This is a genomic window from Mycobacterium sp. P4_H6 (assembly GCF_056400845.1).
This window is the reverse complement of the sequence record NZ_JBFUKN010000011.1, coordinates 1-57,671: the sequence shown is the minus strand read 5'-3', so window position 1 is coordinate 57,671 and position 57,671 is coordinate 1. Positions and strand designations below refer to the sequence as shown.

The 57,671-nt window shown below is 67.1% G+C and carries 50 protein-coding genes, 4 tRNA genes and 1 pseudogene (1 of these 55 running past the window's edge); 30 read left to right on the top strand and 25 right to left on the bottom strand.

Annotated features, from left to right (window positions below):
• Nucleotides 1-99: the start of a YajQ family cyclic di-GMP-binding protein gene (locus AC1DTF_RS06860; protein ID WP_057166479.1), read on the bottom strand. It extends 393 nt beyond the left edge of the window; the window shows 99 of its 492 coding nt (coding positions 1-99); the start codon lies at nt 97-99; its stop codon lies beyond the left edge, outside the window.
• Nucleotides 100-175: 76 nt separating this feature from the next.
• Here AC1DTF_RS06860 and AC1DTF_RS06855 point away from each other — a divergent pair.
• Nucleotides 176-258 (top strand) — tRNA-Tyr (locus AC1DTF_RS06855).
• A 67-nt stretch (nt 259-325) separates the two neighbouring features.
• Here the strand turns inward: AC1DTF_RS06855 and AC1DTF_RS06850 are convergent.
• Complete coding sequence (locus AC1DTF_RS06850) at nt 326-3,064, bottom strand: Ig-like domain-containing protein (protein ID WP_477473531.1); 2,739 nt, start codon at nt 3,062-3,064, stop codon at nt 326-328.
• Nucleotides 3,065-4,087: 1,023 nt separating this feature from the next.
• On the opposite strand from AC1DTF_RS06850, the gene AC1DTF_RS06845 reads away from it, so the two are divergent.
• Entirely contained in the window at nt 4,088-5,506 is a 1,419-nt protein-coding gene (locus AC1DTF_RS06845) for a PE-PPE domain-containing protein (RefSeq protein WP_477473530.1), read from the top strand.
• Nucleotides 5,507-5,562: 56 nt separating this feature from the next.
• Here the strand turns inward: AC1DTF_RS06845 and AC1DTF_RS06840 are convergent, their stop codons facing one another.
• Nucleotides 5,563-6,330 (bottom strand): cutinase family protein, encoded by a 768-nt coding sequence (locus tag AC1DTF_RS06840; RefSeq protein WP_477473529.1) that lies wholly within the window; start codon nt 6,328-6,330, stop codon nt 5,563-5,565.
• Between the two features lie 171 nt (nt 6,331-6,501).
• A complete protein-coding gene (locus AC1DTF_RS06835) occupies nt 6,502-6,885 on the bottom strand; it encodes a DUF6319 family protein (protein WP_477473560.1) in 384 nt (127 codons plus the stop codon).
• Between the two features lie 200 nt (nt 6,886-7,085).
• Between AC1DTF_RS06835 and AC1DTF_RS06830 the strand changes: the two genes are divergently transcribed.
• Together AC1DTF_RS06830 and AC1DTF_RS06825 are read left to right on the top strand one after the other, a co-directional pair.
• The gene (locus AC1DTF_RS06830; RefSeq protein ID WP_477473528.1) at nt 7,086-8,540 is read left to right on the top strand and encodes a serine/threonine-protein kinase; all 1,455 of its coding nucleotides are present in this window, start codon (nt 7,086-7,088) and stop codon (nt 8,538-8,540) included.
• Nucleotides 8,541-8,779: 239 nt separating this feature from the next.
• A complete protein-coding gene (locus AC1DTF_RS06825) occupies nt 8,780-9,145 on the top strand; it encodes a hypothetical protein (protein WP_477473527.1) in 366 nt (121 codons plus the stop codon).
• 85 nt (nt 9,146-9,230) lie between these two features.
• On the opposite strand, the gene AC1DTF_RS06820 is transcribed toward AC1DTF_RS06825, so the two are convergent.
• From AC1DTF_RS06820 to AC1DTF_RS06800, 5 genes are all read right to left on the bottom strand, one after another.
• Nucleotides 9,231-11,195, bottom strand: coding sequence for an SGNH hydrolase domain-containing protein (locus AC1DTF_RS06820; protein WP_477473526.1), 1,965 nt, complete (start codon nt 11,193-11,195; stop codon nt 9,231-9,233).
• Between the two features lie 104 nt (nt 11,196-11,299).
• Complete coding sequence (locus tag AC1DTF_RS06815) at nt 11,300-11,575, bottom strand: hypothetical protein (RefSeq protein ID WP_082614061.1); 276 nt, start codon at nt 11,573-11,575, stop codon at nt 11,300-11,302.
• Between the two features lie 114 nt (nt 11,576-11,689).
• A complete protein-coding gene (locus tag AC1DTF_RS06810) occupies nt 11,690-12,775 on the bottom strand; it encodes a diguanylate cyclase domain-containing protein (RefSeq protein ID WP_477473525.1) in 1,086 nt (361 codons plus the stop codon).
• A 44-nt stretch (nt 12,776-12,819) separates the two neighbouring features.
• Nucleotides 12,820-13,293 (bottom strand): TspO/MBR family protein, encoded by a 474-nt coding sequence (locus AC1DTF_RS06805; RefSeq protein ID WP_477473559.1) that lies wholly within the window; start codon nt 13,291-13,293, stop codon nt 12,820-12,822.
• 66 nt (nt 13,294-13,359) lie between these two features.
• Nucleotides 13,360-15,723, bottom strand: a complete 2,364-nt coding sequence (locus AC1DTF_RS06800) for a lysylphosphatidylglycerol synthase transmembrane domain-containing protein (protein WP_057166566.1) — start codon at nt 15,721-15,723, stop codon at nt 13,360-13,362.
• A 138-nt stretch (nt 15,724-15,861) separates the two neighbouring features.
• Between AC1DTF_RS06800 and AC1DTF_RS06795 the strand changes: the two genes are divergently transcribed.
• Both AC1DTF_RS06795 and stpK7 read left to right on the top strand, forming a co-directional pair.
• Nucleotides 15,862-17,232: a DUF4407 domain-containing protein gene (locus tag AC1DTF_RS06795; protein WP_477473524.1), complete on the top strand. Its 1,371-nt coding sequence runs from the start codon at nt 15,862-15,864 to the stop codon at nt 17,230-17,232.
• Nucleotides 17,233-17,318: 86 nt separating this feature from the next.
• Complete coding sequence (gene stpK7 / locus AC1DTF_RS06790; RefSeq protein WP_477473523.1) at nt 17,319-19,082, top strand: serine/threonine protein kinase StpK7; 1,764 nt, start codon at nt 17,319-17,321, stop codon at nt 19,080-19,082.
• A 175-nt stretch (nt 19,083-19,257) separates the two neighbouring features.
• Here the strand turns inward: stpK7 and AC1DTF_RS06785 are convergent, their stop codons facing one another.
• Nucleotides 19,258-19,389, bottom strand: coding sequence for a hypothetical protein (locus AC1DTF_RS06785; RefSeq protein ID WP_477473522.1), 132 nt, complete (start codon nt 19,387-19,389; stop codon nt 19,258-19,260).
• Between the two features lie 111 nt (nt 19,390-19,500).
• Nucleotides 19,501-20,358, bottom strand: a complete 858-nt coding sequence (locus AC1DTF_RS06780) for an NYN domain-containing protein (protein WP_057166491.1) — start codon at nt 20,356-20,358, stop codon at nt 19,501-19,503.
• Between the two features lie 119 nt (nt 20,359-20,477).
• Here AC1DTF_RS06780 and AC1DTF_RS06775 point away from each other — a divergent pair, with 119 nt between their 5' ends.
• The 6 genes from AC1DTF_RS06775 to AC1DTF_RS06750 all read left to right on the top strand — a co-directional run bounded on the left by AC1DTF_RS06775 (nt 20,478) and on the right by AC1DTF_RS06750 (nt 26,610).
• Complete coding sequence (locus tag AC1DTF_RS06775; RefSeq protein WP_057166493.1) at nt 20,478-21,563, top strand: fatty acid desaturase family protein; 1,086 nt, start codon at nt 20,478-20,480, stop codon at nt 21,561-21,563.
• Entirely contained in the window at nt 21,564-22,334 is a 771-nt protein-coding gene (locus tag AC1DTF_RS06770) for a GAF and ANTAR domain-containing protein (protein ID WP_477473521.1), read from the top strand.
• 304 nt (nt 22,335-22,638) lie between these two features.
• Complete coding sequence (locus AC1DTF_RS06765) at nt 22,639-23,781, top strand: glycosyltransferase (protein ID WP_082614062.1); 1,143 nt, start codon at nt 22,639-22,641, stop codon at nt 23,779-23,781.
• Nucleotides 23,769-24,785, top strand: a complete 1,017-nt coding sequence (locus AC1DTF_RS06760; protein WP_477473520.1) for a glycosyltransferase — start codon at nt 23,769-23,771, stop codon at nt 24,783-24,785. The genes AC1DTF_RS06765 and AC1DTF_RS06760 overlap by 13 nt, the downstream gene beginning before the upstream one ends.
• The gene (locus AC1DTF_RS06755; protein ID WP_477473519.1) at nt 24,782-26,266 is read left to right on the top strand and encodes a glycoside hydrolase family 130 protein; all 1,485 of its coding nucleotides are present in this window, start codon (nt 24,782-24,784) and stop codon (nt 26,264-26,266) included. The genes AC1DTF_RS06760 and AC1DTF_RS06755 overlap by 4 nt, the downstream gene beginning before the upstream one ends.
• Nucleotides 26,267-26,460: 194 nt before the next feature.
• Nucleotides 26,461-26,610, top strand: coding sequence for a hypothetical protein (locus AC1DTF_RS06750; RefSeq protein WP_200962105.1), 150 nt, complete (start codon nt 26,461-26,463; stop codon nt 26,608-26,610).
• A 33-nt stretch (nt 26,611-26,643) separates the two neighbouring features.
• Here AC1DTF_RS06750 and AC1DTF_RS06745 read toward each other — a convergent pair whose 3' ends face one another.
• From AC1DTF_RS06745 to recC, 5 genes are all read right to left on the bottom strand, one after another.
• Nucleotides 26,644-27,813, bottom strand: a complete 1,170-nt coding sequence (locus AC1DTF_RS06745; protein ID WP_477473518.1) for an enolase C-terminal domain-like protein — start codon at nt 27,811-27,813, stop codon at nt 26,644-26,646.
• Nucleotides 27,810-29,096, bottom strand: coding sequence for an MFS transporter (locus AC1DTF_RS06740; protein WP_477473517.1), 1,287 nt, complete (start codon nt 29,094-29,096; stop codon nt 27,810-27,812). Before AC1DTF_RS06740 ends, AC1DTF_RS06745 begins: the two co-directional genes overlap by 4 nt.
• A 157-nt stretch (nt 29,097-29,253) precedes the next feature.
• Complete coding sequence (recD, locus tag AC1DTF_RS06735; RefSeq protein WP_477473516.1) at nt 29,254-30,867, bottom strand: exodeoxyribonuclease V subunit alpha; 1,614 nt, start codon at nt 30,865-30,867, stop codon at nt 29,254-29,256.
• The gene (gene recB / locus AC1DTF_RS06730) at nt 30,864-34,103 is read right to left on the bottom strand and encodes an exodeoxyribonuclease V subunit beta (RefSeq protein ID WP_477473558.1); all 3,240 of its coding nucleotides are present in this window, start codon (nt 34,101-34,103) and stop codon (nt 30,864-30,866) included. The genes recD and recB overlap by 4 nt, the downstream gene beginning before the upstream one ends.
• Nucleotides 34,104-34,132: 29 nt before the next feature.
• The gene (gene recC, locus AC1DTF_RS06725; RefSeq protein WP_477473515.1) at nt 34,133-37,303 is read right to left on the bottom strand and encodes an exodeoxyribonuclease V subunit gamma; all 3,171 of its coding nucleotides are present in this window, start codon (nt 37,301-37,303) and stop codon (nt 34,133-34,135) included.
• A 180-nt stretch (nt 37,304-37,483) separates the two neighbouring features.
• Here recC and AC1DTF_RS06720 point away from each other — a divergent pair, with 180 nt between their 5' ends.
• Nucleotides 37,484-37,819: a hypothetical protein gene (locus tag AC1DTF_RS06720; RefSeq protein WP_057166516.1), complete on the top strand. Its 336-nt coding sequence runs from the start codon at nt 37,484-37,486 to the stop codon at nt 37,817-37,819.
• 124 nt (nt 37,820-37,943) lie between these two features.
• Here AC1DTF_RS06720 and AC1DTF_RS06715 read toward each other — a convergent pair whose 3' ends face one another.
• From AC1DTF_RS06715 to AC1DTF_RS06690, 6 genes and pseudogenes are all read right to left on the bottom strand, one after another.
• A complete protein-coding gene (locus AC1DTF_RS06715; RefSeq protein ID WP_057166517.1) occupies nt 37,944-38,657 on the bottom strand; it encodes a crotonase/enoyl-CoA hydratase family protein in 714 nt (237 codons plus the stop codon).
• An 11-nt stretch (nt 38,658-38,668) separates the two neighbouring features.
• Nucleotides 38,669-39,505 (bottom strand): hypothetical protein, encoded by an 837-nt coding sequence (locus AC1DTF_RS06710; RefSeq protein WP_477473514.1) that lies wholly within the window; start codon nt 39,503-39,505, stop codon nt 38,669-38,671.
• 92 nt (nt 39,506-39,597) lie between these two features.
• On the bottom strand, nt 39,598-40,464 hold the full coding sequence (locus AC1DTF_RS06705; RefSeq protein WP_477473513.1) for a phospholipase effector Tle1 domain-containing protein: 867 nt from the start codon (nt 40,462-40,464) through the stop codon (nt 39,598-39,600).
• Between the two features lie 198 nt (nt 40,465-40,662).
• Entirely contained in the window at nt 40,663-41,583 is a 921-nt protein-coding gene (locus AC1DTF_RS06700) for a DUF4352 domain-containing protein (RefSeq protein ID WP_477473557.1), read from the bottom strand.
• A gap of 87 nt (nt 41,584-41,670) precedes the next feature.
• Nucleotides 41,671-41,763: pseudogene (locus AC1DTF_RS06695) on the bottom strand (DUF2510 domain-containing protein); the annotation flags it as partial.
• A gap of 100 nt (nt 41,764-41,863) precedes the next feature.
• Nucleotides 41,864-42,583, bottom strand: coding sequence for an MBL fold metallo-hydrolase (locus tag AC1DTF_RS06690; protein ID WP_477473512.1), 720 nt, complete (start codon nt 42,581-42,583; stop codon nt 41,864-41,866).
• Nucleotides 42,584-42,841: 258 nt separating this feature from the next.
• Between AC1DTF_RS06690 and AC1DTF_RS06685 the strand changes: the two genes are divergently transcribed.
• The 14 genes from AC1DTF_RS06685 to rplA all read left to right on the top strand — a co-directional run bounded on the left by AC1DTF_RS06685 (nt 42,842) and on the right by rplA (nt 50,323).
• Nucleotides 42,842-43,291 (top strand): RrF2 family transcriptional regulator, encoded by a 450-nt coding sequence (locus AC1DTF_RS06685; RefSeq protein ID WP_477473511.1) that lies wholly within the window; start codon nt 42,842-42,844, stop codon nt 43,289-43,291.
• On the top strand, nt 43,288-44,427 hold the full coding sequence (locus tag AC1DTF_RS06680) for a globin domain-containing protein (protein ID WP_477473510.1): 1,140 nt from the start codon (nt 43,288-43,290) through the stop codon (nt 44,425-44,427). Before AC1DTF_RS06685 ends, AC1DTF_RS06680 begins: the two co-directional genes overlap by 4 nt.
• Before the next feature lie 199 nt (nt 44,428-44,626).
• Nucleotides 44,627-45,469 carry a hypothetical protein gene (locus tag AC1DTF_RS06675; RefSeq protein ID WP_477473509.1) on the top strand — a complete coding sequence of 281 codons (843 nt, stop codon included), beginning with the start codon at nt 44,627-44,629 and terminating at the stop codon, nt 45,467-45,469.
• A gap of 264 nt (nt 45,470-45,733) precedes the next feature.
• Nucleotides 45,734-45,806: transfer RNA gene (locus AC1DTF_RS06670), tRNA-Thr, on the top strand.
• A gap of 37 nt (nt 45,807-45,843) precedes the next feature.
• Nucleotides 45,844-45,917 (top strand) — tRNA-Met (locus AC1DTF_RS06665).
• A gap of 27 nt (nt 45,918-45,944) precedes the next feature.
• Nucleotides 45,945-46,112 carry a 50S ribosomal protein L33 gene (gene rpmG / locus AC1DTF_RS06660; protein ID WP_023985310.1) on the top strand — a complete coding sequence of 56 codons (168 nt, stop codon included), beginning with the start codon at nt 45,945-45,947 and terminating at the stop codon, nt 46,110-46,112.
• Between the two features lie 9 nt (nt 46,113-46,121).
• Nucleotides 46,122-46,598 carry a (3R)-hydroxyacyl-ACP dehydratase subunit HadA gene (gene hadA / locus AC1DTF_RS06655; protein WP_477473508.1) on the top strand — a complete coding sequence of 159 codons (477 nt, stop codon included), beginning with the start codon at nt 46,122-46,124 and terminating at the stop codon, nt 46,596-46,598.
• A complete protein-coding gene (hadB, locus tag AC1DTF_RS06650) occupies nt 46,585-47,013 on the top strand; it encodes a (3R)-hydroxyacyl-ACP dehydratase subunit HadB (protein ID WP_057166526.1) in 429 nt (142 codons plus the stop codon). Before hadA ends, hadB begins: the two co-directional genes overlap by 14 nt.
• Before the next feature lies 1 nt (nt 47,014).
• Nucleotides 47,015-47,524 (top strand): (3R)-hydroxyacyl-ACP dehydratase subunit HadC, encoded by a 510-nt coding sequence (gene hadC / locus AC1DTF_RS06645; RefSeq protein ID WP_477473507.1) that lies wholly within the window; start codon nt 47,015-47,017, stop codon nt 47,522-47,524.
• A 135-nt stretch (nt 47,525-47,659) separates the two neighbouring features.
• Nucleotides 47,660-47,732, top strand: a tRNA-Trp gene (locus tag AC1DTF_RS06640).
• Nucleotides 47,733-47,800: 68 nt separating this feature from the next.
• On the top strand, nt 47,801-48,244 hold the full coding sequence (gene secE / locus AC1DTF_RS06635) for a preprotein translocase subunit SecE (protein ID WP_057166569.1): 444 nt from the start codon (nt 47,801-47,803) through the stop codon (nt 48,242-48,244).
• A 30-nt stretch (nt 48,245-48,274) separates the two neighbouring features.
• Nucleotides 48,275-49,045, top strand: a complete 771-nt coding sequence (gene nusG / locus AC1DTF_RS06630) for a transcription termination/antitermination protein NusG (RefSeq protein WP_057166528.1) — start codon at nt 48,275-48,277, stop codon at nt 49,043-49,045.
• Between the two features lie 53 nt (nt 49,046-49,098).
• On the top strand, nt 49,099-49,527 hold the full coding sequence (rplK, locus tag AC1DTF_RS06625) for a 50S ribosomal protein L11 (RefSeq protein WP_057166529.1): 429 nt from the start codon (nt 49,099-49,101) through the stop codon (nt 49,525-49,527).
• 79 nt (nt 49,528-49,606) lie between these two features.
• On the top strand, nt 49,607-50,323 hold the full coding sequence (gene rplA / locus AC1DTF_RS06620) for a 50S ribosomal protein L1 (protein WP_149443965.1): 717 nt from the start codon (nt 49,607-49,609) through the stop codon (nt 50,321-50,323).
• Between the two features lie 54 nt (nt 50,324-50,377).
• Here the strand turns inward: rplA and AC1DTF_RS06615 are convergent, their stop codons facing one another.
• Both AC1DTF_RS06615 and AC1DTF_RS06610 read right to left on the bottom strand, forming a co-directional pair.
• Entirely contained in the window at nt 50,378-51,271 is an 894-nt protein-coding gene (locus AC1DTF_RS06615) for an endonuclease/exonuclease/phosphatase family protein (protein WP_477473506.1), read from the bottom strand.
• 122 nt (nt 51,272-51,393) lie between these two features.
• On the bottom strand, nt 51,394-51,993 hold the full coding sequence (locus AC1DTF_RS06610; protein WP_477473505.1) for an arsenate reductase/protein-tyrosine-phosphatase family protein: 600 nt from the start codon (nt 51,991-51,993) through the stop codon (nt 51,394-51,396).
• 1,055 nt (nt 51,994-53,048) lie between these two features.
• On the opposite strand from AC1DTF_RS06610, the gene AC1DTF_RS06605 reads away from it, so the two are divergent.
• From AC1DTF_RS06605 to AC1DTF_RS06595, 3 genes are all read left to right on the top strand, one after another.
• A complete protein-coding gene (locus AC1DTF_RS06605) occupies nt 53,049-54,356 on the top strand; it encodes a sugar transferase (RefSeq protein ID WP_477473504.1) in 1,308 nt (435 codons plus the stop codon).
• A gap of 34 nt (nt 54,357-54,390) precedes the next feature.
• A complete protein-coding gene (locus AC1DTF_RS06600; RefSeq protein ID WP_477473503.1) occupies nt 54,391-55,710 on the top strand; it encodes a glycosyltransferase family 4 protein in 1,320 nt (439 codons plus the stop codon).
• A 99-nt stretch (nt 55,711-55,809) separates the two neighbouring features.
• Complete coding sequence (locus tag AC1DTF_RS06595) at nt 55,810-56,628, top strand: class I SAM-dependent methyltransferase (RefSeq protein WP_477473502.1); 819 nt, start codon at nt 55,810-55,812, stop codon at nt 56,626-56,628.
• Here the strand turns inward: AC1DTF_RS06595 and AC1DTF_RS06590 are convergent.
• Nucleotides 56,623-57,671 (bottom strand): glycosyltransferase family 4 protein (locus AC1DTF_RS06590; RefSeq protein ID WP_477473501.1); only part of this gene is annotated, 1,049 nt, incomplete at its 5' end. The two genes, AC1DTF_RS06595 and AC1DTF_RS06590, sit on opposite strands and share 6 nt — an antisense overlap.

The window sequence follows — 57,671 nt, the reverse complement described above, 5'->3', positions numbered from 1 at the left end:
GTCGAACCGGGTGGACAGCTCCTTGGCTGCCTGGTTGAGCGCGTTGTCGACCTCTTGTCGATCTGCCTTGCTGACGACGTCAAAGCTTGAATCCGCCACTGGAGCCTCCTCATGGTGCTGGCCGTTTTCGTCTTCAGTACATCCTCGTTGTACCCTGCTACTCGCACCAAATTCCGGCAGGTTGCCCGAGCGGCCAATGGGAGCGGACTGTAAATCCGTCGGCTTACGCCTACACAGGTTCGAATCCTGTACCTGCCACACCAGTCAGGCCCCCTCATCGAGGGGGCCTGACGTGTGTGAGCGGTAGGGATCTATCCGATGCCGATCACGTGGGATTGGCCGTGGCCACGAACACGCGATTGATGACGTACCTCACCGATCCCGTGGCGTCGAGGGACACCGTGACGAAATCCGTTCCGCCACCGTTCGCATTGATCGAGAAGCCCGATGCCCGTCCCGGAAGATTCACCGTCACGGAGCGATTGGCGGTGTTCACGATGGTGAGGTTGACGCTGGTGCCGTCCACATCTGTCGGCAGGTAGATCACTCCATCCGGTCCGACCTGCGCGGGGTTACTCACTAGACCGGGCGCCGGAACGATCAGGTAAGCACCATCGGCCCGCAGCACCGTGATGTAGCTGAGGAATCTGTCGACGCGCGTGGTGGCGACCACCGTGCCGTCACCGGTGACCGTGAGTCCTCCCCACCCGCTGCCGATCGTCCCTGCGGTCAAGGTGCTCTTTCCCGGGCGCATCACGACGATCTGGGTGGATACCTCTCCTGTGGGTTCGTAGATGCTGCCGACGATGAACGCGACCGTGCCATCGCTACCGATCGTGGGTGCGATGCTGATTCCGCCGGGATAGGTGACGACGATCGGCGGTTGGCCCGGCCGGAATACGGCGATGGTCATTCCGTTGTTGCCCCACATCGAGGCCACGGTGCCGTCGGGCCCGACGGCGGGCGAGACGCGGTAGGACGCGTTGGTCGTCTTGGTCATCGTGTCGACGGTGCCGCCCCGCCGCATGATCGTCACCGTCATGTCGGCGACGAACTCGTACGCCGGCCCCGTGTAGGTGTGGAAGGCCACCGTGCCGTCGGGGCCGGCCACCACGTAGCCGACCAGCGTGCCGACCACGGTCGACGCCTGATCCGGCAATCCTGGACGCAGCACGGTCACGGTCGTCGTCGTGGGGGCGTCGACCGTGCCGGAGCCCGTGGTCRTCACGTAGGCCACGGTGCCGCCTGCGCCCGTGACCACCTGAAGCAGCGAGCCGGCGGGGGTGTTGGCCACGGCCTCTTCGCCGGCGCGCCAGACCCACAATGTCGTCGTCGATGCCGCTCGGGCAGCGAAGCCCGCCGCACCGACCGTAGTGAAGACGAGGGTGCCGTCATCGGCGACCGTGACGGGCCCCTGCGGGGTTCCGGACAGTTCGAGGTACTCGGCGTCGGCGCCCGGTCGCAGCACGCCGATGGTCGTACCCCCGGACGCGTTGGTCGCCGTCAGAGCGATGGTCCCGTTGGCCCCCACGTTCGCCTGGTCCTGGGTGGCACCCGCGATGCGCAGCACCTCGCGCCGCTCGCCGTCACTGATGATCGTGACGGTGGTCTGTGTGTCTTCGGGGGCGCCTCCACCGTTCGCCGCGGTCAACATGAAATCACCGGCGGCGGTCAGCATCGGTCCGCCGATGGGAGTGCCACCCGGCACCGTCCRCTGCACCGGGGTCTTACCCGGCTGCAGTGTGGTGACGGTGAACTCAGTGATGGTGAAATCGGCTGGGTTGTACACCACCGTGGTCAGGTGCACGGTGCCATCGTCGTTGATGAGCGGTGCGCCGCCGTAAACGAGACCTGCCGCCGTCGCGGTCCCCGGAGCCCGACCGGGGCCTTGCACCAGGATCTTGGTCGTGAAGGGATCTTCTGCCGTCCCCATCCCGAAGCGTTGGGTGATCGCCACCGTCCCGCCGGGCCCGACGATGGTGCGCGGGCTCGTCCATCCTTGCGGTACGGCGACGGGAATGGTCTCGGTGACCCCGGCGACACCACCGATGAGTTGGACCGTGACAACTCGCGTGGCCCTGTGTCCCGATCCGAACAAGAGCCCGGCCAGCCCGTGGGTGTGGAATCCCTTGTCGGCTGCCGACACCGTGAAGCTGTCGGTCAGTGGATCGGTGCCGTTCCAGCCGGCCGGTGCGAAGTAGGTGAACGTGCCGGCGGCGTCGATGGTGACGGTGCCGCCCTCCACGGTGGACGGTGTCACCGAGAACTTGATCGGGTCGCCGTCGGGATCGGTGCCGACCACGGTGCCGGTGACGGTGTCGTCGATCTGCTCGACGTCGACTGGTGCAGCCGCGAGACGTGGCGCACGGTTGAAGAAGGTCCGGTGCAGCTCCTGGCGTGCCCACGCGAGCATCGCAAACAGTGTGGTGGGCGCGGGCGTGCGCGGACCGGCAGGGCCCAGTAGTGCGCTGACGATGGAATCGAAGATGCGCACCGGAGCGGCCAGCAGCACCTGCAGCGGTCGGGGGGCTGCACCGGACTGAACGGTGGTGACGCTCTGGGTGCTCCGCAGGGTGGGTGCGACCGGCGCGGCCTCCGGGGTGGTGACCGCCGGGACGTCCTGCAGGTCCGGCGCGGTCAGCGCAGATACGACGCCCTGGCGAGTGGACGCGACGCCCGAAGCGTCGGCGGCCTTCTTCTTCGGCGCCCGAAACGTTCCCGGCGTCCACGCGGTCGTGTGCGAACGCGCCGCGCCCGCAACGGATCTTGCCGTCAGGACCGACGGCGGCTTTTTGTCGTCCGACACGTCGTCACCGGTCGCATCGTCGCCGGCAACATCGTCGCCGGCCGCCGATGAGTCCGGTGGTTCGGAGTTCGGTGTGCCGGACCGGTCGTGACCGGAATCTTCGGTGCTACCGCTGTCCGTGCCTGCGCTCGTGCTGGTCGAGCCGCCGCTGTCGGAGGGATCGGCAAGGGCGATGCCGGGTGCCCACAGGACGCCCGCCCCCACGCCGAGGGCGACTGCCAGGGCCCCGACTCGTCCGACGTACCGTGCATGATCCATGCGAATCCCATCCGTTGAGGCGGTGGGATTGCTGGTGTCACCGCCCGCTGATTGTGTGGCATGGCGACGGCATTCGTGGCGCTAATGGCTCAACTAATTATCGCGGGGGTAAATCTTGTCGCTGTTCGGTGCATCCCGGGCGGCGTGCGGCCCGATCTCCGCAGGGGCTGGGTGCGAGCAGGGCAATCATGGTGATGATCTTTATCAGCTGACTTGACGTTGACAGCAATTGTCATTAACCCGCCGATCCCGGTCGGTCACCGGCCGCGACGGGCCGTTCGATGATGTCGATCGTTCGTTGCGCGTCGTCGAGGAGCGCGTTGCGGCGCCGGCGCCCAGGCGCACACCGAAGGCGCGCGCAGCGACTCTGCAGTCCGTTGCTGCGGCAGCGATCGGACACACGATTGCTTCTCCGCTCACGGCCGACTCGCCTCGGTCGCTGACGCGACTGATGGTGGAGCAGTCGAGAACCGTCCGTCGTTCGGGTGAATTTTCCGGGCCCGGCATCACTCGCATCCCGGCACAGCAACGGCAGCCCGGCGGTTCGGGGCATCGTGAGATCCTGACGTCGGCAGGACGGTCGGTGGCACCCCGCTAACTCGGACGTCAATTTCGTCGGCGGCTGTGGAGGTCGCGCAGCGGTGCCTGGCAACGGCGCTGTCCACGCCGGGCTTGCCAGGCGCACCGCGGTGAGCTCAGCATCTACCCCGTCCTGCCCGGAACTGATCAACATTGCGAGCGAACACTTCTCGAACTCAACTGCTCGGCGAGCCCGCTACCGGAACTGCCGTGGCTCGCGCGCCGTGGCGTTGCCGCGAACGGCGGATCACCATGCCGCGGCAGCGAACTCATTGCCGCGATCCGGGCAAATTTTCTCGCCGAGAACAACAGCAATACCTGACGTAGGGTCACACCGAAAATGCCAGGCTGAACGGGTCGTGGTGCCGTGGGCATCTGAATAACGCTCCCGGCGGGCCCATTTCAGCTACGGCAGATCGTGGAAGAACCCATAGAGGAGGCGCCGTGAGCGCACGTCACCGAGTCAAGAAGCGCAGCCGTGCCGCCAGCGTCGTGGTGGTGCCCGCCGTAGCGGCACTGCTCGCCGCGGGAATCGTCGATCAGCCGGTGAGCCCACCGGCACCGATCGCGGTGCACCAGCAGCACCGCGTCGTCACCGCCCAGGAAGTCGCATTGGCCGCGCTGGCGCTCTTCGCCGTACCGGGCGCCGGGGTCCAGTTCCCGCCGGGCGCGCTCGACACCCAGGACGGCGGCATCTGGCGCCGCATCCAGGACGTCACCGTCCTCAACGATCCGACGCGCTACCCCGGTACCGTCACGGCGGCCTCCGTCAATGCCGGTGCCACCTGGCTGACCGAGCTGATCTTGGCGCGTGATCCGTCCACCACGGTCAGCGGCATCAACACCGGGTCCTTCGGCGGCCGGGTCGCCGCCGAGGCGCTGAACCGGGTGGCGGCGACCGGCTACGACATGTCCAGTGTGTTCGGCGTCTTCTACGGTGACTCCAACACTCCCGGCACCGGCATCTTCGCCCGGTACGGGCCGGACGAGACGACCTTCGGATCCGACGTTCCTGGCGGTGCCATCCAGCTACCCGATGGGACCTACCTGCGGATCAACCGCGAGTACGACCCCATCGCGTACTTCCCGAAGTACCTGTTCAACCCGATGAGCTGGATCCAGCTGGCGGCGGGGTTCGTCTTCGAGCACTCCCGGCTGCAGGATTTCGACTTCGACGATCCCGAGAACGTCGTCACCGTCGACGGCAATGTCGTGACGGTGCGGGTGAACAGCCCGGTGATGCCGCTCCTCATGCCGCTCAAGATCCTCGGCGTGCCGAAGCGGATCATCGACGCGTTTCAGGCGATCCTGCAGCCGATGGTGGAGAGCACCGGCATGTACGAGACGGGCAAGGTCGGATTCCTCCCGACCCCCCAGAAGCTGTTCCAACAGCTGCAGGCCGTCGCCGCCGGCTTCGAGAAGGCCAGCCAGATCCTTGCCGGGAACTACCCCGAGCCCGAGGAGCCCGGCGAGCCGCCGGTCATCACCGTGCCTGATACGACCACCGAGATCATCGACGCCATGGAGGATCGCGACGAGGAACTCAACGGACCGACCCTGAAGACCGCACGCGTCGCCGCGGCGCGGCCGCAGCGATCGATCGTCCCGGTGAAGGTGCAGGAAGAGGCTGTCGAAGACGAGATCGTCGACGAGCAGGACGACGACAAGGACGACAAGCCGTTGTCGGATATCGGTGACGACCTGAGTGAGTCGGAGTCGGAGGACGACACGACCACCGAGTCCGAAGAAGAGACCGAACCGGCGAAGGACGAAGAGTCGACCGCGCCGGAGCCCAAGGACGAGACGCCCAAGGATGCCCCCGACGCGAAGCCGGCCGCTGACAACGGCGGCGACACCCAATAGTCCACGCAGAAATCAGGCCCCCTCGAAATGAGGGGGCCTGATTCATGTCGTCCGTGTCAGCCGACCTGCGCGGCCGCCTGCACGACGGGCGCCGCCGGGCCTGCGACTCCCAGTCGGCCGGCCACGAAGTCCGCGGCCTGGACGGCCATTCCGTTGCTCTTGTAGGAGCTGTGTGCGGACCGGTCCAGTCCACCCGGGTAGCAGATCGGGTCGCCGACGGCGCACAGCTGCAGGGTCTTTGCGGCGTACAGGTCGCCGATGGCGATCGGAGGAGCGCCGCGGTCGGCGACATTGAGGACCCAGTTGTTGGGGGTGCCGAACAGGACGACGGCCGACACGTGGGATGCCACGGAGGCGGGCATCGGACCGGACAGGCCGGCGGGCAACACGAAACCGGCCGGGACGCTGCTGCTGGTGCTGTAGCCGGCGACTGCGGCGCCCTGCGAGTAGCCACCCAGCACGATTTTGGTGTCGGGGCAGTCGGCCGCGATCTGCTGAATCTTGTTGGTGGCGTCGGTAATACCGTCGACGGCGCGTCCGAAGTCCAGCGACGCCGGGTAGTTCACCCCGTACACGCTGACCGACTGGCCCGGCAGGCGCGCATTGAGCGCATCCACAAACGACTGGCCGGTGGYGCCGACGCCGGGTCCTTCGAAGGTGCCGCGGGCGAAGACCACGGCGACGTCCGCACAGGAGTCGTCCGCGGCGTTGGCGGTCGCGGCCGGACCGGCAAACATTCCGGCGACGACGGCGAATACCGCCAGTGCGGCGAACATCGCCGATCGCGCGGCATTGACGCCCCAGGTCTGTGGCGATGTGCTCATGAGGTTCCCCGTTCTGGAATCCGCTGTGCCATCGCTTCGGTGTAGAGGTGGCAGCTACCTGCTACAAGCCGAGATCGCCAGGCTGGATTCCGGTTACGCGGAGTGATCCATCTCACCGCCGGTCGTGGAATGGCCGGACGGGATCCGGAGTTTCAGTCGGACCGCCCGGGCTCAGTCCAGGTCGGCGAGTACTCTGCGGGCGGCCTCAAGCTCGGCCTCGAGCGCAGAAACCTTGGCGGCCTGCTGAACTCGGGCTTCCTCGATGATCGAGTCGATCGGGGTGGCGAGATCCTGGTGCAGTTCCTTGGCGGCGCGCGACACGGCAGCGGCGGCGACGGCGAGGTCGCGGGCCAGGTAGCTGCTGCCCTGCTTGAGTTCGGCGCGCCACTCTCCGTCGGCGGTGCCGGTCACGGTGAGCACCAGTTCGATGGTCTTCGCCTTCTTGCCGGCCGTCTTCCTGGCCGCAGGCTTCGTGGGTGCCTCGTCGACACGGGTCTCCGGAGCCTCGGGGGAGGCGGCCGGCAACGTCTCGGCGACCGGAGTGTCTACAGTCATGGTCATGGCGAACTCCTTCTGAACATGGTCCGCATCAAGGCGGATCGCGGTCGCAGCCATTAGAACACACGTTCGATGAGTGTGATGTCACCCGGGATGTCGGTGCGCGTCGGCGTGTAGCCTTCACGGCAAGCAATTGGCTTGTACCGGTGTGACTTCGGTCATGCCGGTGCGGGCCGCGAAGGGGTGAGACGGCAAACATGGGCTACCCGAGTGTGGGCACCCGGTTCGGGCCGTATGAGCTGCAGTCGGTGATCGGCATCGGCGGGATGGGCGAGGTCTACCGCGCCTACGACACCCGCCGCGAGCGGATGGTGGCGCTCAAGGTGCTGCGGACCGACGTCGCAGCGGACCCGAGCTTTCAGGCCCGCTTCCGGCGGGAGTCGCGCATCGCTGCCCGCTTGCAGGACCCGCATGTCATCCCGGTGCACGACTACGGAGACATCGGCGGCGTGCTCTACATCGACATGCGCCTGGTCGAGGGCCCCAGCCTCAGAGAGCAGGTGCGGGTCAACGGGGTGCTCCCGCCGGCGCGTGCGGTCGCGATCATCGCGCAGGTTGCCGCGGCACTGGACGCCGCGCACGGCGCAGGTCTGGTGCATCGCGATATCAAACCGGAGAACGTGCTGCTCGCAGGCGACGACTTCGCCTACCTGGTCGACTTCGGCATCGCCTACGGCGGCGGGGAGGCGACCGTGACGAAAACCGGGCTGGTCATCGGTTCGTGCGCCTACATGTCTCCCGAACGCCTCAACGGGACGCCCGGTGGCCCGCCCTCGGACGTGTACTCGCTGACCTGTCTGCTCTTCGAATGTCTGACCGGCCGCGCCCCGTTCGAGGCTGACGACATCAGGCAGGTGATGAGCGCGCACATGTTCGCGGCGCCGCCGCGGCCCAGCGCGGAGCGACACGGGATCAGTCCCGCCTTCGACGACGTCGTCGCCAAGGGGATGGCGAAGAACCCCGCCGATCGGTACGGCTCGGCGGGCGCTCTCGCCCGGGCTGCGGCCGCTGCGTTACACGGCGCACCCGCGCCCACCCCGCGCCCGGTGCCGCCGCCGACCAGGCCGCTTCAGTCGGCGCCGCCGAACCCGTACGTTCCGCGCCCGGCGGTGGCGCCCGCCACCAAGGCCCGACTCGGCCGCTCACAGACGGGACTGCTGCTGGGCGCGATCGGCACGCTCGTGGTGGCCGCCGGGCTGGCCGCGGCGATCGTGTTCACCGGCGGCAGCAACGACTCGCCAGCGCAGAGCCGGCTCACGGTGCCGCCGTCGTCCACCGACTCCGCGCCGCCCTCGACCACGACGACCACCGGCGCGACCGCCCTGGCCGGATTGTCGGGCGCCGACGCGCTGGGCTTCGTCGGGCAGGCGGCGCGCTGCGATGCGGGGGATTCGCTGGTGGCCGCGATCAGGACCGCATCGTCGTTGGCGGTGATCTGCGATGAGTCGTCGGGCGGCTACTACTACCACGGCGAGCGACTGCGCGACGGAGCCAACGTGCGGTTGGCGAACGCCGTGCCGTCCGGGGACGGATTCGACGCGGTGAACCCGGCCGACGGCGCCCGCTATGAGGTGCGTCCGGACAAGCTGACCATCCTGAGCAACGGGCACGTCGACTCGGCGGAAAGAGCGCTGGAGTACGGATCGAAGTAGATCCTGTGAGCCCGCTGCGAGGTCGCTGTACCCGTGTGACAGCGGTTAGCCAGAATCCTCACAGTGCGTAGCACTGGTATGCACAGGTCCGGGGTGTGACTCTGTGCGAATCGTCGGCCCTACAGCGCGGTAGCCGCGACAGACCAAGCCTATAACGGTGAACGTCGCTCAGCTCCAGATTATTTCGACACCACCGCCATGACCCGGTTACCGCGGGCAATGACATCTAGGGACATGCCATGTTGAAGAAGCGCTTCCTCGCCATCGGTGCCGCAACTTTGCTGTTGCCGGCCGCCATCGGTTTTGCCGGGCCGGCTCAGGCCGCCAACGGATTCGTCATGCCCAGCATCGACGGGATGAACCTGCAGGAAGCCGAGGACGCGGTGAACGCCGCCTCCAACGGCGTTCCGCTGGAGATGCATTCACACAACCTCAAGGGCATCAAGCAGAAGCAGCTGAGCCTGGCCGACTGGCTGGTGTGCGATCAGGTGCCCGCGGCCGGCGAGAAGATCACCAGCGCGACCGACGTGAACTTCGGCGTGGTGCGCGAGTTCGACGCCGCCCGCAACACCTGGGACGACATGGTCTCCAAGGCCTGCAGCTGACCCGAAGACGCCGCCGAGTGTGGGGGCTGTGCCCGGCTTCCCCCGAAAAACTGTGCACGGCACCCATGCTCGGCGCGCGCGGAGTTCACCACCACCCGGTGGCGCCGGCCAGTTGCCGACCCAGCTCGCCGGCCATCGAGCGCACATACGTGCCCGACAAATGGTGGGCGTCGTGGTAGATCAGCACGTTGCCCTCGACGGCCCGGCAGATGTTGGGCCGACACACCGCGTCACTGAGATCGAGCAGCTGCATCATCGGGTAGTCGGCCGCGTAGTCCAGCGTCGGATTGCGCTCCTGCAGCGCCTCCTCGCGGGCCAGTCCGCAGGTGTCGGCGTCATCGCCGGCGGCCAGACAGTCGACGGGGGAGAAGAAGCGCCCCTCGCGCAGCATCCACGGGGTGTCCCGGATCCCGAGCATCGCAATGCCGTTGTCCGACAACTCTTCCCAGATGCCCAGGTAGTAATCCGGCACGTAGTCACCGGGCCCGTCGAGCACCGGCCGCGTCGTGGTGAAGAACACGAAGTCCGGGCGGTCGGCGATGATCTGCGCCAGCGCGTTGTCCGACCAGGTGCGGCATGACGGATATGGCGTGAACGGTCCCGCGATGATCGGCACCTCCGCGGTGGTCAGCGGGCAGCCCATCTTCAGGTAGGTGGTCACCCGGAAACCGTGTTCGCGGCCCAGCGCGTGTAGCGCGGACAGCCAGTGCTCGGAATGCGAGCCGCCGGCCAGCGCGATCGTCCTGTCGGCGTGTGGGTCGCCGTACACGCAGGTGACCACCTCCTCGCCGCCGAAGTCGGCCAGGCATCTGTCGATGGTGGTCGGCGGGACGTCGTCGGGGGCTTCCAGCCCGGTCGGGCGGACCGGCAGCCGGGCGGTCTTGCGGTTCTCGATGACCGCGCGGGCACCCGGGTAGTCGCGCAGCGACAGTGCGGTCAGCTCGGAGCCGCTGTCCCGGACCCGCTCGACGTGGTCACGCCACCCCACCGAGCCCACCGCCAGCGCGGCCACCAGACACGCGGTGACGCTGCCGGTCAGCAGCGGGTGCCAGGACGGCCACCACCGGGTGTCCACGCAGCGCCATGTCGCAAGCGCCGCGACGACGGCCACGGCCAGGATCGCAGTGGACTCGCCGGCGCCGACGGTGTCGTCGTTGGTGTGCGCCATCCAGAAGATGAGCAGCGGCCAGTGCCACAGGTAGAACGCGAACGCCCACCCGGCGAAGGGCACGGTCCCGGTCCCCGAACCGCCGACGATGACGAGCACCGTGGCCAGCACCGGCACCAGGGCCCACGGCCCCGGGTAGTCGGCCAACCCGTCGGCCAGGAATCCTGAGGCCACGATGGCGATCATTCCGGCGGCCACGGCCATCCGGCTCAGCCACCCCGGCCACTGCACACGCTCGACCGCGAAGGCCGCGAGCACACCCGCCAGCAGTTCCCAGGCCCGGGTGAAGCTGCTGTAGTAGGCGACGGTCTGCTCGCCGGCGTTCTGCACGATCGCCCAGACCAGTGAGGCGATGGCGGCCGCGGCGAAGATCGCGATCAGCGCAGCCCGCCGACGGATCAGCCAGGCCACCAGCAGGACGGCCAGCAGTACCTGGGCGGCCACCGAGAGCGCCCACAGGTGTTGCAGCGGGGTGACGGTCTCGCCGGCCTGCACGTAGTCGCCAGCGGTCGTCGCCAGCAGCCAGTTCTGATAGAAGCCCAGGTTGGCCAGGGTCTGCTCGGCGAACGATTCCCAGCGGGTCTGCGGCTGCACCACCAGCGTCAGCCCGGCACCCACCGTCAGCGTCAGGACCAGCGCTGGGATCACCCGCCGGGCCCACCACCAGATCTCTGCCGGAACAGAGGTACCGCGCAGCGCGCGGATACCGACGAAGTAGCCGGCCAGCACCAGCAGCACGTCGACGCCGCCCGTGACCCGTCCGAGCCAGAAGTGACCAATGACGACGAGGGTGACCGCGACCGTCGCGACCACGTCCAGGTCGCGCCGCGTCTGCCGTGCGACCGGCGCGACGGTGACTGGGGTGTGGTGTGTTGTCTGCAAGTTCGAGGGTCCTGGACTGTCGCCGGCCCGAACCCAGGCACGCGCGTATCGCCGCACCGAGCATAACCGGGCCCGGTGCGGCAGGAACTACGAGCGGGGCTGTCCTAGCACTTACCCGGGCGGTTGACCGCGACCGCCGTGTACGACTTGGCGGCGATCTTGGCGCCGGCCTTGGGTGCCTGCTCGCAGACCTCCCACATGACCGGGGCATTGATCCCACCGGCCGCCGCGGGCGCCTTGTTGATGAGGTCCAGCCACGGCCCTTCCGGGCCCACCGTCTCGGTGTAGAGGCTCTGGGCGTCCTCCAGATTCATGCCCACCAGGTCCGGCATCTGCCACGTCGTCGCGGCCATCGCCGTCGGAGCGGCGACCACGGACATCAGAAGTGTTGCGGCACCGGCCACTACAAGCGTTTTCACCATTGGAACCCCCTGGGTTGTGTCGTGCCACGATAGACGACCTATCTCAGTGGATCGGCGGGTATGGCCGATTTGTTACGGCTGCGCGATGGCCAGCCGATCCCCGCCGTCGCGTTTTGCCGCGTACATCGCGGTGTCCGCCAGATGCAGCAACCGGTCGAAGTCGTCGGCGCCGTGCAGTTGCCCGCAGACCACGCCGACGCTGGCGGTCACCGCCGGCGGTCCCGCCGCGGCGATGGCGGCACGCAGGCGTTCGCCGACGCTGGATGCCTCCTCGGCGGGCAGGTAGTCGATCACCACGAATTCCTCGCCGCCGGTCCGCGCGATGAACGCCTGCCTGCGCAGCGCGTCGCGAAGGCGATGGGCGGTCCGCACCAGGACCTGATCGCCGACGACGTGACCGTGCCGGTCGTTGATCCCCTTGAACTTGTCGAGATCGATGACGAACACGCACATGGGATTCGGCTGGTCGGCCGACGTGGTCAGGCGCGAGACGTAGTCCAGCAGCCCGCGCCGGTTGGCCAGCGAGGTCAGTTCGTCCACGAGCGACTCGACCGAACTGTTGCGGATGAGCCAGAAGCCGAACTGGGCGAAGGGCAGGATGCCGACCGTCACCAGCAGCGACACCAGGGCCTTGCAGATGGCGAGGAAAACGGCGTCCGGTTCGGCGGACAGGCCCAGCCACACCGCGACACCCAGGACGGTCACGGTGGCGATCAGCAGGTGCACCGCGGTGGCGCGCGGTCCGTGGAAGTACACCAGGTAGATGCCGGTGACCGCGAACAACGGCGTGGTCGCCATCGCGGCCATCGGGGAGCCGTGCGCCGCGCAGGCCATCGCGATGCCGATGTCGGTGAGGATGAACAGGGTGATCGACGTGCGCGGCGAAGGCCACGGGAAGAACCACCAGTAGACGGGCCACGCGAAGGCGGCGACCGTGAGAAGGCCCATCACGGCGCGCGACACCGCCGCCGGTTCGGTGAGCTGGGTGAACTGGACGAGCACCAGCGCGATGCCCATCACGACGCCGCCCGAGCCGATGAGCACCCGTAGCGGGACCAGATGTCCGCGGGGGCGCAGGAAGTTCAGCAACCAGTAGTGGTCGACGGGGTCGTTCCACCAATGCGCGAGCGTGCTCGGACGATGGCTCGAGTTGGTCATGTCTGTCTCTCGGGCCGATCGAAGTGGGACGGCCGGCGGGCAGTTCAGCGCCGGTTGAGCACCCAGATATGGGTGGACAGCGCGGTGGCGAATGCGCACCACAGCGGGTACAGCGCCAGCGGTGCCGCCTTCACCCCGCGCACCGCGGCGGCCCGCCGCGTGAGGTCGGCGCTGCTGGCGGTGAGCAGGCCGGAGGTGATGGCCGCAGCACCGAGCTTCCGCCGGTTGAAGAACAGCCAGGACCAGCCGCCGTTGAGGATCAGGTTGATGACCAGTGAGCCGATGTAGGTGCGGCGCACCTCCGGGGGTGAGTCATCCAGGGTCTGCGCCGAGACCACGGCGATATCGGTGTACAGAGATGTCCAGGCGATCGGGAACGCCTGACGCGGGGGCTGATACGGCGGCTTGCGCAAGGTGGCGTACCAGGCCGATTCCACGGCGGGTCGGGTGGCCAGCGTGCCGGCCACCGCCGTGGCGGCGACGGCCAGTGCGGTCGGGGCAAGCGTGCGGATCTGCAAGGAGACGCTCCAGGATCGGTGTGGTTCGGTGCTGGTCAGATATCCACAAACCGCTGTCGGCAAACCTCAGATCATGTCGTTGCGGGTCAGCCAGCGCATCACCGGCCAGCCCACGAACACCGGCAACCAGCAGGTCAGCACCCGGTACAGCAGCACCGACGGCACCGCGACCGCGGCGGGCACACCGAACGCGGCGAGGCCACCGATCAGCGCCGCCTCCACCGCGCCGACACCGCCGGGGGTCGGCGCCGCCGAGGCCAGGGTGCCGCCGATCATGGTGACCACCGTGACCGTGACGAACGACGTATCGCCGCCGAATGCTTCGATGCTCGCCCACAGTGCCAGTGCGGATCCCAGAGTCGTTCCGGCGGCGCCCAATACGATCAGCCCCAGCCGCTTGGGCTCCCGGGACAGCTCCCACAGGTCGGTCTTGACCTCCTGCAGTCTGGGCCGCACGGCCGACGCCAGCCAGCGACGCAGGTTCGGTACCGCCAGGAAAACGCCGACCAGGCCGAGCGCGACGCCGGCCACCAGGTACAGCACGGTGGCGCTCGGCACGAAATGCTGAAGGTTCGCCGAGGTGCCCGCGACGGCGGTGAACAGGATGAGCAGCGCCACGTGCACCATCACCTGCACGCTCTGCTGCAGGGCGACGGCGGCGGTGGCGCGCATGGTGCTCAGCCCGCCCTTCTGCAGCACCCGGGTGCTCAGCGCGAGCCCGCCCACCCCGGCCGGGGTGGTGGTCGCGGCAAAGGTGTTGGCCACCTGCATGATCGCCAGGTGGCGGAAGCGCACCAAGCCGTCCGCGCACGCCCACAGCGCGCCCGCGGCGCCGAGGTAGCGCAGCGCCGAGACCGCCAGGCCGAGCAGCGCCCACCACCAGTTGGCATTGCCCAACTCATCGAAGAACGCCGGCACCGTGCTGATGAACGGATAGGCCACATAGACCAGCGCCACCAACAGCACCAGCTGGACGAGCTGCACCCGGGTGAACCGGGTGATCGTCTCGGTGCTGATCTTGTCGGCGCCGGTCTGGTGCTGCACCTGTTCGCGGGCCGCAGCGATGACGGCCTTGGCATCGGTCACCGAGTCGCGGATGCGGGCGGGCACAGCCGTTTTGGTGAGTCGTCGCGACGCCGTCAACACGGTGTCGCGGCCGAAGGCGTCGATCGCCGCGGACACCGCCGAGGCCGGGTCGTACATCGAAGAGGTGGTCACCAACAGCTGAGCGATATCGGATTGCAGCTGCGCGTCGGTGGCGCCGTATTCGGCGTTGTCGAATCCGCCGAACTGCACCCGCCCGTCGTGCACGGTGATTTCCCCGCAGCACAGGTCGCCGTGCGAGATCTGGCTCTGGTGCAGGGTGTGCAGGGCTTGCCAGACGTCGGCCACCGCGGCGGCATCCGCGCTCAGCGGGGTCCCGCGGGCGGGCTTGCGCGCGTAGAGCGTCCAGCCGCGGTCCAGCGCACTCACCGTCACCGACGAGATGTTGGACAGCCCCAGATCGTCGATGGCGATGGCCATCAGGGCGCGGTGCTCGACGGCGCGGCGCATCGAGGCCTGCAGCGGAGCCGTCTCATCGGTGCGCAACCGGAACTTGCGCCACAGCTGGCTCAGCGCGCCGCCGCTGCGCTGGTTCGGTCCGTACAGCTCGACGACTGCGGTGCTGTCCGGGCCGGTTGCGGCCAGCACCAGCGGGCCGGGTCCGGGTGGGCGGATGACCGCGAGCGCCGAGACCACGAAACCGCGCCGGGTCAGCGCCCGCACCGCCCCGTCGAGCGGGACCTCCAGGGCTGGTGTGCCCACCACCCACACCACCAGCGCGCCGACGAACCAGCCGACGGCCAGGCCCAGCAGTGAGCGGGCCGGGACGACGGCGCTGACGAACAGATGGATCGGCACGAACGCCAGCAGCAGCGCCCACCAGTACCGGCGCAGCCGCCGCGACAGCCAGGGCCCGGACACGGTGAGCACCGCGGCCAGCAGCGCGATCCAGCGGGGGTCGTCCAGGAACTGGGACAGCTGGGTGTCCAGGCGATCGCCCAGGTCGAAATGCCACTGCGGCGCCGCGATACCCCGGCCGCTGATCGACAGCGCCAGCACGGCCAGCACGCCGGCCGCGGCGTAGGCGGCCAGCAGCGTCCAGTGCCTGCCGATGACCAGCTGGACAAGGATGACGAACGGCAGCGCGAGGATGGCCACGCCGTAGGCCAGATAGACCAGGTTGGACTGGGTCGGGGTGAGCACGCCGATGATCTCGGACACCGACCGTTCCAGGGCCACCCAGTCGTTGCGGGTGATCAGTGAACTGGTGATGACGACGCCGAGGAACGCCGCCGACAGCACCACCCGCAGAATCTCGTTGGTGCGACGGGTCAGCGGTTGCAGCAGGCTGCCGGTGACGCTGATGTCACGACCGTCTACACGCACGGAGAACAACGTAACCATGCCGGGACGCTGTACGCGCGAAGCGCGGCGTTCGGTGCTGTGAGATGATCCCGGTATTCGCAGCCGGCGTGAGGGATTCCGCATGGYGCACAGCACCGAACCCAACAATGTGGAGCCTCAATGCGTGCCGATCGAATCGTAGAAGTCCTGCTGGCGGCCATAGCCGCGGTGGTTTCCGCGCTGGCGCTGGCCGCCGCGACGACGTGGCCGACGGCGGCGGTGATCGCCGGCGGACTGGTCGTCGGGGCGTTGGCCGGCGCGGTCGGCAGGGCCATCGCGTCGGGACGCTCGGCGTTGCCGGGCCGGCTGGTCGTCGGTGTCGCGGTCGGGGCGCTCCTCGGGGAACTGGCCGCCATGGTGGTGTTCGGCGGGGCCATCGACGCCGAGTTGACCAGGCAGGCGTCGCCGCGCACCGAGCTGGCGGCAACCGCACTGGAGCAGGCCCGCCAAGCGCGCACCGGACTCGACGACGCGGTCGTCCGGGCCGAGCAGCGCCGCGACGAAGCGCTCGTGGTGGCGCGCTGCGAGGTCAATCCCGCTGCGGACTGCCCGCAGAGCCGGATCACCGGCCGACCCGGCAGCGGGCCCGGCGCGCGCACCGCCGACGACTTCCTGGGCGATGCCGACCGTGCGCTCGACGCGGCGATGGCCGAGCGGGACAGCCGGGCCGCCGCACTGGACTCCGAGGTGGGGGTGCGGGAACAGGCCCTGACCTCGGCCCGCGACGCACAGCTGACCGGAGGTATCGGGGCCCGCTGGCAGGCGATGAACGCCTACACGCTGGACCATCCCGGCCCGCTGGTGCTGCGGTCGCTGATCGCGGCGTTGTTCGCGCTCTTGACGCTGCTGCCGATGTTGTTGACGCGGTGGCGGGGGACCACGACGCAGGACGCCGAGACCGCGGCCGAAACCGCGATCGCGGTGAAGCGCGCCGAGGTGCGGGCGCAGGTCGATCAGCTGTGGGCCGAGCAGGAGTTGAACAGCGCCCGGATGGCGGTGGAGGCGCAGAACGCTATCGACGCCGAGCGGCAACGCCGCCGGGTCGCCGAGGCCCTCGGTCCGGCGGGCGACGAGGAGCCGGCATCGACTGCGCTGCCCGTCGCGTCCAGTAGAGAACCGGAGACGTCCAAGGAACTGGAGCCGCACCGGGGCGGCGGGGTGCCGATCATTCCCGATGTCACCCGGGCCGCGGTCCGGTTCATCCGGCCGTTCGTGCCGCCGATCGTCGCCGGCGCCATAGACAACGCGACCAAGCCGATACGGCAGGTGTTCGAAGAGACCGAGGAATTCCACTTCACGATGCGGCGCACGCACCGGGTCACGGTGGAATCCGAGGGTGGCGAGCAACCCCAGCAGTTGACGACGGAACGCGAATGGGTGGACGTATCCCGACCGCGGATCGAGTCGCGCCGGGGTGTCGTGCTCGACGGATCCGACGATCGCCGGGAGATCGATGCCGGGGACGGCCCACGTGAGTTGCCGCCGGCGTAACTGTCTCGTCATGACATTTTTGCCAGGTGTGATGTAACTTCGATCGACAGATCGAGGCCCCGGGGGCCTTCGCCGAGAGGAAACCGGTGGACGCGACACCTTTCGGCCACTATCAGCTCCAGGAGCTGATCGGCCGGGGCGGGATGGGCGAGGTTTACCGGGCCTACGACACCAAGACCGATCGCGTCGTCGCCCTCAAGGTGCTGCCGCCGCAGCTGGCGCAGGACAGCGTCTTCCAACAACGGTTCCGCCGGGAGTCGCAGGCGGCCGCCGGCGTCAACGATCCGCATGTGGTGCCGATCCACGGTTACGGCGAGATCGACGGCCGGTTGTATCTGGACATGCGGCTCATCGAGGGCCGCACGCTCGGCGCGATGCTCTCCGAGACCGACAAGGCGCTGGATCCGGCGTTCGCCGTGCAGATCATCGAGCAGGTGGCCTCCGCGCTGGACGCGGCCCATCAGTTGGGTCTGATCCACCGCGATGTGAAGCCGTCGAACATCCTGCTGACCAAGCAGCAGAACTTTGCGTATCTGATCGACTTCGGGTTGGCCCGCACCGCCGGCGAGTCCGGGATGACCACGGCAGGCAGCACGCTGGGCACGTTGGCCTATATGGCGCCCGAGCGTTTCGACGGTGGGTTCGCMGATGCCCGGGCCGACACCTATGCGCTGACGTGTGTGCTCTACGAATGCCTGACCGGGGCTCGGCCCTACCCGGCGGACAGCCTCGAGCAGCAGATCGCCGGGCACATGGTGTCCCCGGCGCCCAAGCCGTCGGACGCCAATCCGCGCCTCGGCGCCTTCGACGAGGTCATCGCGAAGGGCATGTCCAAGAAGCCGGAGAAGCGCTATCAGACCGGCGCCGAGCTGGCGGCGGCCGCCAGGCGGGCCCTGGCCGCGCCGGTGCGGGTCACCGGTTCGGGTCGGCACACCGCGGCGCGCTCCGCTGCCGGCGGTGGGCGACGGTTGCCGCAGCGTGCGCTGGTGGTGGCCGGGGTGCTGGTGCTCGTCGGCGCCGGGGCGGTCGGCGCGTGGAAGTGGTGGGACGCACGCCCGACGCAGGACTTCCCAGAAGGCGCGGTACCCGCCATCGCGGCCGCCGTGCCCGCGGATCTACGCGCGGACGGCACGCTGATCATCGGGGTCAACGTGCCCTACGCCCCCAACGAATTCACCAACTCCGAGGGCGAGATCGTGGGCTTCGACGTGGACCTGATGGACGCGGTCGCCCGCACGATGGGGCTGACCACGCAGTACCGCGAGAGCGAATTCGACGACATCATCCCCGCGGTGCAGAACGGCTCGCTGGACGTCGGGATGTCGTCGTTCACCGACACGCTGGATCGCCAGAAGCTGGTCGACTTCGTCACCTACTTCGAGGCGGGCACGCTGTGGGCCCAGCAGCGGGACTCCTCGATCGACCCGGCGGCGGCGTGTGGGCTACGGGTTGGCGTGGCGCACAGCGTACTTCAGGAAACAGTGGAGATTCCGGCCAAGAGCGACGCGTGCGTGGCGGCCGGGCTGGCGCCGATCGAGAAGGTGGTGTTCACCCGGCAGGACGACGTGACCGCCGCGCTGATCGCCGGGGAGATCGATGCCATGTCCGCGGATTCACCGGTCACCGGGTTCGCGATCAAGCTCAGCGGCGGGGCACTGGTGCCCGCGGGTGAGGTGTTCGACTCGGCGCCGTACGGCTGGCCGGTCGCCAAGGGCTCTGCGCTGTCGGGGCCGTTGTCGCGGGCGTTGGAACACCTGATCAAAACGGGCGAGTACAAGACCATCGCGACCATGTGGGGCGTGGAGCGCGGGCTCATCGACGCGCCGCAACTCAACGGGGCCGCGCGGTAATCCCGTGCCGGGCGCCATGCTCACTGCGCGCTGAAAATCGGGGGTGGCAAGTGCCCACCTCGGAGCGACATCTCAGCGACAAATCGTCTTTGTCGCTCGTTGCCGGGATGGCGGTGCGCTCAGAGCGTGATCGGACCCCATATCGCGATCTGTGTGCACGCTCGGGGAGCGGTGGTCAGCGCTTCTTGTTGTTGAAGACGTCGTCGGTCGTGTTGCTGGACGAATCTCCGCGCTTGGCCGCGCGTTTCTCCTTGAGAGACTTGCCGGTTTTCTTCGTCATGCTTTGACGCGGAGACTTGTCGGCCATGGTGGCCCCTTCGATGAGGGGGCCTGAGGTGGTCCCTGTTCCTCGACCATACACCTCGGTGCGACCGATCTGGCGGCGCGAATTTTATTGGGAATTTTCGATTTTCGTGTCTCAGTCCGCGCTGCGCAGCCGCACCATCCGGGTCGTCGAACTCTCGTCGAGCTCAACGACATCCGTGCGGGATCGCAGAAAATCACTGAAAGACCGGAAGCCCAGCGACTTTTCGCTGAACGACGGATCCATCCGCTTCATCTGCGCCTTCAGCGCCGAGTTGTGCAGCCAGTCGACGTCGTCCTTCTCCAGCCCGATCTGCAGTGCACGCGTCAACAGCGCGGTCGCCGCGGTCTGCGGGTCGGGTTCCTCGGGCTCGGACTTCTTGCGCCGGGTGTTCTTCTGCGGTTCGGTGACCGGTTCGGGTTCGAACACCGGCACCCCGGGCAGCGCGTCGTAGACGACGAACTCGTCGCAGGCGGCGGCCAGCGCGCGACTGGAGGAGCCGGCGACCCCGATTCCCACCACGTAGCGGCCCAGCCGTTTGCAGCGCTGCGCCAGGGCGATGTAATCGGAGTCTCCGGCCACGATCACCACATGGGTCAGGTCGGGCAGCCGGAACATGTCCTCGACGGCGTCGACCGCCAGCCGGATGTCGGCGCCGTTCTTGCCGTACGCGGCGGCGGGGAAGAGTTGCACCAGATCGACCGCACGGCCCACCACCTGCTGGCGGTATCCGGCATTGACGTCTGCCGACCAGTCGGCGTACGCCCGGGTGAGAACGAGCGTCCCGAATGACGACGTGAAGTCCAGAATCGCGCCGACGTCGACAGTCGCGCGGTTCAGCTTCTCGGTTTCCAAGCCCTTCGCCTTGTCGCGCTGAAACGAGTTGCGGCCGTTGACCTGGTCGTATCTCGATATCACGATGTTGTCGAAGTCGAGGTAGACCGCGACGCGGGTGGCGGCGGTTTCTGTCATGACTCCAGTCTTGCGCATCCGCGCACCGACTTGGCGCACATCGCGGTCGGGGCATAGGCTTGAGGGCACACCGCAGGTGGTCCGGACCCTCGCCGCCGCACATCGGACCAGGAACTCAGGTGGCAATCAGCGATATCGCGGAATACGCGAACATGAGTAGTGCCGACGTCGAGGCATTCGGGGCAGAACTGGACCGCATCCGCAGCGATGTGGAGGAGAGCCTGGGTGCCAAGGACGCGTCCTACATCCGGCGGACCATTGTGTTCCAGCGCACCCTGGACCTGGCGGCCCGGCTGACCATTGCCGGGACCCGCTCCAAGACCGGCTGGATCATCGGCACGTCCGCGCTGGCGTACGCCAAATCCGTTGAGAACATGGAGATCGGGCACAACGTCAGCCATGGCCAGTGGGATTGGATGAACGATCCGGAGATCCATTCCACCAGCTGGGAGTGGGACATGGTGGGGCCCTCGTCGCAGTGGCAGTACTCGCACAACTACCGCCACCACGTGTTCAGCAACGTGCTCGGGGTCGACGACGATCTCGGGTTCGGTGTGCTGCGGGTGACCCGCGACCAGCCATGGAAGCGGGAGCACCTGTTCCAACCGCTGCGAAACTTCCTGCTGGCGCTCATCTTCGAGTGGGGGATCGCCCGGCACGGCTACCACTCGGATCGTGAACGCGCCGATTCCGAGGAAGCCAAGGATGCGGTGACGCAGAAGATGCTCGCCAAGATCCGCAGGCAGGTGACCAAGGACTACCTGGTGTGGCCGGCCCTCAGCGGCAGGCGGTGGCGGCGCGCGCTGGGCGCCAACCTCAGCGCCAACCTGTTGCGCAACCTGTGGACCTACGTGGTGATCTTCTGCGGGCATTTCCCCGACGGCGTACAGCAGTTCACCCCGGAGTCCATCGAGAACGAGACCAGGGCGGAGTGGTATCTGCGCCAGATGCTGGGCGCGGCGAACTTCAAGGCCGGACCGGTGCTGGCGTTCTCCAGCGGCAACCTCTGCTACCAGATCGAGCACCACCTGTTCCCCGATCTGCCGAGCAACCACTACCCGCAGATCGGCGAGCGGGTACGCGAGCTGTGCGAGAAATACGATCTCGCTTACACCACYGGTTCGCTGCCGCGCCAGTATCTGCAGACGCTGCGGACCATCTTCCGGCTGGCGCTGCCCGACCGCCCCGACGCGGCCCGGGTGTAGATGTCGACGGCGGAGTCCCCCACACGGGACGAGGGCAACTCGGCCGCCGCCGACCTGCAGGCCGGGCTGACCCGGCTGGCCGGCCTGGTGGCCGACAGCCTCGGACTGGCGCAGGTGCTCGCCGAGGTCGCCGCGTCGGCCGTCCGCGCGGTGCCGGGCGCCGATGGTGTCGGGGTCACGCTGATGCACGGGGAACACGGGGACCGGACCGTCGTGGCGTCGGCGGCCAGCGCGCCGTTCGTCACCGCACTCGACGAGATCCAGTACGGGCTGCTGCAGGAGGGGCCGGGGGTCACCGCGGCCGAGGCGGGACGCACCGTGTGGTCGGGTTCGCTGGGCGGCGACCAGTCCTGGCCGCGGTTCGGCCCGCGGGCCGGGCGCCTGGGGGTGCACAGCGCACTGGCGTTGCCGCTGATCGTCTCCGATCGCGTGGTCGGCGCGATCACCGTCTACGCCTACGGCAAGAACAGTTTCGACGAGCACGCCGCGCAGTTCGGGGAACTGTTCGCCAAGCCGGCGGCGGTCGCGGCGCACAACGCGCGCATCCTCGCCGACGCGTTGGCGCTGACGGATCAGTTGCAGACGGCGTTGTTGACCCGACCGGTCATCGATCAGGCGATCGGCATCATCCGGTCGCGCACCGGCCGCAGCGCCGCCGAGTCGTTCGATCAGCTGCGGGCGATGAGCCAGGCCGAGCACCGCAAACTGGCCGCGGTGGCCGAACGCGTCGTCGAGGAGGCGGTGCGCCGGGCGCGTGCCCGGCGTCGTTGATTCCCCGGTCGCTGCGCTCCAGCCCGCCGTCATTGATTCCCCGGTCGCTGCGCTCCTGCCCACCRTCGTCGATTCCCCGGTCGCTGCGCTCCAGCCCGCCGACGTTGACCCCTCGGGTACAGGTCACGGGGTGTAACGTGGGGGAAGTTGGGAACCCAGCCGGTCCGGGATGAGTCAGCCGTCCGCCGTTGCACTCGCCGAGCGTCAGCTCGCGCCGGACACTCAGGTGACATCCGCCTTTTAGGGATCACCCTTGACTGCTGTATCCAACGCACCCTCCTTCCACTTCTCGGGCACCCCGGTGCTGGAGCGCCCGCGCGGCCGCACCCCGTCCGTCGGCCTGCTCAGCACCTATCCGCCCACTCCCTGCGGGCTCGCGAATTTCAGCGCGGCACTGGCCGACGGACTGTCCGCCAACGGTTCGCGCGTCAACGTCGTGCGGGTGGCCGATGGGCCGCCGAGCCTCAGCGGGCGCGTCGTCGGCGAACTCGTCAATGGCTCCTCGACGTCGGTGGCCGCCTGCGCGGAGCTGCTCAACGACAGTGATGTCGCCGTCATCCAGCACGAGTTCGGCATCTACGGCGGCACCGACGGTGACGAAGTGGTCGATATCCTTGGCGGACTGAGCATTCCGTCCATCGTCGTGCTACACACCGTGCCCGGTCACCCCACCCCGCATCAGCGCTCGGTGCTCGAAGCGGTGATGAGCCTGGCCCACCACGTGGTCGTGATGTCCGACTCGGCCGGGGCGTTGCTGCGCTCCGGGTTCGACGTCGAACGCCGCAAGGTCTCCACGATCCCGCACGGGTCGACCGCCCCGACCGGCCTGCCCACCAAGCGTGCCGGTAGGCCGACGATGCTGACCTGGGGATTGCTCGGTCCCGGCAAGGGCGTCGAGCGGGTCATCGATTCGATGGGGGCGCTGCAGGGGCTGCGGGGCAACCCGCGCTACCTGATCGCCGGCCGGACCCATCCGAAGGTGCTGGCGCATGAAGGTGAGGCCTATCGCGAGGCACGTGCCGAACAGGCGCAGCGACTCGGGGTGACGGGCTCGGTCTCCTTCGACGCCACCTACCGCAGCACGGCCTCGCTGGCGGCGCTGGCGCAGAGCGCGGCCTTGGTGGTGCTGCCGTATGACTCCACCGAACAGGTCACCTCCGGGGTCCTGGTGGACGCGATCGCCAGCGGACGTCCGGTGGTCGCGACCGCCTTCCCGCACGCGGTGGAGCTGCTCGGCAGCGGCGCCGGACTCATCGTCGCCCACGATGATCCCGACGCGATGACGGCAGCGCTGCGGTCGGTCCTGTCCGATCCTCGGCTGGCCGGCGGCATGGCCGCCGAAGCGCGGCGGCTCGCGCCCACCATGGCCTGGTCCCTGGTCGCAAAGTCTTATCAGGCTGTGGCGCAGCAGATCTCGAAGCCGCGGGAACGCACATGGGCGTTCTAGAACCCGGATTCGAACATCTGCTCGCGTTGTCGGATCACCACGGCACCTTTGAGCACGCCTGCGGTGCGCAGCCGCGGCGCGAGCACGGCTACTGCACCGACGATATGGCCAGGGTGCTGGTGGTCACCACCCGGGAACCCGACGCCGGTGATGCGGTACGCGGTTTGGCCAAGGTCGCGGTCAGGTTCCTCGATGAGGCGCAGGCCTACCTCGGCGGTTGCCGAAATCGCATGGACCACACCGGGCGATGGACCGATGCGTACGCGTTCGACGACTGCTGGGGCAGATGCCTGTGGGGACTGGGCTCCGCTGCCGCGCACAGTGACAACGGGTTGATCCGCAGGCTCGCGGTGATCCAGTTCGAGCGGGCCGCGCACGGCCGTTCGACGTGGCCGCGGGCCATGGCCTTCGCGGCCAWCGGTGCGGCCGAGCTGCTCAGCGTCGACCCCGCCAATGCCGCCGCACGCAAGCTGGTCGGCGATTACGCCGCCGGTCTGTCCGAAGCGAACGGTGACACCGACTGGCCGTGGCCGGAGGCCCGCCTGAGCTACGCCAACGCGGTACTCGCGGAGGCGATGATCGCCGCCGGTGGCGCGCTCGACGACGCCGCGCTGTGCCAGCGCGGGTTGGACCTGCTGGGCTGGCTGATCGGGCAGGAGACGTCCGGCGGTCACCTGTCGCCGACACCGGCCGGTGGCTGGGCCGCGGGTGAGCCGCGGCCGGGCTTCGACCAACAGCCGATCGAGGTGTCCTCGCTGGCCGACGCCTGTGCGCGCGCGTCGACGGTGGATGCCGCGGCGATCTGGCCGGACACCGTGCGCGCCGCGGCCGCCTGGTTCCAGGGCGACAACGATGCCGGGGCGGTGATGTGGAATGCCGAGACCGGAGGGGGATTCGACGGTCTGCACGCCGACGGTGTGAACCTCAACCAGGGCGCGGAATCGACACTGGCGCTGCTGTCGACCTTTCAGCAAGCCCGGCGGTTCGTCGGCGTGACCCAGTGACGGCGGTGCGGGATGCGTTGGTCACCCGGAGCCCACAACGGCTGATCGCCGACCGGTCCCGCGTCATCACCACCCTGTTCGTGCCGGGGCAGGAGGGATTCGAAGCACATGAATCCCGGGCCGGAGCGGCGCTGCGGCGGGTGCTCGCGCTGAGCGAGGACGACGTGCAGGTGTCGATGAACGATGTGATGACGCGCTTCGGCGGGCGACACCGCGATCTGGTGGTGACCTTCGGCAAACATGCCCGTGAGCTCACCGACCGGCTGGATCCCGATATGGAGTTGTCACCGGATCGCATGCTGCTGCTGGGAGCGACGTTCACCAACGAAGTGGCGATCGAGGGTGCCGCCCTGTGCAATCCGAGCATCGTTGCGCACCCCGATCAGGGGGCCACCGCGCCGGGCAGCCTGCGATTCGTGATGAGTGTGCGCGGCATCGGCGAGGGACATCGGTCCTCGATAGGGTTCCGCACCGGAACCATCGACGACACGGGTGTCGCCGTCATCGACAAGCCGGTGCCGTTCGCCGCAGCCGGGTTGACGACACCGACGCTGCTCGACGCTTCGGTTTTCCGCCACGAGTTGGCACGCGCGCACGAGGCGGAGGCCGCGGAGTACGTGCTCGCGGGGCTGGGCGAACGATTCACCCGGACCGACCTTGAGGGCCAGTTGGACTGGCTGCACCGCCATCGCGTCACCCGCAGGCACGCACCGGAGACGATCGACCTGATCCGGTCGATAGCTGACCGCGCTTACGCCATCGAATTCGCTTCGGACACCGATCTTTCCGAGCGCGTGCTGTGGCCGGCGACCGAGGCGGAAGCCGTCGGCATGGAGGACGCGCGTTTGGTGCGCTTCGTCGACGACGACGGTTCGGTGGTCTACCACGCCACCTACACCGCCTACAGCGGATCGCGGATCAGCCAGCAGCTGTTGACCACCGACGATTTCCTGTCCTTCACCTCCGGGCCCCTGGTGGGCGACGCGGCGGCGAACAAGGGGCTGGCGTTGTTCCCGCGCCGAGTGAACGGCCGTTTCGCCGCCATGTCACGGTCGGATCGGGAATCGAACAGCGTCGCCTTCAGTGATGACCTCTCGGTGTGGACCACGACGTTGCCGTGTCAGCGGCCGCTGCAGGCGTGGGAGACGTTGCAGTTGGGCAATTGCGGCCCGCCGCTGGAAACCGAGGAGGGTTGGCTGGTCCTCACCCACGGGGTCGGGCCGATGCGGACCTACCGGATCGGGGCGATTCTGCTCGATCTGGATGACCCCACCCGGATGATCGGCCGGCTTCGCCGACCGTTGCTGACGCCGACTCCCGACGAGCAGGACGGCTACGTGCCCAATGTCGTCTACTCCTGCGGTGCCCTCGTGCACGCCGACACCCTCGTTCTGCCGTACGGGATCGGGGATGCCCAGATCGGTATCGCGACCGTGCCGATGCCTGATCTGCTGGCACTTCTGCGGTCCGGAAACGCCTAGTTCATCTAACTGAGCCAGGCAGTGATCGGTACTACGCCTGCCTAACAAAAATTCGGTTCCGGATCGCCGCAAACACCGCTGTGCGCTGCGCAAATGCGCGTAAGCGATCGTGTCCGAACTGCCGCCCGTATGACTGTGATTCACGGCACGCTATGCGCTACATTGTGACGGCAGTCATACGAAAGGGCGCGATCATGAGCGGTGTACTTCTGGGCATAGTGTTGGTTTTGCTGGGCGCCGGCTCCATCGCCGCCGTCGTGGCCGCCGCCGTCCTCGGATACGGCACGATCGCCCTCGCGATCGGCATCGTCTCCAGCGCGGCCTTCGCCGCCAAGACGGTCTGAACGCCCGGATCTGACTCCCCGGCGGTTGCCGGGTCAGTACCTCACGGTCGTATGGGCGTCGATGTACTCGAAATCGAACTGCTCACCCAGGCCGGGTAGTGACGGCATGTCCACGTGACCGTCCTTGGCCAGCGGATCCACGTTCGCGAGTTGATGCGGCGGCACCCAGTCGTAGTCCACATGAGGGTGAAGCAGTCCGCGCTCGTACCAGGGCGCATTGGGTGAGGCGCCGACCAGCGCCAGGTTGGCCGCGCCGTGCCCGTGGATCTCGCACGTCATGCCGAACGCATCAGCGAGGTGTGCAGCTTTGAGCGCCGGAGTGATTCCGCCGGTGTTCATGGCGCCGGCACGCAAGATGTCGCAGGTGCCGAGCACCCAGTCCGCCCGGGACCGGTGCCGTCCCGCGACGGTCTCCGGGCCCACCACGGGTGTTGCCACCTGCTCGGACAACCACCGGTAGGACTGCGTCGAGTACTCGTCCATCGGTTCCTCGAACCACGCGAACTTCAATTCATCGAGGGCCCTGCCGATCTGCAACGCCTGGGTCCGCGAATACCAGTGATATCCGTCGAGCATCAGATCGATCCCCGGGCCGACCGCCTCCCTGACCGCGGCGCACGCGGCGATATCCCGTTCGACACTCGGCGCACCCTCGATGGGCGGCATCCAGGTGTGCAGCTTGATCCCGCGGTAGCCGCGCTCCACCAACTCGACGGCAAAGCGTGCGTAGTCCTCCGGGGTGGCCAACCCGCCCGGTATGTCGTCGCCGCACATGACGCTCCCATAGGCGAGCACTCGTTCCTTGAAGCCACCCAGAAGCTTCCACACCGGTGTGCCGAAGCGCTTTCCGGCCAGGTCCCACAACGCCTGATCCACATAGCTCAGGGTGTGGTCCGGCAGTTCCGCCGCGCGCGAGCGTGAACGTCGGAAGAGATCCTCGCCGATGTGTTCCCGCATCAACGGATCGGTGTTCGTGAGCACGGGCCGCAGGTGTTGTTCCACCTGGTCGGCCCGAAGGTAGGCCGGTTTCCCGACGACCACGCCTTCGGCGCCGTCGGTGTCGCGCACCCGCAGCAGCGCCAGCGTGATCTCGGTGCGTGGCCCGGGATGGTCATGGCCGTCCGAGTCGAGGACTGTCATCTTGGCGCTCTGGAACAGTTGAACGCTGACGGTTTCGATCACCGGCGAGCTGTGGGCGGTCACTTGTGGATCCTTTCGATGTCGGAGTCCGAAACCTGTTGTGCAGCTTCGTCTTCGTCGAGTTCGGTGGTTGTTCGATTGCGGAAGGTGAAGAAGGCGGTCGACGTTGCCACGACGACCACCACCGCGAGAAAGGCGAACAGCGCGCGCGGCCCAGCCAGCAGGATGGTCGGAGTCAGCAAGGCGAACGCCGCGGCCAGGCCGCGGGCCGCCGCGATGATCGCGCCCTGGGCCGTGGAGCGCAGCAAGGTCGGAAACGATTCCTGGGTCCAGAGTTTCATCATGGCCTCGCTGGCGAACACGGTGCCGATGGCCCAGAGGACCAGCATCGTCGAGAGCGTGAAGGTCGTCGGTCCGGCGATCGCGGGTAGCGCAGAGCCCGCCACCGAGCACAACGCGCCGAACACGAACCACTTCATCCGATTGGGGCCGTCGACAACCTTCATCAGCACGAACACCAGGAAGAAGCCCACCGCGGTGGCGATCAGCTTGACCGTCGAGAAGTGACTCACGGTGGACCCGGCGACCTTGACGAACATGTAGGCGCCGAACTGGCCGTTGGTGTTACTGCCCAGGTTCATGAGTGCGTAGAAGACGATCAGGGCCGTGAACGACAGCACGTAGGGCGGTTTCATCAGTTCGCGCAGCGCGCCCTTCGACCGCGTCCCGGTGGCGTCATCGAGCGCGACGGCGCGGGCGGTCTGCCAACGATCTGATTCGGGCAGGCTGATCCGGGCGAGCAGGGTCAGCAGTGTGACCAGTCCGATGTGGGCGTACATGATCTGCGCGCCGCTGCGGCCCGAGTCGCCGAACACCGAGCCGAGCGCCAGGCTGGCGATGGTGCCGAGTTTCCAGAGCAAGTGCGAGAAGGTCACCAGACTGCCGCGCTGGCCGGCCTTGGCGGCCTCGGCGATCGTCGCCAACGAGACGGGCAGGTCGGCCCCGGCGCCCAGGCCGATCAGCACCAGGCCCGACACGAGATAGCCGTATGTCGGCGCGAGAATGACCACCACCGCGCCCACCAGGATCACCGCCATGGTCACCAGGAAGACCGAGCGGCGCCCGAACCGGTCGCCGAGGCGTCCGCCGATCACGGAGCCGATGGCGATGGCCACGGTGAGGGAGGCCGAGGCGGCGCCGATCTGCCCGGCGCTCAAGCCCATGCTGTCGCTGAGCATGACGACGGCGGTCCCGCTGGTGACGATGGCGGCAGCGTCGATATAGGACGCCATCCCCGCGACAAATGCTGTCCACCATATGGATCGGGCAGTTGTCTCTGGTCTCATTGTCAGCTCCTCATCGAGTTAACCGCCCGCTTCCGCAATGTGAAACGTTTCAATTTCTGCGGTGGGTGAAGGGTAGATCACACCGGCGCCGACGATCCAACACTCGTTGAGCATCGATTGATACCGAAAGTGGATCGGAATACGATCGAACACCCGGCTAAACCCGCAACCGCAACCCGAGCCCGGTGGCCCGTACGGCCTGCCGGTCGATCGCTGCGCGCACCTCGGCTTCGGATCCCACCACCCGCACGCGGCGCTGGGCCCGTGTCACCGCGGTGTAGAACAACTCCCTGGTCAGCAGCCGGGAATCCTCCGGAGGCAGCAGCACCGTCACCTCGGCGGCCTGGCTGCCCTGCGACTTGTGGATCGTCATCGCGTGCATGGTCTCCACCTCTGCCAGCCGGCCCGGGGTGAATGACAAGGCGCCGACCGCCACCCGCAAGCCGTCCGGTGATGCCACCGTCACTCCGGTGTCCCCGTTGTACAACTTGAGTCCATAGTCGTTGGCGGTCACCAGGATCGGCCGTCCGGCGTACCACGTGGACCACAGCGGCTCGCCGGTCGCCTCGGTCAGCCACCGTTCCACCTGACGGTTCCAGTGCGCCACCCCGAACGGGCCGCGCCGGTGCGCGCACAGCAACCGGTGTTCCTCCAGCGTCTGCAGCGCGGTCGCCGTGTCGCCGAGCACGCACGCCTCCCGCAACCGAAGTGCCTGCGGCAACAGCACATCGCGCAACGACTGGGCCGAGCGCAGCCACTCGATGTGCTCCCCACCGGAACGCAGCACCTGCAGCGCGGCGTCGGCATCGCCGTCGCGCACCGCGGCGGCCAGATCACCGATGTCGGCCCCGAACCGATGCGAGGTCCGCAACGACGCCACCCGTGACGCACCCAGCCCCTGCACCAGATCCGCCAGCACCGCACCGGCTTCCACCGATGCCAGCTGATCCGGATCACCCACCAGCAGCAGCCGGGTGTCCGGGCGGACGGCCTCCAACAATCGGGCCATCATGGTCAGCGACACCATCGAGGTCTCGTCGACGACGATGACATCATGCGGAAGCCGGTTGCCGCGGTGATGGCGGAAGCGCGACGAGGTGTCCGGCCGCGACCCGAGCAGCCGGTGCAACGTGGTGGCCTGCAGACCGGTCAGCCGGGACCGGTCCGCCCCGTCGAGTTCGTCGACAGCGGTCTGCACCGCCTCCTGCAACCGGGCCGCTGCCTTGCCGGTGGGCGCGGCCAGCGCGATCCGCGGGGAAGGCCTGCCCTCCAGCGCCGCCTGCTCGGCCAGCAGGGCCAGCAGCCGCGCCACCGTCGTGGTCTTGCCGGTGCCCGGCCCACCGGTGAGCACCGTGAGTCCCTGGGAGAGCGCCATGTTGGCCGCTTCGCGCTGCTCGGCGTAGTCGTCGTCGAACAGCCGCAGTACATCCGGAGCCTGCCCGGGGGGAACGGTCCCGGCCAGTGCCAGCACATCGGCGCACACCTGCTGCTCCTCCAGCCAATACCGGTCCAGATAGAGCAGATCGCCGAACAGTCGCAGCACCGGCGGTGTCTGGGCCAGCGGGCTCGCCGCCACCGCCGCCAGCCAGTCATCGGCCACCAGGTCCACCGACGCTGCGGCCGCACGCAGATCCACGCACACCGAGCCGCCGCGCAGCGCCCGCACGACCAGCCGCACGGCCAGCGCCACGTCCTCCGAGGTCTCCCCGGCCAGTGCCGTCAACCGTTGTGCCACCTGGATATCGGCCGGTTCGAAGTCGTCGATGATCATGGACGCCCCAGGAGGTCGGACAGTGCGATGGTCAGCGCGGCCGGGGGGTCCCAGCTGAAGACACCTGCGGGATGGCCGTCCTGCACGGGGGTGAGCGCACCACACATGCCCCGTACGAACAGATACATCACCCCACCGAGGTGGCGCTGCGGGTCGTAGCCGGGCAACCGCCACGACAGATAGCGGTGCAGCACCACGCTGTAGAGCAGTGCCTGCAGCGGATAGTCGGAGTGCAGCATGGCCTCGACCATGCGTTCGCGGCCGTAGTCGGCGGCGGTGAGCGGCGTATCGGCGATGCCCAGCCAGTTGGTCTTGTAGTCCACGATCACGAACCGCTCACCGATCCGCAGCACCGCGTCCACCGAGCCCGACAGATATCCCCGCAGCGGTTGCCGGCCCAGCGCACCCGCCGACAACCGGCCCGCGTAGGACGCCAGCGGGTCGTCGGCGCTCAGATGCTCGGCCAGCAGTGCGCCGACGTCGGACAACCGCGCGAACGTCCCGGCCGCGATGTCGCCGCCGGCCAGTGGGAACTCGAAGTCCAACTCCCGCAACCGGTCCGGCAGGCCGATCTGGCGCAGCGTGACCCCGGGCGCCAGCGGGCCCAGGTCGGTGTCGTGCATCGGGACGAGTGCTGCGGCCAGTTCCTCGGCAGCCACCGTCACCGGCCAGYGCGCGGCGTGTTTGCGCACGTGCTCGGCCAATTCGGTGGCCAGATCGGCTGCGAACGGGTCGGCGGTCTCCAGCACCGCGTGCACCAGCGAGCCGAAGGCCGCCCCGCTGGGAAGCTCGGCCATCGGCGAGGGCACATCCGCGCCGGAAGCCGGTGCCACCAGCGGGATATCGGCCACCTCATCGTCGAGTTCGGCCACCTCCGGCTCACTGGACACCGGGGACTCTTCGGCGGCCCGCAGCAGACCGGAGTACGAGGTGYGCCGCCACGAGGTGTCGATGGCGCGGTGGAAATGGCGCACCGCGAGTTCGGTGGGCGCCGGCGGCGCCGGTGCCGGGGTGATCGGCTCGATCAGCGATTCCTCCAGCACCGGGCCGCCGGCTTCCTCCCACGCGCGCAGCCGGGCCAGCGCATCGAGGTCGGAGACCTTGGCGGGGCTGCAGACGGCGGGCACCTCGGCCTCGCCGGGCGAGCGGCCCCGCATCAGCCGCGACAGCCCGCCGTTGGGTTCGTCCCAGGACGGCGCCCACCACGCCACCACCTGCGAGCAGGCGCGCGTCATCGCCACGTAGGTCAGTCGGCTGTCATTGGCGGCGGCCTCGGCCTTGCCGGTGCGCAGCACCACCGGATCGGGGTCGCCCACGTAGAGGCAGCGGACGCCTTCGTCGTGGTAGAGCACCGGATTCGGGTCCGGCGAGTATCGGTTGAACGCGAACGGCAGATACACGATCGGGTACTGCAGGCCCTTGGAGACCCACACCGTCATGATCTGCACCGCAGCGGCGTCACTGTCGAGGCGACGGTTGCGTTCGGCCGACCCGGCCTCCTCGGTTGTCTGGGTGCGCAGCCAGTCGCGTAGCGCGGGCAAACCGAATCCTTCACGGTGCGCAGCGTTCTGCAGCAGCTGGGTGACGTGGGCCAGGTCGGTCATCAACCGCTCGCCGCCCTGCCAGGACAGCACCTGCTTGCCCATTCCGCCCAGCTGCGCGGCCTCCAGCACCGCGGCCACCCCGCGTTCCCTGGCGTGCCCAGCCCAGCTCCGCAGATCCTCGGCGACCCGGTCGGTCAGCGGGTCACCTCCGGCGGCAAGGCTTTCCGCGGTTTCGCGGAAGAACACCGTCGATGCCGCCGCCCGGACCAGGCCGGGGCGGTGCGGCTGCTCGAACGCCTCCAGCAGGCACAGCCAATCCTGCGCGGCGGCCGAGGCGAACACATTTGAATCCCCGGTGTACACCGCGGGGATACCGGCCTCGGCGAGCGCGGTGTCGCAGGCCCGGGCGTCCTTGTGGGTTTCCACGATGACGGCGATATCGCGGGCCTCCAGCGGCCGGCCCGCGAAGGTGGCGCCGCCGGCCAGCAGCGCGCCGATATCGGCGGCCAGGTCTCGGCCGATGTGCTCACGGAGACGGTCGATCCCGATGGTCCGGGTGCCCTTGCCGCTGCGGGTCACCACCCGCAACCGGAACGGATCGTTGCGCGGTGCACCGGACAGGCGGTGGCCCTGATGATGCGCGGACACCTCGTGTACGACGATGCCGGGACCGCCGAGTTGAGCGCCGCCGAGCACCACCTGCAGCCGGTTCACCAGGGCGGCGTCGCTGCGCCAGTTGATGCCGAGGGTCTGTTTGTCCCCGGCGGTTTCCGCGGCCCGCAGGTAGGTGTCGATATCGCCGCCGCGGAAGGCGTAGATGGCCTGTTTCGGGTCGCCGATCAGGATCAGCGTCGACTGCCCGGCGAAGGCCCGCTCGATGACCTGCCACTGCACCGGATCGGTGTCCTGGAACTCGTCGACCATGACCACCGGCCAGCGTTGTGGCATTCGCACCCGGGCCGCCGAATCGGGGTCGGCCAGCGCGTCGGCCAGTCGGGTCAGCAGATCGTCGTAGCCCAGTACGCCGCGGCGCCGTTTGCGGATCTCCAACTCCGCCAGCACATCTCGGGCGAAGCTCAGGCACTCCGCGGTGAGCGAGTCCGGGTCGGCCTCCAGCGGCCGCAGTTCGGTCGCCGGGTTGCGCACCACCTGGGACGCGAGCTTCTGGGCGTCACGGTAACTCAGCCGGGGTGGGTCGGAGTCATTGCCGAACCGGGCCAGGTACAGGTCGTCGACGATCTCGGACACCAGTTCGTCGAGGCTCTCCACCAGGGTGACGCCGCTGTCGCTGTCACCGGCCACACCAAGGGATTTCAGCACGATGTGGCAGAACTGATGCGTGGTCGCAATGGTGGCGGCATCGAATCCGGCCAATGCGTCGCGCAGCCGCTGATGCCGCGCGTCGCGGTCCTCGGCGATCAGGTGGCGCAGCAGATTGTTGTCCGCCGCCGATGGATCCGCGAACGCGGCGAGTGCGCCCACGATCTGGCCGCGCACCCGTTCGCGGAGTTCCTGGCTGGCGGCCCGGCCGAAGGTGATGAGCAGCATCTCGTCGAGGGTGGCCCGGCCCTCGGCGACCATCCGGGTCACCAAACCGGCCAGCGCGAAGGTCTTTCCGGTGCCGGCGCTGGCCTCCAGCACGGTGGTCGATCCCGGCGCGGGCAGGGGCCCGGTCAGGTCGAAGGTGCGCACCTCATCGCTCATGCGGTTGCAAGCGTCGTTCACGGCGCCACCCCCTCGGCCTGCAGCAGCGGCAGCCACAGCCGCTGCGCGTACTCGTCGAGGCCCACCAGTTCGTCCAGGCCGGGGTCGCGACCCCACACTCGTGCAATTGCCGGGTCGTCACGATCGTTGCGCCAGCGGTAGTTGGCCGCTTGCGCCGGGTCGTCGCCGACGTGGCGGGCCCCGGCCCACGCGTAGGAGGTCTTGATCGGCAGCGGGAGCGGGCGCCGCCGGCCCTCGTCGTACATGGCGACGAGATCGCGCAGCAGGACCACGGAGTCGTTCGGACCGTCCAGGCCCTGGATGCGCGGAGTGGTGCCGCGCGGCGGCCTGCCGATGCACACCGCCGACCACTGCTGCCCGCGCTGAGCTGTCAACGCCAGCAACGGAATCCAGGAGGCGAGCAGGTGTTGACCGCCGAGCTTGGAGTAGGTGACGCTGACCAGCCGATCGGCGAAGACGGAGTTCACCGTCCCGGTGAGCCGTCGCCCCGCCCCGAGGTCGATGTCCACGTCGAATGCCTGGCCGTCGGCGCGACGGTAGCGCAGTGCCTCGGCCGCCAGCAGGGCGGCCTGATCGCGCAGCTGCACCGACAGCCGCCAGCCCAGCTTTCCCGGCGGTAGCGTGCCGCGCCGCCATTCGGCCTGTTGCGCGTCCTGCGGGGTCATCCCGCGCATGATGTCGCCGAGCATCCGGTCGCCGACCGTCCATTCCTGCAACGCGTCGATCTCGACGGGCATCACATCGGACACTCCGTCCACATCCCACGGCAGGGTGTAGTCCAGCGCCCGGAAGAAGCCCTTGACCGGGTTCTTGAAGAACGCGATCAGATCGGCCAGCGACACGTCGCCGGTCGGGTGTTCGGGCAGTGGACCGGAGATGAAGTCCGGTTGCGGGCCGCGCGTGCCCGCCATCGCGCGGGCGGTGTCGAGCACCGTCGGGTCGAAGGTGAACGGCGAGTCCGGGATCAGTCGGCCCGGCTGCACGTTCTGGACGTCGAAGGGCTGCAGCGGATGCCGGGTCACCAGTTGGTCGACGGGGCCGGCGGCGGTGGCTTGCAGGGTGTCGAGGAGTTCGGCGATCGGCACCGCGGGGGGCCGCGGCTGCCCGCTGTACTCATTGGCGCCGGTATAGGTGATCACCAGGGTCTGGGTGGCGGCGCCGATCGCGTCGAGCAGGAGTTGGCGGTCCTCGGAGCGGATATCGCGCTCACCGGTCATCGGGTCGCGGGCCAGCGCATCGTCACCGTCGACGGCGCCGAGGCGTGGGAAGACTCCGTCGTCCAGGCCGACCAGGCACACCACCCGGTGCGGCACCGAGCGCATCGGCACCATCGTGCACACCGTCAGCGTGCCGGTCCGGAAGTTGGCGCGGGTGGGGCGCCCGGCCAGGTGCCGGTCCAGCAGCGCGCGAATATCGCTGAGGCGCAGCAAGACGGAGCCTGCGCCCGAGCTCTCGGCGATATCGGCGAACTCGCGTTGCACCTGGGCGGCCGGCCATTCCTCGTCGTCGAAGGCCAGCGCCTCGATACCGTCGGTGAGTGTCTGCAGCCAGTCGGCAAGGGTGCGGGTACCGCTCATGGCGTGGATGGTGTCCGTGAGCTTCTGCACGAAGTCGGCGAAGCGGCCGGCCAGTTCCACCCGGTTGCTGCTGACATCGTCGAGCGGCAGCGTGGTGCCCAGCCAGGCGCGGGAATCGTCGGACATGGCGACCCCGGCGAGTACCCGGTCGACGCCGAATCGCCAGGTGTTGTGCAGGAATTCGACGCCGTAGGGTGTCCGGTGCGGCTGGTCGAAGCCCCACCGGATGTTCGCCTCGCGCACCCACCCGGTGACGGCGTCCAGATCGTCATCGGTGAAGGAGAACCGGGCCCGCACCGGGGCGGCCGAGGCGATGTTGAGCACCTCGCTGGCCCCGGCCCGGCCACCGGCGAGCACCAGAAGTTGCGCGGCCACCGACAGCAACAGATTCGTCTGCACCAGAGCACGATCGGCCAGCCGCACCCGCAGCCGGTGCGCCGGGTGGGCGTTGCGGACCACCTCGCCGAGCCCGAACCCGGCGGTGATCAGGGGTGCGTAGGTCTCGATGTCCGGGCACATGACCAGAATGTCGCGGGGTTCCAACGTGGGGTCGTCGGCGAGCAGGCCGAGCAGCACCTCGCGGAGGACGTCGATCTGTCGGGCCGGGCCGTGGCAGGCGTGCATCTGGACGGAGCGGTCGGATTCTTGGTGGGTCCGGCCGTCGGGACGTACCGCGTCGGCGGCGATGTCGGATTGCAGCCAGCCCAGCAGGGTGTCGGGATAGGTTGCGGTGGATAGGTATTCGTCGGTTGTCGGCTCGGGCAGGGCGCGCTGGAGTTCGCGCAGGTCCCGGCCCAGGGTGGCCAGCAGTGGATGCCCGACATCGCGGTGGCTGGTGTCGTCGCGGCGGGGAATGGCGACGCGGCGGCCGGACAGTGCGCGCCACAAGTTGTCACTGGGGTGTGGCAGCCACAGGTGCAGGTCGTGGTGGACGGCCAGCGCGCCCAGCAGTTCGATCTCGGTGGAGGGCAGCCGGGTGTGYCCGAACAGCGAGATGCGCTCGGGCAGGTCGCTGCGTCCGGCGCGGAGCCGGGCCAGTGTCTCGGCGTGCCGGATGTGCGGCGCGGGGGCGTCGATGCGCTGGATCAGCTTGTCCCACAAGGGCTGTTGCCAGGACAGGTCGGCGGGCAGGYCGTCCCAGTCGGTGAGCAGCTGGGGGCGTTGCCGCGCGTAGGAGGCGTAGAGGCCGGCGAGCCGTCGGGCGACGGCGTAGCGACGGCCCTGGCGGAGTTCCCGTTCCTCCCCGGCGGTGTGATGGCCGAGGTGGGCGGCGAGTGTGGTGCACCAGGGTTCGTCGAGGCTGTCGTCGATGACGGTGAGCAGCGGCCACACCATGGCATCGGCGGCCCACGGGTCGGTGGTCGTGGTGCCGGTCAGCTCGGCGATCAGGGAGCGGGGGTTGCGGAACTGCACGCCGGCACAGATGCCGAGGTGGTTGGACAGCCGTTGGCTGAGCCAGCGCTCGACGCCCTTGGCGGGCACCAGCACCAGTTCGGTGGCGAACGGGTCGGTGAGCGGCTGGGCCAGCATGGCACCCAGGCCATCGGCGAGCTGATCGGTCCGCTCGGCGCGGTGCAGGTGCAGAGCCATCGAGGTCAGCGTAGTGCGCGGGTGCGACAGCCTCGGGCGGTATCGGCCGTGCGTAGCGTCGAAAAAAGGCGGCACTCGAGTTGCCCGCCTATGCGCGACAACCGAGCGACAACCCGGGTGCGCCAGTTGCAGCGAGCAGCCTGCGAAGCGGTTGTCGGACTCCTCCGGCATCGTGTCGGCATGAAAGCGGAAGCCTTGATGCGGGTGAAGGGGCTAGATCTGCGCTACCTGCTGAGCTGGTTGTTGGCCGATTCCGGGTCCGCGACCGTGCCGGAATTGGTGGATCGGCTCGCGATGTACGGATTCGACGTCGACGGCCGACCGTCCAAGACGGTATCGGATGCCTTGCGGTGGGAGGTGCGGCACGGGCGGGTGCGGCAGCACGGTCGGGGCCTGTATGGGCCGGGGCCGACTCCGCGCGCCACCGAGTACCGAATACATCAGCGGATCATTCGGCTGCGCGTGCAGGCCGGAACACTGGCGAGCGAGCGGGCAGTGATCTCCGGCTACCTCTGAGCGTTGTCGCTGGGTTGTCGCTCATAGGCGGGCAACTCGAGTGCCGACTTTTTCGGCGCCAACAGGGCTGCAGGCGCGACCGGCGCGGCCCGCGCGGCCACAGCGCGCCCGCCGATCCCGAAAATCAGCTCAGCGACATCTTGAACTCGGCCGCCAGCCCGTCGATCCCGGCCTGGATCGCCGCCAGAGCCGACGACCGCGCCTTCAGCTTGCTGGCCACGTGCGACTTCAGGTGCAGCGTCGCCGCATACTCCGCCGCTACTTCCTGAGCTCGCGCCAACACTGCCTCGCGCTCCACGATCTCGTCGAGCCAGCCGCCGGCGATCGCCGCGTCCCCGGCGAACACCGCGGCCACCGACACCGCACGCGAGAAGGCCGGCGCCGTCAGTCGCGCCCGCATGATCTCCAGCGCCGCCACCGGCAGCGTCATCCCGATCGCGACCTCGTTGGCCTGGCAGCGCGACCGCTCCGAGCCCACTCGATGGTCACCGCTCAGCAGCAGGAAGGACCCCATCGCGATCGCGGGTCCCGTCGCGGCCATCACCACCGGCGCCGGGAAGGCCAGTGTCCGGATCGCCAATTCGAAACCGCCGGCGAGCATCCCGTGCCCGGCGTCCGCGTCACCGGAGGCGAACACGCTCAAATCGAATCCGCCGCTGAACACCCGATCGTTGCCGGCCAGCACCACGGCCTTGACCGTGCCCGCGGCGATATCGGTCTCGGCCTGATCCAGGGCGGCGTTGATGGCGGCCTGCATGGCCGGCGACAGGGCGTTGACCTTGCCATCGTCGAGCGTGATGGTCGCGACGGCTTCGTGAACAGCGTAAGTGGCGGTCATATGCCCGGACTTTACGGAGCGCGGTGCTTAATTCCGATGGCGGGGCTGGAGTGGTGCCGTCCGTTCGACGTCTCGGGCGAGATCCAGGGGAACTCCAGCTCGGTGGTCTCGTCGGACTGCCGGGTGCGCCAACGGTCCTGGGTCTCGCGCACCGCCCGGTTCATCCGATCGATCTCGGCGCGGAACACCTCGGGCTGGGTCTCCTTGGAGGCGTAGTGGAAATAGGTGAGCACACTGCGCAGCAGTTCCAGCTTCTGCTTCTCCCGCTTGGCCAGGTCGTGGGTGGTCATCAGTTCCAGCCGCTGCACCGGCTGCAGGGTCGCCCAGTCCAGTACCACCGCGGCATCGAACTCGCGGCGTTTACCACCGGCGGGCCGATCTCCGTAGTGCACCGTGCCCTCAAAGCGGGCACGGATCTGACCGCCGAACTCCTCACGGCTGATCGCCGAATCCCACACAGTTCGCCATTCCTGCCCGGGCGCGAGTTGGGTGAGTTCGCTGGGCAACCGGAGTTCGGCCACCTCGGGCAGTCCGTCCGCGCGGGTGTCCTCGTAGCGGCCGACCGTCAGCGGATGGGCGAATTCGAACCTGATGTTGTGCGCCGCGGACTGCCCGAAGTTGCGCACCACGAGTTCGATGACATGCCAGTCCGAGGGGTGCGGCTCCATGTAGACCACCACGTGTGGCCGCAGCTCATCACTCTTGATCAGGCGATTCCGCTTGAGCGCACGCGCGGTGAACAGCAGCGCACTCAGTCCGAGCGCCAGCCCGGCCCACGCTGCGATCGTCAGCCATCCGGCCGACCCCAGGCCGCTCAGATCGGCCCACCGATCCCTAAACCATTCCACCGCGACCTCACCTGATCATCCGATTGCGCCTCGGACATTAGCGCTTCGCTGATGATCGCGTAAACCGCAGCGCGCGGTTTAGCTGGCGGGGTTCAGGATGCGGTGGCCAGTGCCCGTGGCCGCAACGGTGTGGCCGGTGCGCTCGCCATCAACCGCTCGCCGCGGTCCAGCCAGTCCTGATCGGCCCATTCGACCTGGGCGGGCAGCCGGCGCCAGTACCGCGGATGCGCCCGCACGTGCATCTGGACGCTGGCGTGCACGACGGCGTCCTGGGGCAGCCGGCGTAGCCCCATGTTCAGTGCCGAGCTTTCCGACTCGGCATGCGCAGAAGGTGCTCGGTCCACCCGCAACCCGGCCTGCTCGGCGCCGTCGAGTATCCAGTCGAGCGTCAGTGGGCTGGAGACGATGTCGCGGTGCGAGCCGCGGAACCACACCTCGTCCACACCTTCGACGCGCTGCAGGTTCGGTGCGCCGTCGATGGCCACCGCGTGGCGGCCCGCGATCACGTTGACCGGCCCGGCGGTCCCGCGGATGCGGGTGGAATCCCACAGACCCAGGAAGCGGACCGGCAGCGTGATGTCGTCGTGCTCGGCCAGGCCGGCCGCGACCTCGGTGACGTGACGCCACTCCTGTGCGGTGCGGGTGGTGCGCGGCAGCGCGTAGGTGGACAGCATGTAGCTGCGCAGTTCGCCGTCGAGCACACCGATGGTGCCCAGCAGACGGGTCAGCGCCTGGGCGCAGGCCGCGCCGCTACCGGCGCCGAAGACGTAGACGTTGTCACCGGGATGCCAGTGATCGACGAGGTGCGTGTAGGCCGAGGCGACCGAGGCGCGGGCGTCCTCGGGACGCCGGTTGGTGTATTGCCGCCAGCCGACCTGTCCGGCGTGGTCGACGAGCCGGAAGAGGGCCGTGGCATTGCTTTCCCCGGAGTGGTCGAAACACAACACGATGTTCTTCATGGCCACCCCCGGCAATGCAACGCAAACGATCTCTAGCGAACAATTCTGCCAACACGCCTCCCAGCTACCAAGGCGTAATCTCGCTGAAGAGTCGTCAGTATTCAACGAATTTCGGCGTCAGAAGGCTAACTTGCCGCGGAATCGGTTGTCTGTCCGCCAAATGACGTACACCGTCAATTGTTTGCAGGCAACTTCGGGTCAGGAAAGCGGCAGAACCGCGCCCGCGCTGGCCAGGTCGCCGTGGACCTGCAGGGACTCCGGAGCCGTACCGGGCGGCACGTCGTAGGCGAAGGCGACGTCGACAGGTTGGCCCGGGTACAGCACCGCCGAGATGCCACCGAGGTAGAACGTGCTCTCGGTTTCGGTGTTGTAGGTTTGCCCGCCGGCGTTGAGTACCTGCTGGTCGGCGAGGAACGTGGCCGGCAGTGCACCGTTGTTGAGCAGTGTCAGGCGCACCACGACGAACTCGCCGGAGGCCGTCTTGGTGAGCATCTCGTTGTCGACGGCCGAGACGGTCGGGGTGACCTCCACACCGTTGCTGGTGATGGTGACTTCGCCGTCGGCGACCTGTCCGCCTGCGCCGGTGACCTCGCCGGCGGTGGTCTCGGTGGGGTCGGTGGAATCCGTTGCGGGGGCGGTCGTCCCAGCAGTCTCGGTGGTCCCGTCAGCCCCGGTGGCCTCAGTCGCGCCGGTGCCGGGATCGGCGAAGGCGAACGCCCACACCAGCACCGCCACCAGCACGATGAGCAGTCCGCCGACGCCGATGAGGTAGCCCTTGAGCGGACCGGACGGGCCGGACGCAGGCTCGGCCGGCGGTGCGGTGGCCGCGAACGCGAGGGCTTCGGGCGGCGGCGCAGCCGTCGGGACCGCCGCGGCGGGCGGTTCGGGCAGCTTCACCACGGCGGTGGGCTGATCCTGATCGACGAGTCCGACGACGGCGGTCGTCTGATCTTCGGCCGTCTCCGGCTCGTCGACGGCGGCGGGCTCGACCTCTGGCTCGATCTGCTCGCCCGCTTCGGCGGGCTCCTCGACCGCCTCGGGCTCGGACGCGGCGCCCGGCTCGGGGGCTTCGACCTCGCTGACCGGCTCGGCCTTACCGGCCTCTTCCCAGGACGGCATCGTCATGTCCTCGGGCCACGGCGGCAGCTCCGAGGGCCATGCGGAAGTCTCTTCGGTGGACGCAGACGCATCGGAAGCCTCGGGGCCGTGATCACTCCACGTGGCACCGTCCCAATAGCGTTGACCCCCGGATCCGTCGGGATCGGGGTACCAGCCGGCCGTGGTCGGCGGTGTCGTCATGCGGGGTTTCCTCCCTACGCGCGCCACCGGGGCGCTGTGACCTCGCAGAATAGTCCAGGCGGAGGTACGCCGCGAGAGTATTGCCGGTCGGGCGGCGCTGTCAGCCGCCCATCAGCATGCGCCACTGGTCCAGATTGCTGGCGCGGTAGACGTAATTGGACCGCTTCACATCCGAGAGCGGGGCACTCGGTTCCGTCGAGTACCAGTGGCCTGGGAAGACGGTCGGATCGCCCGTCAGTGTGGACAGCGCCTGCAGACTGCGGAACATGTCGTCGACGTTGCCGCCCGGGAAATCGGTGCGCCCGCAGCCCTCCAGGAACAGCGTGTCCCCGGCGACCAGTCGTCCGTCCAGCAGGAAGCACTGGCTGCCCGGGGTGTGCCCGGGAGTGTGCAGCAGTTCGATGTCGATATCGCCGACGTTGACCTTGTCGCCGTGCTGGTGAGCGGTCAGATCACTCATGGCGATCCCGGTGACCTGTGAAACCCATTCGGCCTCAAGCGCATTCACGTGCACCGGCACGCTGACGCGCTCCAGCAGCTCGGCCACGCCGGCCAGCGTGAAGCCCATCATGGTGCCGCCGACGTGGTCGGGGTGGTGGTGGCTCACCAGCACACCGGAGAGGTGCATGCCGTCGGCCTCGAGTGCGTCGACGAGCTCGCCTGCCGAGTACGCGGGGTCCACCACCATGGCGTCACCGGTTTCCCGGTCGCCGATCAGGTAGGCGAAGTTGCGCATCTGCTGGGCAATCGGGTCGGCGGCCGCGAAATCGCGACCCGAGAGCAGCTGGCGGAAGTACAGGCGATCTGCGTCGGAAGCCATGGCGACACTCTAGGGGGACGTGCCTGGGCGTCGAAAATCCCAGTTACGTGCGGCGCGCGCCGTGCACCGCCGAGCGGGGCAGCCGCCCGGCACGGGAATGCCCGGAGAGGTGGTCGCCGTCGAGGTGTTGGCCACCTTGCGCCGGAATCTGGCCAACTACGTCATACCCGCTGGTGCAAAAACCGCACGAAATCGGGTGTTTAAGGGCACAGCCGTTAAATCTCGTATTTGACATGCAGGATTTGTAGCGTCAGTCCCATGCAACTCACCCGGTTCACCGATCTGGGGCTGCGCACCATGATGCTGCTGGCCGCGGGCGACGCGGCCGAACGCCGCATCACCACCCGCACCATCGCCGTCGGTGCCGATGCCTCCGAGCATCACATCGCCAAGGCCGTCGCGCGCCTGGTGGAACTCGGCATGGTGAACGCCCGGCGCGGACGGGTGGGCGGGCTCTCGCTGACCGAAGCCGGCCGCACCGCGTCGGTGGGCTGGCTGGTGCGCCGACTGGAAGGTGACGCCGAGGTCATCGACTGCGACGGCGGTGCCACCCCCTGCCCGCTGATCGCCGGGTGTCGATTGCGCCGCGTGCTGGGCGAGGCCAAAGAGGCCTTCTATCGCGAACTCGACAAGCACACCCTCGAAGACTTGACCGGTGGCGGCTTGCTGCCGGTCGTGACTCTCCCGCTGGAAAGGATCACCCGATGACCGTCACGACCCCCGCACAGGACCTGGAGCCCGCGCACGCCGCCATGATCACGGCCACGCTGCCCTTGGTCGGGGCCAATATCGACGCGATCACCCGGTCCTTCTATCGACGACTGTTCGAGGCGCACCCGTCGCTGCTGCGCAATCTGTTCAACCGGGGCAATCAGGCACAGGGCGCCCAGCAGCGCGCACTGGCCGCGTCCATCGCGACCTTCGCGACCCACCTGGTGAACCCCGACCTGCCGCACCCGGCCGAACTGCTGTCGCGGATCGGGCACAAACACGCGTCGCTGGGCATCACCGCCGACCAGTACCCGATCGTGCACGAGCATCTGTTCGCCGCGATCGTCGAGGTGCTGGGCGCCGACACCGTCACCGCCGAGGTCGCCGAGGCCTGGGACCGCGTCTACTGGATCATGGCCGACACCCTGATCGACATGGAGCGTGCGCTCTATGAAGAGGCCGGGGTGGCCGCCGGTGACGTCTACCGGCGCGGGCGGGTCGCGGGCCGGGTGGACGACCCATCCGGGGCGATTCTGGTGACCGTGGACGGCCTGGACGCGACGTTCGAGCCGGGGCAGTACGTGTCGGTCGGGGTGACGCTGCCCGACGGCGCGCGCCAGCTGCGGCAGTACAGCCTGGTCAATGCCTCCGGTAGTGGTGAGCTGACGTTCGCGGTCAAGCCGGCCGGCGAGGTGTCGGGCTGGATCCGGGACAACCTGCGGGTCGGCGACCTGATCGACATCACCGTCCCGTTCGGTGATCTGCCGGCCCCGCAGCCGGGCGCCCCGCTGGTGCTCATCTCCGCAGGCATCGGCATCACGCCGATGCTCGGCATCCTGGAAGCACTGCCGGCCGATGCCCGCGTGCAGGTGTTGCACGCCGATCGCAGCGAGCAGACCCACCCGCTCCGGGAGCGTCAGCGCGAACTCGTCGAGAAGCTGCCCAACGCCACACTGCAGCTCTGGTACGAGGACCTGCTGTCGTTGGATGGGGTGGAGTTGCCCGCCGACGCCGAGGTCTACCTCTGCGGCAACGACGGATTCGTGCGCGCGGTGCGCGAGCAGCTGGTCGGCCGTGGCGTGACCCGGGTGCACTGCGAGCTGTTCAGCCCGAACGACTGGCTGCTGTCCTGAGCTACGTGGCTTCAGCTTCGCGACCATGCCTGTCGCGGAACTGAAGCCACGGACGTCCGGGCGCCGGAATCCGTACCTGGGTTCAGCCGCGGCCGGTTTCTCCACACGAAACTGAAGCCTGGGACGTCGGCCGGAGGTTATCCACAGGGGCACCACACCTGGCATCGGATCTGTCGGCGAAAGGTGCCAGCATCTGGCCATGGGGGTCGTGATCGGCAGTGAAGCGTTGGCGGCGGGCACGGTGACCCGTCACGAGCTACGGACGCGCTATCACCGCATGTTCCCCGACATCTACGGACCGATCGAACCGTCGGTGTGGGACAGGGCCCGCGGGGCGTGGCTGTGGTCGCGGCGCCGCGGAGTGATCGCAGGAGTCGCGGCCTCGGCGATGCATTGCGCGAAGTGGATCGACGATGACGTGCCGATCGAGATGCTGTGGCGCAACACCCATCCTCCGAAGGGGTTGATCGTCCGCAACGAGTCGTGGGCCGACAACGAGGTGATGACGGTCGCGAACATCAGCGTCACGACTCCGGCGCGCACCGTCTTCGACCTGGGTCGGCACTTGGAGCGCGACGACGCGATCGCCCGGATCGATGCGCTCCTCAATCGCGGAAACGTGACGATCGATGACGTGCTGCCGTTGATCACCCGCTATCCCTGTGCCCGTGGGATGCCTGGTCTGAAGACGGCGCTGGGTCTGGTCGACGCCGGCGCGGACTCGCCCCGCGAGACACGGCTCCGGCTGGCGTTGACGGACGCAGGTATGCGGCCGACTGGCACGCAGATCGTCGTCCGTGACACCCGGGGACGCATCATCGCCAAGGTCGACATGGGCTGGGAGGACCTCAAGATCGCCGTGCAGTACGACGGCGGACACCACCAGACCGATCGCGTGACCTATGTCCGCGACCAGAAGGTCAATCGGGACCTGGCGGCGATGGGATGGATYGTCATCCGGGTGATCGCCGAGGACTCCGATGCCGACGCCATCGGCCGCGTCGCCGCCGCGTTGTACAGCCGCGGGTGGCGTGCCGCGTGAGTACGCGGTTTCAGCCAGGAATGGGGAATTCGGTGGTCGGCTGACGTCAGGTAGGTCAGACGGCCTATCTGCCTACCTGGCTTCAGGAAGGGTGCGGCCCGGCGTAGTTGACTGAACTGGGGGACGCTGAAGTCACATTTGGGCGGGCAGGCTCGCGGCCACTAGCGGGGGACACCCAAAAATGAGCCACAGACCAGCCGTTTTGGAGCCGGGAACAGGGAGAATGTACCCTCTTTAAGGCCCTACGGCCGCAGGTAGTGCAAGGCCCCCTTAGCTCAGTCGGTAGAGCGTTTCCATGGTAAGGAAAAGGTCAACGGTTCGATTCCGTTAGGGGGCTCGGTAGACGCTCGGCGGAGCTCCGCCGCGTCGATCGGGGCGGTGTAGCTCAGCTGGTTAGAGCGCACGACTCATAATCGTGAGGTCGGGAGATCGAGCCTCCCCACCGCTACAGGTAGAACAACGAGAGGCAAGAGACGTGGCGTCGAGTACCGACGTACGGCCGAAGATCACTTTGGCCTGCGAGGTGTGCAAGCACCGTAACTACATCACCAAGAAGAACCGGCGGAACGATCCCGATCGCCTGGAGATCAAGAAGTTCTGCCCGAACTGTGGTCACCACCAGCCCCATAAAGAGTCGCGGTAGCCCTTCGTCGTGACACTGTCGGAGAAAATCGTCGGGATGCATTAYCGCTATCCCGACGCCTACGAGGTTGGCCGCGAGAAGATCCGTGAGCACGCCATCGCCGTCAAGAACGATGATGCTTTCTATTTCGATGAGGCTGTCGCCGMCGAGCTCGGGCATGACTCGCTGCCGGCGCCGCTGACGTTCATCTGCATCTTCGGTTTAACGGCGCAGTTGGCATTCTTCGACGATGCGAACATCGGCATCCACGACGCTCAGATCGTGCAGGTCGATCAGGAGCTGAAGTTCCAGCGGCCAATCCGGGCCGGGGACAAACTGTATTGCGACGTCTACGTGGAATCGGTCCGGAAGGCACACGGCACCGACATCATCGTCACCAAGAACATCATCACCAACGACAGCGGTGACGTCGTCCAGGAGGCCTTCACGACCCTCGCGGGGCGTTCAGGCGACGGAGAAGAGGGCTTTTCAGATGGCACTGCGTGAGTTCAGTTCGGTAAGCGTCGGCGACACCCTTCCCGAGAAGGTCATCCCGTTGACCCGTCAGGATCTGGTCAACTACGCCGGCGTTTCTGGCGACCTGAACCCGATCCACTGGGACGACGAGATCGCCAAGCAGGTCGGCCTCGACACCGCGATCGCGCACGGCATGCTCACCATGGGTCTCGGTGGCGGCTACGTCACCTCCTGGGTCGGCGACCCGGCCGCGGTGACCGAGTACAACGTCCGCTTCACCGCGGTTGTGCCGGTGCCCAACGACGGCGTCGGTGCCGAGATCGTGTTCAACGGCCGCGTGAAATCGGTTGAGCCCGAGGACAAGTCGGTGACGATCGCGATCTCCGCCACCACCGGTGGCAAGAAAATCTTCGGCCGCGCCATCGCGACCGCGAAGCTGGCCTGACATGGCCTTGAGAGCAGACATCCTCGGGATGGTCTACACGTACCCCGAGGTGTTCGTGGTGGGCCGCGAGCAGGTCAAGCAGTTCGCGCTCGCGGTGAAGTCGCCCGATCCGGCGTCGCTGCACGAGGAGGCCGCTGCCGAGCTGGGCCACGATTCCCTGGTCGCCGGCCCGACGTTCGTGTCGATCCTTGCGCTGCTGGTGCAGCAGGATTTCTTCCGCAATGTGGACGTCGGCATGGAGACCATGCAGATCATCCAGGTCGACCAGCGCTTCGTTTACCACCGCCCGATCAAGGTGGGCGACCGGCTGCACGCTGAGCTGGAGATCAAGTCGGTGGAGAATCGCTTCAACGCCGACATCGTGGTGACCCGCAACGTCCTGACCGACGATGACGGCGGGATCATCATGGAGGCGTTCACCACGTTGATGGGCCACGAAGGCGACAACTCGGTGTCGGTGCGCTACGACCGTGAGACCGGACAGGTGCTCCGGGCCGCGGTAGGGGAGTAGCGACCTAGGGGATTAGTAACTCGCATGTGGGCCGATGTACACTCGGTCCTCGGGGTTTTCCCACTACAGCGCGCTGTCCGTCGGTTCGGAAATCGGCCGATCGGAGAGCGCGCAGTTATGTGAAGCCTCGAACGAAGGGGCGTAGCTCAACTGGCAGAGCAGCGGTCTCCAAAACCGCAGGTTGCAGGTTCAAGTCCTGTCGCCCCTGCTCAACTGAATACTCGACAAGTGTGGACACTGGAAGGTGACCACACGTACACAGACGAAAGGCATGCGGTGAGCGACGATCAACCGCCTCTGGGGCCTTCGGCAGGCGAAGGGCCAGAGGACGGCCAGACGAGCGGTGCCGCCGCCGTTCCCGCCGGACCGCTGCGCCCCACCGGAAAGCGGTCGCGACGCACGGCAGCCGAACCGGCCGGAGGCGCCGTCGCGGTGTCCGACGCCGAGGACGCGGATGACGCCGGATCCGATGACAAGCCGGCCAAGCGCACGAAGCCGGCCAAGGCTGCGAAGACGGGCGAGGAACGGGTCAATCCGTTCCAGTTCGTCTGGACCTACCTGAAGCAGGTCATCGGAGAACTGCGCAAGGTCATCTGGCCGAACCGCAAGCAGATGGTCACCTACACCACCGTGGTCTTGGTGTTCCTGGCCTTCATGGTCGCGCTGATCGGTGGTGTCGACCTCGGGCTTGCAAAGCTCGTGGCGATCATCTTCGGCTGACCCGGGAAGTATGAGAGAGGACTGACAACCGTGACTAGCTTCGACGGCGACGAGAACTTCGACGCCGACACGCCTGAGGGTGAAGCCGTCGTCGACGTTATCGACGAAACCGCCGCAACTCCGGAAGCCGACGAGGCTCCCGCGGCTGAGGCTGCCGAGGTGGAGGTCGAGGCTGAGGACGAGGATCCTGCGGTCGCGCTCAAGAAGGACCTGCGCACCCGTCCGGGCAACTGGTACGTCATCCACTCGTACGCCGGTTACGAGAACAAGGTGAAGGCCAACCTCGAGACCCGCGTGCAGAACCTCGACGTCGGCGACTACATCTTCCAGGTCGAGGTGCCCACCGAAGAGGTCACCGAGATCAAGAACGGCCAGCGCAAGCAGGTCAACCGCAAGGTGCTGCCGGGCTACATCCTGGTGCGCATGGAGCTCAACGACGAGTCGTGGGGCGCGGTGCGTAACACCCCGGGTGTCACCGGCTTCGTCGGTGCGACGTCCAAGCCGTCCCCGCTGTCGCTGGACGACGTGGTGAAGTTCCTGCTGCCGCCGGCCGCTGCCAAGAAGCCCGCCAAGAGCACCGCAGGTGCCGCGGCGTCGTCCGAGGCAACCCTGGAGCGCCCCGAGATCTTGGTCGACTTCGAGGTGGGCGAGTCCGTCACCGTCATGGACGGCCCGTTCGCGACGCTGCCGGCCTCGATCAGCGAGGTCAACGCCGAGCAGCAGAAGCTCAAGGTGCTGGTGTCGATCTTCGGTCGTGAGACGCCCGTCGAGCTGACGTTCACGCAGGTCGCCAAGATTTAAGTTTTCGGGCCCGGATATCGGCTGGGCCCATCGAGAGAAGGAAAAACCAGAGCATGGCCCCCAAGAAGAAGGTCACCGGGCTGATCAAGCTCCAGATCCAGGCCGGGCAGGCCAACCCTGCGCCGCCCGTGGGTCCGGCGCTCGGCCAGCACGGCGTCAACATCATGGAATTCTGCAAGGCGTACAACGCCGCGACCGAGTCGCAGCGCGGCAACGTCATCCCCGTGGAGATCACCGTCTACGAGGACCGCAGCTTCACGTTCGCGCTGAAGACCCCGCCCGCCGCCAAGCTGCTGCTCAAGGCCGCAGGCGTGCAGAAGGGTTCGGGCACCCCGCACACCACCAAGGTCGCCACGGTGACCTGGGATCAGGTGCGCGAGATCGCCGAGACCAAGAAGGAAGACCTCAACGCCAACGACATCGACGCCGCCGCGAAGATCATCGCCGGCACCGCACGGTCGATGGGCATCACGGTCAAGTAAGTCGCCCCAAGGCACCGGAAAAATTTGTGGGAGAGCCCGCTTCGGCTCGCCAACCACATCCTCTGAACTGGAGATATGAATGAGCAAGAACAGCAAGGCATACCGCGAAGCCGCCGAGAAGGTGGACCGCGACAATCTCTACACCCCTCTTGAGGCCGCACGGCTGGCCAAGGAGACCTCCTCGAAGAAGCAGGACGCGACCGTCGAGGTTGCGGTCCGCTTGGGTGTCGACCCCCGCAAGGCGGACCAGATGGTGCGTGGCACTGTCAACCTGCCGCACGGCACCGGTAAGACGGCCCGTGTCGCGGTGTTCGCCGTGGGTGAGAAGGCTGAGCAGGCTGTCGCAGCCGGCGCCGATATCGTCGGCAGCGATGACCTGATCGAGAAGATCCAGGGCGGTTTCCTGGACTTCGACGCCGCGATCGCCACCCCTGACCAGATGGCCAAGGTCGGTCGCATCGCGCGCGTCCTGGGCCCGCGTGGTCTGATGCCGAACCCCAAGACCGGCACCGTGACCGCTGACGTCGCCAAGGCCGTCAACGACATCAAGGGCGGCAAGATCAACTTCCGCGTCGACAAGCAGGCCAACCTGCACTTCGTGATCGGCAAGGCGTCCTTCGACGAGAAGGCCCTCGCCGAGAACTACGGTGCCGCGCTCGACGAGATCCTGCGCGCCAAGCCGTCGTCGTCCAAGGGGCGTTACGTCAAGAAGGTCACCGTCTCCACCACCACCGGCCCGGGCATCCCGGTCGACCCGGCGGTCACCCGTAACTTCACGGAGGAGGCTCAGGCCTAGCCTGACCCGAGTCATAACCCGAAACCCCGCCCCTTGTGGCGGGGTTTCGGCGTTCTACGGGTTTGTGGGAACTGCGACGGTGGCCAGCAGCGCCCGATGGTCGGACCCCGGGATGTCGACTGTGTGGATCGACTGCGCCGCTGAGTTGCGGGTCAGCACGTGGTCGATGGTGATCAGCGGCGGGATCGCGGGGTGCGGTGAATAGGTGGGTGAGAAGCCCGCTCCGGTCTGGTTGACCGCATCGCGGTAACCGACGTCCAGGAGGTCGCGGAACTGGCGCATATCGGGCGTGGCATTGAAGTCGCCGGCGATGATCACCGCGGCCGGGCCGGCGGTCTCTGCGTAGTCCGCGAATTCGGATTTGGCGGCGGTGATCCGGTGGTCCCATTCTTCGAAGGTGTTGGCGCCGCCGGCCAGCGGGGACATCAGGTGAACACTGGCGACCAAGGGATCATTCGGTACGCCGGGCACACGCACGCGGGCAGCGATGAAATTGCTTCCGTACTTGGAAGCAGGAAGGCCCATGAGCGGGTATCGGCTCCACAGTCCCATGCCGCCGGCGCCAGGCCGAGGGATCAGGATCGAGTAGGGAAAGGTCTTGCGAAGTCCGCCATCCCGGAACCGCGCCGCGGCCTCGGCCGTCAGCTCGGACATCGTGATGATGTCGGCGCTGTCGGCGGCGAGGTCGATGAAGGCTGCCGCATGAGCCTCACCCTTCTGGATATTCGAGGAGAGCACCCGTAGTTCGGCGGTGCGAGGGCCGAGGTCGGACGTGCGCCCGAGGTTGTGCCAGGGCACCTGGATCGCCACGGAGATTGTCAGCAGGACGATGCCTGACAGGGCGAGCAGCTTCCTGCGGCAGACCGCAGCAAGAAGGAGCGCGCAGAGAGCGACCAGCGGGACGTAGGCGAAGCTCGCGGAGAGCACCAGAGTCGGCAGGTTGGACAAAGGAACGCTGCGTGCGATCAGCGCAGCGACAACATAGAGCAGTAAAACGACGGTTATCGAGGCCGCTATGGAAATCCTCGGAGGACGCCGGGAGTCGCGGCGCGAGGAACGCGCGTCGTCAGTCACGAGGAACGGCAAAGTTCGAGGACGGGCGGCAACAACGCCGCAATCTGGCGGCCCACTGCCGAAAAGACCTCTGGGCTCTGGCCGATGGGGTCTTGAATGTCGAGGTCGTCGTCGCCGGCTAGCTGGGCGCGCAAATTAGCGAGAGCGTCAATCTGTCGAGCCCCGTGTTCGGTGACCAACCTTGCCGCTTCGATAAGGGTGAAGGTTCTGTGAAGCTTGTGCGGAGCGACCTCCAGAACAGTGGTGCGATGGGCTCTGGTCATCGTTAGTACGAGGTCGGCAGTTGCCGCAACTTTGCGAGTGAGCCGTCTCGCAGCGAAGTTCGATGCGTCCCCGCCGAGATCTTCCAACGTCGGCGCGGCATCACGATGGATCGCATGTGCGACTACGGCGTGCGTGCCGGCACTACTCGCTGTGAAGCTCGTGATGCCAGCGCGGGCGCAATATGCAGCGGCCAGACGCTCCGCTGTGGGTGATCGACAGATGTTTCCGGTGCACACGAACAGGACGTGCAGGGTCAGCTCCTCAGCTCGCGGGTCTCGAAGCAACAGTCGAGACAGGAACGGTCGGTCACAGTTCCTCTTCAGTATCCGCATCAACGAGCGCGCGGCGCGACCGCCGTCGGAAAGTGTCGTTGCCCTTCATATCTGGCAAATATTGAGCCGCGCACAACGAACCTCCTGAATTGGGGCAGTCCGTGAAGTTAGCAACGATGCCTGTACACGCACGGTGGACGCGTGAGTGCCGCGCTGATGCCGGCACCGGATGAAGTGTCGGCGAGCACTCGCTGCGCGACGCCTAAGCGGGAGGAGTATTTGCTGGGAGTTCAATCCCCGGATAAAAAGGCTGTCCTCGCGAGGTGTGTAAAACGGACGCACTTAGGTGCGCCTGGCGATGTCAGGCAACATGTTCTGTGCGCAGCCGCTTTCGATTCAGCAAACGTCTTGCTCACCAATTGCCGCCGACTGTCGGTCGATTTACGCAGGCAGGAGACGCTGGGCGCATGTTGTCCATTAGCCGGGTCAAATAACACGTCCTACCTGCAGATATAAGTGGAAACTGAGCAATATTTACGCTTGCTCCGGTAAACACTGGGAAAAATCGCGAAACCGGCCAGACAGGCGAGACCATGAGCGATAACATGCTGTTCAACGGTCAAATTGGGCTCGCAGCACGGGGGCCGAAGCACAACCGATCTGCAAGGGCTTATAGTCGGGACCGTCACCCGATCTGGCAAATGGAATGAACACGGTGCAGGGGGCTCTGTGATATCAATCGCGACTTACGCGCCTGTGGGCGATGGTCATGTCGTCCATGTTCGAGTGCCTGATTCTTTCTTGTCGCACGTCGAGATAGCGGGTTTGCCGACTGACGATACTGTCAATTTGTTTGCCAGCGTGCGGGGTGCCGCGCAATGACCGGCGTAGTGGACCCGACAACGAATTCCGCGCGGCCAGAGCCGTTAGCTGTTCCTCGAGACAAGGGGCGGACAGCTCTGCAGACTGCCGAATTACTTGCGGGCTTCACCATCAACCCGGCGGATGTTACGAGGGTCGCCGAGTCGCGGGATCCTGTGCCCGAGCGGCGGGTTCGTCAACGTCATAGCCGGCCGCCCCGCGCTGTGCCGTATCTGAGCCGGGTGCGGGCGTGGATGGTGATTCCCACCGTCGATTTCGTCATGATGATGGCGCCGTTGGCCTGGCGGCCGCCCCAACTGTTGTCGTCATTGACGATGGCGGTGCTGGGAACCTTGCTGCTCACCGGCGGCGGTCGTTATGTCGCGCCGTTGCACCTCAGCGTGCTCGATGAACTACCCACAATCGTCACGAGGCTCCTCGCTGCCGTCGGCGCAGTAGCAGCCGTTTTGCTCTATCTGCATCAGGACTCGCGGGTCGTGCTGGTCTTTCTCGAAACGGCTTGCCAAGCTGTCGCGCTGGTTGTCATCGGGCGTGTGCTCACCACGAGGCTGTGTGCGATGGGACGCAGTTCGGGGATCGCGCGTCACCACACGATATTGGTAGGCGGCGGACCGGTGGCTGCCGAGTTGGCGCGGATCCTGTCTGAGCACCGAGAGTACGGACTCGTCGTGGACGGGTTCGTCGACGACGGCGATCACCGCCCAGCTGAAGCGTTTGCACCCTGGCTCGGCCGCCTGGCCGACCTTGACATGGCTGTCGTCACGAGAGGTGCGGACACCGTGCTGGTGGCCGACGGGGGTTTCGACGAGGACGCGCTGATCGAAGCAGTGCGCACAAAGGAATGCTTGAACGCGGAGCTTCTCGTCGTGCCGCGTATGCACCACTTTCATACGCTCACCGGTCTGGCCGATCACATCGGCTCCATCCCGATCATGCGAATCAGGAACCCGAACTTGCGCGGGCCCGCCCGGCTGATCAAGCGTGTCTTCGACGTATTCAGTTCCGCGGCCGCACTGATCGCGCTGTCGCCAGTGCTCGCGGTGGCAGCGCTGGCGGTGCGACTCGAAGGAGGCCGCGGCATCATCTTCCGCCAGGTTCGAGTGGGACGTGACGGCAAGCAGTTCGAGCTGTTGAAGTTCCGTTCCATGCGGCCGGCCAACGAAGCCGAATCCCAGACGCAATGGAGTGTGGCCACCGACAACAGAGTTGGCCCAGTCGGAAGATTTTTGCGGTGCACGTCGATCGATGAGCTGCCGCAGTTGTGGAACATCCTCCGCGGCGATATGACGGTGGTCGGCCCGCGCCCGGAACGGCCGCACTTTGTCGAGCAATTCTCCACACAATTCGATCGTTACGCCCACCGACACCGCGTCCAGGTTGGGCTGACCGGCTTCGCTCAGGTCAGTGGCCTTCGTGGCGACACGTCGATCGCAGACCGCGCCCGCTACGACAACTTCTACATCGAGAACTGGTCGCTGTGGCTGGATATCAAGATCATCTTTAGGACCTTCCGTGAAGTGATCTTCTACCGCGGTCGATAGCCAACTGAACTCAGCCGGAGGGGTCGAGGGCAACGTGACAGATACTTTTATGCGGGCGATTTCGCAGATTGAGTCCGCCGAATCCGGTGGAGACGTCGACGTCTCGATTCTCAGCCTGCACTATCCGCCGGAGACTACGGGGAATGCGCCCTACACAGGTGCACTGGCCGCAGGACTGTCGGCGCGGGCACACCGGGTCAATGCCATTGTGGCGCATCCGCATTATCCGGAATGGAAGGTACGTCACGGATACGGACAGTGGCGTCGACATGAGGTCATCGACGGTGTCAAGGTGCAGCGTCTGCGTCACTATGTACCCCGGCCGCCGCGTGGTCTGCGCAGGCTGTTCTCGGAACTCAGCTTCGGTATGAGGCTCTGCCTCAACAGACTTCCGTCGAACGGTGTCGTGGTTGCGGTATCACCGGCACTGTTTGCGACGGCACTCGCGGCGTTGCGAATCCGGTTGGCCCCCTCCCGTCCGGGCCTGGTGGTGTGGGTGCAGGACATCTACACGCTCGGAATGACGGAAACCCAAGAAGGGGGCGGGCTCTCAGCCCGTATCACCAAGTTTGTCGAAGCCCGCGTCCTCAGATCGGCTGACCGCGTCGTGGTGATTCACCCGCGATTCGCGGACTATATCGAACGAGAGATGGGCGTCGAGCCGAAACGCATTACGGTCATCCGCAATTGGACCCACCTCAAGCCCTCGCGAACGATGACCAAGCTTGAGGCACGGTCCGCCATCGATTGGCCGGTCGACCGTCTTCTGGTGGTGCACACCGGGAATATGGGCGCGAAACAAGGCCTGGACAATGTCGTCGAAGCGGCACGGTTGGCAGATGCGTGTTCGGCACCCGTCCAGTTCGTTCTGGTCGGTGACGGTAGCGAACGGCCGCGCTTGGAAGCGCTCGCCCACGGCATCGAACGAATCACCTTCATCAATCCGCTCGGTGACGCGGATTACCGGTGTGCGCTCGCAGCGGCGGATTGTCTGTTGGTCAATGAACTGCCCGGTGTCGCCAACATGGCAGTCCCGAGCAAGTTGACATCGTACTTCGACGCGGCGCGGCCGGTCTTGGCAGCGACGGAGGTCGACGGAATAACAGCAAACGAGATCGAGCAGGCAAGAGCCGGAGTGGTAGTGCCGGCGGGGGATCCGAATGCATTGCTGACGGCCGCTCTTCAGCTTTCGCGGGATACCGAACAAGGTGAGGCCTATGGCGCTTCGGCGCGACGCTTCTGCCGGGAACGCTTGACCGCAGATGCCGCGATCGGAGCGTTCGAGCGGGTGGTGCAGGAAGTTGCAGGCGTGCGCGCCGAGGTCTTGTCGAGCGCTCGCGCCATCGCTGGATAAATTCTGATGCGCGAGGCTATCGATAGGGTCGGTTTACGTGGCGTACCAACACAGGAAAGTAGTGCTTTGACAGAAGCTCGGAATGAGGAACGGCAGACCGTGTTGGGCGATGAACATCTTCGTGCGGTTGAGGATTCGCAAGACGCGTCGCACGGGGACGGCCACGACTACATCGTGGGAAGTCCACATCTCCGGCACGCCGTCCTTCGAGAGCGTATAGACGAGCGAATTTCCGAAGCCGTCCGAGAGGTCAAGCGCAGGAGAGGTTCTTGCGCCGTATTGGAAATCGGCGCAGGGCACGGCTCCTTCACCGATACCGTGCTTGCGGCCGGTGGGACGGCGACCATCACCGAAATGTCGAAGGCCAGTGCCGACTACCTGGTTCGCAAATTTCGTGACAACTCGGACGTGCGGGTCCTCTACGACACGGATGGAAATTCCCCGTTCCGGGAGGACGCGCAGTACGACGTGATCTTGCTGATCTCGGTGATCCACCACATTCCAGACTATGTGGACGTGATTACGAGGCTGTGCGACACCGTGCTCCGGGCAGGCGGCGCAGTCGTGACCTTCCAGGATCCGCTGTGGTACCCGCGCCAGAAGCGCTGGGCCCGCGCGCTTTCCTGGGGTTCCTATTTCGCGTGGCGACTCACTCAAGGCGAACTCCGCAGAGGATTGGCCACCCGATGGCGCAGGCTCCGCGGCAGCTACTCGGAAACCGAGCCTTCCGATCTCGTGGAATACCACGTGGTCCGGGACGGTGTCGACGACTCGGAATTGCATGACCTGTTCCAGGAGCGGTTCGTCGATATCGAGCTAGACCGGTACTTTTCGACGCAATCTCCGCAACTCCAGGCGTTCGGCGAAAAGTGCTTCCCGGCGAACACCTTTGGGGTCCTGGCACGAGGCCGTCTATAACCGCAGATTCTGATGCTTGCCGAGCAGCGAAATGAACTGCGCAAGATCATCGTTGGCGGAGGCGAGTGCTCCGAGATACGCCTGTCGCGATCGTTGAGATGTCGTGCTCGACACACTCGCTTGTCGGAGCGTAGGCAGCACGTCCTCGACAAAGGTGTCCTTGCTGTCGGCCAGGACACCCGGGCTGCCGGCCAGCTGTTCAGGTATCGATCCGCGCCGCGTCGACACACAGACCGCGCCGGCTGCCATAGCCTCGTAGAGAACAAGCGGTACCGACTCGTGGGCATACTTCGACGGAAAGATGAAATGCGTGACCTCTTCGAAGAAGGTCCGTTTGCTCTCGCCGACGAGTTGCCCGCGGTACTCGAATCGGTCGCGCAGATGGCGGATCGCACGGTCGAGGTGATGCTGCGCTGCGGGTTCGACAAGTGGTCCGCCAACTATCAACCGGATCGGGACGCCACCCTCGTGCAATTCAATCGCGAGATCGACGACTTCGGCAATTCCCTTGTCCAGGTAAAGGTTACTTAGATGACCGAGTACCAGATCGTCAGAATCCGACTTCAGGGGCAGTCCCAGCAGCGTCTGGTCGACAAGAGCGGCGTTGCCGATGATCAGTGTTCGGCGAACCTCCGGCATGACGGTGCGAAGGTCCTGTGACATCGACCGCGACAGAACGATGTGCTGCGCGGTCGGCCCAGCGACCCGCGCCAAGGCCACCATCCGCATCTTCCGCTGCCGGATGTAGGTATACGAGTGGTGATGCAGGAAGATCTGTGTTCGGGCCAGCCGTGCCAGACCTGCGGTGATGGTGGTCAGCCACATGCCATGATCGGCCTTGACCGCGATGTAAACGACATCTGCGCGGGGGATGGCACGCCACGCGGCGGCGGAGCGTCCCAGCTTGGCGAACGGGCGCCGCCATCGACTAGATGCCCTTTCGGTGGTGTCAGCGACACGCAGGTGAAGAAAGTGGGGTGAGAGCCGAGAAACCATATGGCTCATGACGATCGACTGACCATCGATCGGAAGCGGCATTGGCC

Excerpts from the sequence above, each read along its gene's own strand:
- AC1DTF_RS06835 (WP_477473560.1), bottom strand. The coding sequence starts at position 6,885 with ATGACTGTAGACACTCCGGTCGCCGAGACGTTGCCGGCCGCCTCCCCC.
- AC1DTF_RS06830 (WP_477473528.1), top strand. The coding sequence starts at position 7,086 with ATGGGCTACCCGAGTGTGGGCACCCGGTTCGGGCCGTATGAGCTGCAG.
- AC1DTF_RS06825 (WP_477473527.1), top strand. The coding sequence starts at position 8,780 with ATGTTGAAGAAGCGCTTCCTCGCCATCGGTGCCGCAACTTTGCTGTTG.
- AC1DTF_RS06815 (WP_082614061.1), bottom strand. The coding sequence starts at position 11,575 with ATGTCCGTGGTCGCCGCTCCGACGGCGATGGCCGCGACGACGTGGCAG.
- AC1DTF_RS06810 (WP_477473525.1), bottom strand. The coding sequence starts at position 12,775 with ATGACCAACTCGAGCCATCGTCCGAGCACGCTCGCGCATTGGTGGAAC.
- AC1DTF_RS06795 (WP_477473524.1), top strand. The coding sequence starts at position 15,862 with ATGCGTGCCGATCGAATCGTAGAAGTCCTGCTGGCGGCCATAGCCGCG.
- AC1DTF_RS06785 (WP_477473522.1), bottom strand. The coding sequence starts at position 19,389 with ATGGCCGACAAGTCTCCGCGTCAAAGCATGACGAAGAAAACCGGCAAG.
- AC1DTF_RS06780 (WP_057166491.1), bottom strand. The coding sequence starts at position 20,358 with ATGACAGAAACCGCCGCCACCCGCGTCGCGGTCTACCTCGACTTCGAC.
- AC1DTF_RS06770 (WP_477473521.1), top strand. The coding sequence starts at position 21,564 with ATGTCGACGGCGGAGTCCCCCACACGGGACGAGGGCAACTCGGCCGCC.
- AC1DTF_RS06750 (WP_200962105.1), top strand. The coding sequence starts at position 26,461 with ATGAGCGGTGTACTTCTGGGCATAGTGTTGGTTTTGCTGGGCGCCGGC.
- AC1DTF_RS06740 (WP_477473517.1), bottom strand. The coding sequence starts at position 29,096 with ATGAGACCAGAGACAACTGCCCGATCCATATGGTGGACAGCATTTGTC.
- recD (WP_477473516.1), bottom strand. The coding sequence starts at position 30,867 with ATGATCATCGACGACTTCGAACCGGCCGATATCCAGGTGGCACAACGG.
- AC1DTF_RS06720 (WP_057166516.1), top strand. The coding sequence starts at position 37,484 with ATGAAAGCGGAAGCCTTGATGCGGGTGAAGGGGCTAGATCTGCGCTAC.
- AC1DTF_RS06715 (WP_057166517.1), bottom strand. The coding sequence starts at position 38,657 with ATGACCGCCACTTACGCTGTTCACGAAGCCGTCGCGACCATCACGCTC.
- AC1DTF_RS06705 (WP_477473513.1), bottom strand. The coding sequence starts at position 40,464 with ATGAAGAACATCGTGTTGTGTTTCGACCACTCCGGGGAAAGCAATGCC.
- AC1DTF_RS06700 (WP_477473557.1), bottom strand. The coding sequence starts at position 41,583 with ATGCCGTCCTGGGAAGAGGCCGGTAAGGCCGAGCCGGTCAGCGAGGTC.
- AC1DTF_RS06690 (WP_477473512.1), bottom strand. The coding sequence starts at position 42,583 with ATGGCTTCCGACGCAGATCGCCTGTACTTCCGCCAGCTGCTCTCGGGT.
- AC1DTF_RS06685 (WP_477473511.1), top strand. The coding sequence starts at position 42,842 with ATGCAACTCACCCGGTTCACCGATCTGGGGCTGCGCACCATGATGCTG.
- AC1DTF_RS06680 (WP_477473510.1), top strand. The coding sequence starts at position 43,288 with ATGACCGTCACGACCCCCGCACAGGACCTGGAGCCCGCGCACGCCGCC.
- hadB (WP_057166526.1), top strand. The coding sequence starts at position 46,585 with ATGGCACTGCGTGAGTTCAGTTCGGTAAGCGTCGGCGACACCCTTCCC.
- hadC (WP_477473507.1), top strand. The coding sequence starts at position 47,015 with ATGGCCTTGAGAGCAGACATCCTCGGGATGGTCTACACGTACCCCGAG.
- rplK (WP_057166529.1), top strand. The coding sequence starts at position 49,099 with ATGGCCCCCAAGAAGAAGGTCACCGGGCTGATCAAGCTCCAGATCCAG.
- rplA (WP_149443965.1), top strand. The coding sequence starts at position 49,607 with ATGAGCAAGAACAGCAAGGCATACCGCGAAGCCGCCGAGAAGGTGGAC.
- AC1DTF_RS06610 (WP_477473505.1), bottom strand. The coding sequence starts at position 51,993 with ATGCGGATACTGAAGAGGAACTGTGACCGACCGTTCCTGTCTCGACTG.
- AC1DTF_RS06605 (WP_477473504.1), top strand. The coding sequence starts at position 53,049 with ATGGTGATTCCCACCGTCGATTTCGTCATGATGATGGCGCCGTTGGCC.